This window comes from Dolichospermum sp. UHCC 0406, from assembly GCF_009712025.1.
In the GTDB taxonomy this organism is placed as follows: domain Bacteria; phylum Cyanobacteriota; class Cyanobacteriia; order Cyanobacteriales; family Nostocaceae; genus Dolichospermum; species Dolichospermum lemmermannii.
In genome coordinates this window covers 82913-140583 of record NZ_VILA01000022.1, presented here as the reverse complement: position 1 = coordinate 140583, position 57671 = coordinate 82913, and the positions used below count along the sequence as shown (strand labels likewise).

The 57671-nt window shown below is 40.5% G+C and carries 41 protein-coding genes and 2 pseudogenes (2 of these 43 running past the window's edge); 20 read left to right on the top strand and 23 right to left on the bottom strand.

Annotated elements, in window-relative coordinates; all coding sequences use genetic code 11:
* Positions 1 to 69, bottom strand: the 5' portion of a protein-coding gene (locus FJR09_RS19385) for an HNH endonuclease (protein ID WP_015079762.1). The gene continues 1023 nt to the left of window position 1, outside the view; only the first 69 of its 1092 coding nucleotides appear in the window; its start codon is at positions 67 to 69; its stop codon lies beyond the left edge, outside the window.
* A gap of 495 nt (positions 70 to 564) precedes the next feature.
* On the opposite strand from FJR09_RS19385, the gene FJR09_RS19380 reads away from it, so the two are divergent.
* Both FJR09_RS19380 and FJR09_RS19375 read left to right on the top strand, forming a co-directional pair.
* On the top strand, positions 565 to 4758 hold the full coding sequence (locus FJR09_RS19380) for a glycerophosphodiester phosphodiesterase family protein (RefSeq protein WP_254433158.1): 4194 nt from the start codon (positions 565 to 567) through the stop codon (positions 4756 to 4758).
* A gap of 425 nt (positions 4759 to 5183) precedes the next feature.
* Positions 5184 to 5438, top strand: a complete 255-nt coding sequence (locus FJR09_RS19375) for a hypothetical protein (protein ID WP_015079760.1) — start codon at positions 5184 to 5186, stop codon at positions 5436 to 5438.
* 268 nt (positions 5439 to 5706) lie between these two features.
* Here FJR09_RS19375 and FJR09_RS19370 read toward each other — a convergent pair whose 3' ends face one another.
* Genes FJR09_RS19370 through FJR09_RS19360 form a run of 3 tightly spaced genes read right to left on the bottom strand, consistent with a single transcriptional unit; the run spans position 5707 to position 6540 of the window.
* Positions 5707 to 5877: a hypothetical protein gene (locus tag FJR09_RS19370; protein WP_015079759.1), complete on the bottom strand. Its 171-nt coding sequence runs from the start codon at positions 5875 to 5877 to the stop codon at positions 5707 to 5709.
* 2 nt (positions 5878 to 5879) lie between these two features.
* A complete protein-coding gene (locus FJR09_RS19365; protein WP_015079758.1) occupies positions 5880 to 6353 on the bottom strand; it encodes a type II toxin-antitoxin system VapC family toxin in 474 nt (157 codons plus the stop codon).
* Positions 6354 to 6387: 34 nt separating this feature from the next.
* Positions 6388 to 6540 (bottom strand): hypothetical protein, encoded by a 153-nt coding sequence (locus tag FJR09_RS19360; protein WP_158310516.1) that lies wholly within the window; start codon positions 6538 to 6540, stop codon positions 6388 to 6390.
* 64 nt (positions 6541 to 6604) lie between these two features.
* Between FJR09_RS19360 and FJR09_RS19355 the strand changes: the two genes are divergently transcribed.
* Positions 6605 to 6841, top strand: a complete 237-nt coding sequence (locus FJR09_RS19355) for a type II toxin-antitoxin system HicA family toxin (protein WP_015079757.1) — start codon at positions 6605 to 6607, stop codon at positions 6839 to 6841.
* Entirely contained in the window at positions 6841 to 7074 is a 234-nt protein-coding gene (locus tag FJR09_RS19350; RefSeq protein WP_015079756.1) for a type II toxin-antitoxin system HicB family antitoxin, read from the top strand. The genes FJR09_RS19355 and FJR09_RS19350 overlap by 1 nt, the downstream gene beginning before the upstream one ends.
* A 254-nt stretch (positions 7075 to 7328) precedes the next feature.
* Here the strand turns inward: FJR09_RS19350 and FJR09_RS19345 are convergent, their stop codons facing one another.
* The 4 genes from FJR09_RS19345 to FJR09_RS19330 form a co-directional block, all read right to left on the bottom strand.
* Positions 7329 to 7595 (bottom strand): type II toxin-antitoxin system HigB family toxin, encoded by a 267-nt coding sequence (locus FJR09_RS19345; protein WP_015079755.1) that lies wholly within the window; start codon positions 7593 to 7595, stop codon positions 7329 to 7331.
* Positions 7596 to 7624: 29 nt separating this feature from the next.
* On the bottom strand, positions 7625 to 7849 hold the full coding sequence (locus FJR09_RS19340) for a type II toxin-antitoxin system VapC family toxin (RefSeq protein ID WP_015079754.1): 225 nt from the start codon (positions 7847 to 7849) through the stop codon (positions 7625 to 7627).
* Positions 7846 to 8007 (bottom strand): hypothetical protein, encoded by a 162-nt coding sequence (locus FJR09_RS19335; protein WP_168633541.1) that lies wholly within the window; start codon positions 8005 to 8007, stop codon positions 7846 to 7848. The genes FJR09_RS19340 and FJR09_RS19335 overlap by 4 nt, the downstream gene beginning before the upstream one ends.
* Positions 8008 to 8291: 284 nt before the next feature.
* On the bottom strand, positions 8292 to 11174 hold the full coding sequence (locus tag FJR09_RS19330) for a BPSL0067 family protein (protein ID WP_168652998.1): 2883 nt from the start codon (positions 11172 to 11174) through the stop codon (positions 8292 to 8294).
* Positions 11175 to 11367: 193 nt separating this feature from the next.
* Between FJR09_RS19330 and FJR09_RS26250 the strand changes: the two genes are divergently transcribed.
* The 4 genes from FJR09_RS26250 to FJR09_RS19310 all read left to right on the top strand — a co-directional run bounded on the left by FJR09_RS26250 (position 11368) and on the right by FJR09_RS19310 (position 18094).
* Complete coding sequence (locus tag FJR09_RS26250; RefSeq protein ID WP_168652997.1) at positions 11368 to 13419, top strand: putative Ig domain-containing protein; 2052 nt, start codon at positions 11368 to 11370, stop codon at positions 13417 to 13419.
* Between the two features lie 465 nt (positions 13420 to 13884).
* The gene (gene sat, locus FJR09_RS19320) at positions 13885 to 15066 is read left to right on the top strand and encodes a sulfate adenylyltransferase (protein WP_168652996.1); all 1182 of its coding nucleotides are present in this window, start codon (positions 13885 to 13887) and stop codon (positions 15064 to 15066) included.
* 77 nt (positions 15067 to 15143) lie between these two features.
* Complete coding sequence (locus tag FJR09_RS19315) at positions 15144 to 17288, top strand: caspase family protein (RefSeq protein WP_168652995.1); 2145 nt, start codon at positions 15144 to 15146, stop codon at positions 17286 to 17288.
* Positions 17289 to 17371: 83 nt separating this feature from the next.
* Entirely contained in the window at positions 17372 to 18094 is a 723-nt protein-coding gene (locus FJR09_RS19310; protein WP_174782887.1) for a Uma2 family endonuclease, read from the top strand.
* Positions 18095 to 18232: 138 nt separating this feature from the next.
* Here FJR09_RS19310 and FJR09_RS19305 read toward each other — a convergent pair.
* Positions 18233 to 18372: pseudogene (locus FJR09_RS19305) on the bottom strand (magnesium-protoporphyrin IX monomethyl ester cyclase); the annotation flags it as partial.
* A 100-nt stretch (positions 18373 to 18472) separates the two neighbouring features.
* On the opposite strand from FJR09_RS19305, the gene FJR09_RS19300 reads away from it, so the two are divergent.
* The 3 genes from FJR09_RS19300 to FJR09_RS19290 all read left to right on the top strand — a co-directional run bounded on the left by FJR09_RS19300 (position 18473) and on the right by FJR09_RS19290 (position 19683).
* Positions 18473 to 18985 carry a hypothetical protein gene (locus FJR09_RS19300; protein ID WP_015079748.1) on the top strand — a complete coding sequence of 171 codons (513 nt, stop codon included), beginning with the start codon at positions 18473 to 18475 and terminating at the stop codon, positions 18983 to 18985.
* A gap of 72 nt (positions 18986 to 19057) precedes the next feature.
* The gene (locus FJR09_RS19295) at positions 19058 to 19393 is read left to right on the top strand and encodes a hypothetical protein (RefSeq protein ID WP_168652994.1); all 336 of its coding nucleotides are present in this window, start codon (positions 19058 to 19060) and stop codon (positions 19391 to 19393) included.
* Positions 19393 to 19683: a type II toxin-antitoxin system RelE/ParE family toxin gene (locus FJR09_RS19290; protein ID WP_168652993.1), complete on the top strand. Its 291-nt coding sequence runs from the start codon at positions 19393 to 19395 to the stop codon at positions 19681 to 19683. Before FJR09_RS19295 ends, FJR09_RS19290 begins: the two co-directional genes overlap by 1 nt.
* 26 nt (positions 19684 to 19709) lie before the next feature.
* Here FJR09_RS19290 and FJR09_RS19285 read toward each other — a convergent pair whose 3' ends face one another.
* The 5 genes from FJR09_RS19285 to FJR09_RS19265 all read right to left on the bottom strand — a co-directional run bounded on the left by FJR09_RS19285 (position 19710) and on the right by FJR09_RS19265 (position 25573).
* On the bottom strand, positions 19710 to 20582 hold the full coding sequence (locus FJR09_RS19285) for an S-methyl-5'-thioadenosine phosphorylase (protein ID WP_168652992.1): 873 nt from the start codon (positions 20580 to 20582) through the stop codon (positions 19710 to 19712).
* Between the two features lie 118 nt (positions 20583 to 20700).
* A complete protein-coding gene (locus tag FJR09_RS19280) occupies positions 20701 to 22989 on the bottom strand; it encodes a pentapeptide repeat-containing protein (RefSeq protein ID WP_015079744.1) in 2289 nt (762 codons plus the stop codon).
* A gap of 16 nt (positions 22990 to 23005) precedes the next feature.
* On the bottom strand, positions 23006 to 23998 hold the full coding sequence (locus FJR09_RS19275) for a zinc-dependent alcohol dehydrogenase family protein (protein ID WP_015079743.1): 993 nt from the start codon (positions 23996 to 23998) through the stop codon (positions 23006 to 23008).
* A gap of 113 nt (positions 23999 to 24111) precedes the next feature.
* Positions 24112 to 24744: a biopolymer transporter ExbD gene (locus FJR09_RS19270; RefSeq protein WP_015079742.1), complete on the bottom strand. Its 633-nt coding sequence runs from the start codon at positions 24742 to 24744 to the stop codon at positions 24112 to 24114.
* Positions 24734 to 25573, bottom strand: coding sequence for a MotA/TolQ/ExbB proton channel family protein (locus FJR09_RS19265; protein WP_148765161.1), 840 nt, complete (start codon positions 25571 to 25573; stop codon positions 24734 to 24736). The genes FJR09_RS19270 and FJR09_RS19265 overlap by 11 nt, the downstream gene beginning before the upstream one ends.
* Before the next feature lie 188 nt (positions 25574 to 25761).
* Between FJR09_RS19265 and FJR09_RS19260 the strand changes: the two genes are divergently transcribed.
* Entirely contained in the window at positions 25762 to 26076 is a 315-nt protein-coding gene (locus FJR09_RS19260; RefSeq protein ID WP_015079740.1) for a YkvA family protein, read from the top strand.
* Positions 26077 to 26544: 468 nt separating this feature from the next.
* Here FJR09_RS19260 and FJR09_RS19255 read toward each other — a convergent pair whose 3' ends face one another.
* Entirely contained in the window at positions 26545 to 27024 is a 480-nt protein-coding gene (locus tag FJR09_RS19255; protein WP_041458331.1) for a molybdenum cofactor biosynthesis protein MoaE, read from the bottom strand.
* Positions 27025 to 27200: 176 nt separating this feature from the next.
* Here FJR09_RS19255 and FJR09_RS19250 point away from each other — a divergent pair, with 176 nt between their 5' ends.
* Together FJR09_RS19250 and FJR09_RS19245 are read left to right on the top strand one after the other, a co-directional pair.
* On the top strand, positions 27201 to 28199 hold the full coding sequence (locus FJR09_RS19250; protein ID WP_015079738.1) for a DMT family transporter: 999 nt from the start codon (positions 27201 to 27203) through the stop codon (positions 28197 to 28199).
* A gap of 82 nt (positions 28200 to 28281) precedes the next feature.
* Positions 28282 to 29199, top strand: a complete 918-nt coding sequence (locus FJR09_RS19245; protein ID WP_168633529.1) for an LD-carboxypeptidase — start codon at positions 28282 to 28284, stop codon at positions 29197 to 29199.
* A gap of 91 nt (positions 29200 to 29290) precedes the next feature.
* On the opposite strand, the gene FJR09_RS19240 is transcribed toward FJR09_RS19245, so the two are convergent.
* On the bottom strand, positions 29291 to 30289 hold the full coding sequence (locus FJR09_RS19240; protein ID WP_168633528.1) for a glycosyltransferase: 999 nt from the start codon (positions 30287 to 30289) through the stop codon (positions 29291 to 29293).
* 109 nt (positions 30290 to 30398) lie between these two features.
* On the opposite strand from FJR09_RS19240, the gene FJR09_RS19235 reads away from it, so the two are divergent.
* Positions 30399 to 31061, top strand: a complete 663-nt coding sequence (locus FJR09_RS19235) for a glycosyltransferase family 2 protein (protein ID WP_168633527.1) — start codon at positions 30399 to 30401, stop codon at positions 31059 to 31061.
* A 358-nt stretch (positions 31062 to 31419) separates the two neighbouring features.
* Here FJR09_RS19235 and FJR09_RS19230 read toward each other — a convergent pair whose 3' ends face one another.
* The gene (locus tag FJR09_RS19230; RefSeq protein ID WP_015079734.1) at positions 31420 to 32961 is read right to left on the bottom strand and encodes a DUF4335 domain-containing protein; all 1542 of its coding nucleotides are present in this window, start codon (positions 32959 to 32961) and stop codon (positions 31420 to 31422) included.
* 71 nt (positions 32962 to 33032) lie between these two features.
* A complete protein-coding gene (locus FJR09_RS19225; protein ID WP_015079733.1) occupies positions 33033 to 33635 on the bottom strand; it encodes a DUF3038 domain-containing protein in 603 nt (200 codons plus the stop codon).
* 24 nt (positions 33636 to 33659) lie between these two features.
* On the opposite strand from FJR09_RS19225, the gene FJR09_RS19220 reads away from it, so the two are divergent.
* Entirely contained in the window at positions 33660 to 34052 is a 393-nt protein-coding gene (locus FJR09_RS19220; RefSeq protein WP_371725625.1) for a hypothetical protein, read from the top strand.
* Here the strand turns inward: FJR09_RS19220 and FJR09_RS19215 are convergent.
* Complete coding sequence (locus FJR09_RS19215) at positions 34049 to 36553, bottom strand: endonuclease MutS2 (protein WP_168653541.1); 2505 nt, start codon at positions 36551 to 36553, stop codon at positions 34049 to 34051. The two genes, FJR09_RS19220 and FJR09_RS19215, sit on opposite strands and share 4 nt — an antisense overlap.
* Positions 36554 to 36762: 209 nt before the next feature.
* Here FJR09_RS19215 and argS point away from each other — a divergent pair, with 209 nt between their 5' ends.
* Entirely contained in the window at positions 36763 to 38520 is a 1758-nt protein-coding gene (gene argS / locus FJR09_RS19210; RefSeq protein WP_015079731.1) for an arginine--tRNA ligase, read from the top strand.
* Between the two features lie 182 nt (positions 38521 to 38702).
* Here argS and FJR09_RS19205 read toward each other — a convergent pair whose 3' ends face one another.
* A complete protein-coding gene (locus FJR09_RS19205; protein WP_254433162.1) occupies positions 38703 to 39023 on the bottom strand; it encodes a hypothetical protein in 321 nt (106 codons plus the stop codon).
* A pseudogene (locus FJR09_RS19200) lies at positions 39014 to 40316 on the bottom strand (RNA-guided endonuclease InsQ/TnpB family protein). The gene FJR09_RS19205 and the pseudogene FJR09_RS19200 overlap by 10 nt, the downstream one beginning before the upstream one ends.
* A gap of 78 nt (positions 40317 to 40394) precedes the next feature.
* On the opposite strand from FJR09_RS19200, the gene FJR09_RS19195 reads away from it, so the two are divergent.
* On the top strand, positions 40395 to 40577 hold the full coding sequence (locus FJR09_RS19195) for a hypothetical protein (protein ID WP_015079730.1): 183 nt from the start codon (positions 40395 to 40397) through the stop codon (positions 40575 to 40577).
* Positions 40578 to 40750: 173 nt separating this feature from the next.
* Here FJR09_RS19195 and FJR09_RS19190 read toward each other — a convergent pair whose 3' ends face one another.
* Positions 40751 to 41143 carry a hypothetical protein gene (locus tag FJR09_RS19190; protein WP_015079729.1) on the bottom strand — a complete coding sequence of 131 codons (393 nt, stop codon included), beginning with the start codon at positions 41141 to 41143 and terminating at the stop codon, positions 40751 to 40753.
* Between the two features lie 116 nt (positions 41144 to 41259).
* Positions 41260 to 43170, bottom strand: a complete 1911-nt coding sequence (locus tag FJR09_RS19185; protein ID WP_015079728.1) for a patatin-like phospholipase family protein — start codon at positions 43168 to 43170, stop codon at positions 41260 to 41262.
* A 628-nt stretch (positions 43171 to 43798) separates the two neighbouring features.
* On the opposite strand from FJR09_RS19185, the gene FJR09_RS19180 reads away from it, so the two are divergent.
* Positions 43799 to 50575 carry a non-ribosomal peptide synthetase gene (locus tag FJR09_RS19180; protein WP_168654161.1) on the top strand — a complete coding sequence of 2259 codons (6777 nt, stop codon included), beginning with the start codon at positions 43799 to 43801 and terminating at the stop codon, positions 50573 to 50575.
* Positions 50562 to 57671, top strand: the start of a protein-coding gene (locus tag FJR09_RS19175; protein WP_168653542.1) for a non-ribosomal peptide synthetase. Its footprint extends 8079 nt past the window's final position; only the first 7110 of its 15189 coding nucleotides appear in the window; its start codon is at positions 50562 to 50564; its stop codon lies beyond the right edge, outside the window. Before FJR09_RS19180 ends, FJR09_RS19175 begins: the two co-directional genes overlap by 14 nt.

Here is a 57671-nt window from a genome sequence, read left to right as displayed (position 1 = left end):
AATTGTCATCTTACCAGTTTTACGATTTAAAATTCTTGTTTTGATTTTCAAATTTTCGTTATTTGACATTTTTTACTTTACCTTATTAATACTATTTACCATTACTTTATCCCAACTTTTCATCCAAGATTGCTTCTATATCTTGCTCACCATAGATGACTCTGAGAATCTCTATACCTGAATCTGAAGAAAGATAAAAAACAAGATACTTGTTAAATCCTTTTGGCGATTTTTTCCCACACAGTTTTACGGATATCTCCCGAATCATCAGGAGTCATCTCAGTTGCATTTATACTGCTGTAACCACCATGATACCATCAACTAGCAATAACTAATTATACCTATCTCATTTTCTATCAAAAACTACTTTGACTAGTCTCTCCTACAAACAGCTTCTAAAGCTTTCATAGTTTCCCCCTACCAAATCAATAATCTTAACTTAGAGATTTTGTTACTTAAGTACAACCTTAATCAGCACTTAAATAAATCTAAACTATAGACAATAATATCTTAACTTTCGACTGATATTGTTGATGCCATTACCTGCAATTTCTCATAAGCAAATTGTCTTTCTCTCAAAATACTTTAAATATTACTTCTCCTATGGTGACACTCAAAGGTTTTGCTTCTTTACCCGCCGATACCTTAGCTGCTGGACCAGCTTCGGGTGCGGCTGTACCTAATCCTACCAATGGACGTACCACACCCTTTCCTGGTCAACCTGTGCAAGGTTTTAGTGGTGTCCAATTTGCTCCTAATGGTGGTGGTTCTGTCTTTTGGTTCTTAGCAGATAACGGTTTTGGGGCAAAAAATAACAGTGCTGATTTCCTCCTGCGACTTTACCAAGTTGACCCCAATTTTGCGGGTACAGAAAACGCTAATGGTTCTGTAGCGGTTCAAAACTTCATTCAACTCTCTGACCCCAATAAATTAATCCCCTTTGATATTGTCAATAAAAACACAGCCAAACGGGAACTGACCGGGGCTGACTTTGATGTAGAGTCCTTTGTGATTGATGCTAAGGGCGATATTTGGGTCGGTGATGAATTTGGAACTTACCTACTACATTTCAATAGCAATGGTGTTTTATTAGATGCACCCTTCGCCACTCCTAACCTTGTTAAACTAAATACCCTCAACGGTCAAGCCCCCATTGTCATTGGCCATCGTGGTGCTAGTGGTGAACTACCAGAACATACAATAGAAGCTTACCGCCTGGCAATTTTGCGCGGTGCAGACTTCATTGAACCAGATTTGGTATCCACTAAGGATGGGGTATTAATTGCCCGTCATGAACCTAACCTGATTAACACCACCGATGTAGCTAGTCGTCCCGAATTTGCTAGTCGGAAAACTACTAAGATAGTAGATGGTGTTGCTGAAGAAGGTTTCTTTGCTTCAGATTTTACCTTGGCAGAAATTAAAACTCTGCGGGCTGTAATGCCTCAAGGTTTCCGAGATCAGTTATACAACGGTCTTCTCCAAGTTCCTACCCTGGGCGAAATTATTGATTTGGTGAAAGAGGTTGAGGTACAAACTGGTAAGAAAATCGGTATTTATCCTGAAACCAAACACCCCACCTATCACGACAATTTGGGTTTGTCTCTGGAAGAAAAACTGATTGACACCCTCAAAGTCAAAGGATTTACTGATCCCAAACGGATTTTCATTCAGTCCTTTGAAGTCAGCAATCTCAAGGATTTAAACAACACCATCATGCCGACTGCTGGTGTGAATCTGCCCTTAGTGCAATTGCTTGATGCCTACGATGTCGCCAACGATGGCACACTGTTGTATCAAGATGTTTACGCTCGTCCCTACGATTTCACTGTTAAGGGAGACACCCGCACCTATGGAGATTTATTAACTCCTACTGGTTTGAAAGAAATTGCTGCCTACGCTGATGGTATTGGACCCTGGAAACGGCAGATTGTTTCGGTGAAAACAGTTGATAACAATAATGATGGTAAACCTGACGATCTCAATAACGATGGTGTGATTAACGATGCGGATAAAGTTACCCTAGCACCCACCAGCTTAGTTAGTGATGCCCACAAAGAGGGTTTGGTTGTCCATCCTTACACCTTCCGCAATGAAAGCCGTTCTCTAGCATCAGATTACAATAACAATCCTGAGTTGGAGTACCGTCAATTCATTAGTTTGGGTGTAGATGGTTACTTTACTGACTTCCCCGGTACAGGAGATTTGGTGCGTGATCAAATTACTGCTAATCAAGTCCGATCGCCCCAAAATCCCACTGTTCTCTCTACTCCTAAATTTGATACCCTCACAGGCAAAGCCCCCATCGTCATCGGTCACCGGGGTGCAAGTGGTGAACGTCCAGAACATACCCTAGCATCCTACAAATTAGCGATCGCTCAAGGTGCAGATTTCGTTGAACCCGATTTAGTGGTAACAAAAGATGGTGTCTTAATTGCCCGTCATGAACCCATGTTAGCAGTCGGCGTTCTCAATACTGATGGCACAATTCAACGAGATGCTAATGGTAAGCCAGTTATCAATACTACTGATACGAGTACGGATGTTTACTTACGGGATAAGTTTGCCGATCGCCTGAAAATCAAAAATTTAGATGGTCGCAATGTCGTCGGTTGGTTTGCTGAAGACTTTACCCTGGCAGAAGTTAAGGAACTGAATGCGATTGAACGGATTCCTGCTTTGCGTGGTACTACTTTCGATCAAGATGGATTGAAAGTACCAACCCTGAAAGAAGTCATTGATTTGGTGAAACAAGTCGAACTAGAAACAGGTCGCAAAATCGGTATTTATCCTGAAACCAAACATCCTACTTTCTTTCAACAGCAAGGTATCAATACTAGCCAAATTTTAGCAGACACCCTCAAAGCTGAGAACTTTACCGACCCATCTCGGATCTTCATTCAATCCTTTGAAGTTGCCAACCTCAAGGCGCTGAAAAACACCATCATGCCCACCGCAGGGATTGATATTCCTCTGGTGCAATTGTTTGGTGGTTCAGGTCAACCTTATGACTTTGTAGTTGCTGGTGATACCCGCACCTATACCAATTTGTCCACCCCCGCAGGTTTAGCCGAAATTGCTACCTACGCTAAAGGAATTGGTCCTAATAAACAGCGGATTATTCCTCAGTTGACAGTGGATGCCAATAAGGATGGACAGCCTGATGATCTCAATGGTGATGGACAAATCAGTGATGGCGATCGCATTTTAGGCGCTCCTACAACCCTCATTCAAGATGCCCACAAAGCAGGTTTAATCGTTCACCTCTACACCTTGCGGAATGACAGTTTCTTCCTCCCCGCAGATTATAAAGGCGACCCCGGTGCAGAATTCCGTAAATTCATTGATTTGGGTGTAGACGGCTTTTTTACCGATTTTCCAAAAACCGGGCGTTCTGTCTTAGTAAATAATTACCTGGCTGGTACAGGCTACGCTAATCCCAACGGGAATTTAAATACTCCTTACTTCAATAATTCCCCAGAATACTTTGCTCCTAATCAACCCTACTACGGCGACCTCGTAACAGCGAATTTGAACCGCTCCCAAGGCTTTGAAGGCATGGCATTTAGCCCTGACCGTCAAACCCTCTATCCGATGTTGGAAGGAACTGTTGTCGGCGATCCTGCTGGTTCTGTACGGATTTATAAATTCGATGTAGCCAGTGAAAGCTACCAAGGATTGGTAGGACGTTATCAATTAGCCAGTACCAGTAATGCGATCGGTGATTTCACTCCCATCAATAACAACGAGTTCCTAATTATTGAACGCGATAATAACCAAGGTACTACAGCCGCTTTCAAGAAGATATTCAAAGTTGATTTCAGCAAGATTGATGCTAATGGCTTTGTTTCCAAAGAGGAAGTCGCAGACCTCCTAAATATCCAAGATGCTAAGGATCTCAATGGTGATGGCAAAACTACATACAATATGCCTTTCCAAACCATTGAAGATGTGTTGGTAATTGATAGCAAAACCATTTTGGTGGCAAACGATAACAACTATCCCTTCTCCATTGGTCGTCCTCCAGGAATTGACAACAATGAGATGGTGGTCTTGGAACTAGACAAACCTCTTGCCCTTGATCCCCGTCTAGGTCTATCTGCGTCTATAGCAGAAGCTACCCAATATGTGGCGGGGACAACTGGTAAAGATGATTTGTTTGTCAGTGGTGGCACTGATGGCATCAATGACACCATCTTCACTGGCGCAGGTGATGACACTGTTGATACTGTCTTGGGTGCAAGTTCTCCCTTTGCTGGTAACAATATCGTTGATTCGGGTAGCGGTGATGATACGATCTTTGTGAATAAGGGCGATCGCACTTTCGGTAGTGATGGCAATGACACCTTTGATGCTAGAGATGGTCAAGGTGGCAACCGCATATCTGGTGGTGTGGGTGATGATACCTTCTACTTAGGTAGCAATGACCGGGCTTTGGGTGGTGATGGTAAAGATATCTTCAGAGTTAGTCTTGGTGGTGGTAACTTAATTTCCGGTGGTGCCGGCGCTGACCAATTCTGGATTGTCAATGCTGAATTACCCTCTTCGGCTAATACCGTGCTTGACTTCCAACTGGGTACGGATGTTATCGGTATTCAAGGTGCTGTTAGCTTAGGTATTACCACATCAACATTGAAGTTAAATCAAGTTGGTGGAGATACTGCGATTGTCTTCAACAATCAAACCTTAGCTACTCTGACTGGGATTCAAGCCAGTAGTTTGAGTTTGACAGATTCTAAACAGTTTGTCTTTGCTTAGAATCTAATTCTCCCGTAGGGGTTTAGCGCAATGCGTTAAGCCCTGACGGGGCAAAATCTCTGTAGTTTGGTTTGCATTTTTTTGATCGAAAACTGCTGTAAGAGGTTGTTTGAAAAGTATTATATGAAACCCATAATCTCCAAAAACTTAACCCCCCTACCCCCCTTCCCTACAAGGGAATGGGGGTTTTAAAGCCTCTCCCCTGCAAGGGGAGAGGTTTGGAGAGGGGTCAGTTTATACATTAAAAACTTTTCAAACATCCTCTTAGAAGTGTAATCAATCTCAGGAATCTGGGTTATTTTGTAATCACAACAGTGACAAACAGAGATTCCTAGGTCGGGCTTCGCTATCGCTCCTAATCTCAAAGCAAGTTATTGTATTGTAAAATAGGAAATATGAATTGAGTTTGTAATTAGGAATATACTATGACTATAGAACGCTGGAATGACGAAATGCTTGATGAATTAGCATCAAGTGTAAGTGAATTAAGAGAAAGTATGACTGAGGTTAAAGATGGTATAGATGGTTTAAGAATAACTGCTCAAGCTTTGTTACAATTGGCTGCTCAAAATCAACAAAATATGGAATTAATAAAAGAAAGACAGGCTGAAAGTGATCAGAGATTTAATGTTATACTTGAGGAAGTTCGCTATTTAATTCGAGGTAATCAAGCGAGCTAGGGATTGAGTATTACATGGAACACTAATGGTAAGTTTAAACGTACTTCAGGAAGAAGGGCTGTACCATCGAACAGAGCATCTAAGGTTTGAATCATAACTTTTTCCTATACTGCATTACTACCATTATATCGCCTTCAATCTCCTTGTTAAAAAGCGAACTGCTTGCAGCAGTGCTTGCGCTATCGCATCCCATCATCCCCCAAAACAGCGAACTGCTTGCAGCAGCGCTTCGCTATCGCACCTCCCATCATCCCCTACAACAGCGAGCCTATTTAGTTGAGGATGATAATGTTACGAGCGGCTGAGTAATAACTTTTCTGTTTTTAGCTACCTGTTTTTTTCTTAAATCTTGACAAATTTCATGCAAATCATAATTAAAAGCTTTAGCGTGTTCTTCTCGGATTTTGTAAATTTCTTCTAATACTTCATCTTTCCACATATTTAATCTCCCATAAGTTCATAAGGTGTACAAATCGTTGGTAGTTCATATCCAGATTGAATACTAATTTGTGAGAGTTTTTTCTGGATTTGTGCATTGGCAATATGTTTACAGTTCCATGTTAACAAATAATCTACTTTATAAACAGTGGCTAAGGCAATATGCAAGGCATCATCAGATGCTTTAGGAGGAAGATTGCTTTTTGTCAGAAATTGCTGGGCTAATTCTTCCACTGCTTCATTGAGTGCTAATAATGGTAACTCACTTATTAGATCCAGTCGTTTAGTAGCTATTTCTTGATCTCCTCTGGCTAATTCTTCTAGAACTACTTCCGAAATATATAGAGTAAAATTTTCCCGACGAGTATCCCACCAATTTTGTGTAATTACTGAATTTGAAGCAGTAATTAGATTAGTGCTTGGTCTAATTGTTAGATAGCCAATAATACTGGTATCAAGATATAGACTTTCAATCATTATTAAATATTTAAAAAAATTATTTATTATTTTACTATATGATTGCTACAAACAACCGATCGCATCCCACATCCCCAAAAATGGTACATCCCACATCCCAAAAGCGAACTGCTTGCAGCAGCGCTTCGCTATCGCACTTCCCACATTCCCAAAAAGCGAACTGACAAGTCAGCGCTTGCGCTGTCACAAATTAAATTCCTGTCAGACTATAATAAAATCAAGGGATAATCTACTAAATAATAGCCTTGGTGATGACTAAAAAAGAAAAACTATGGCAAAAAGCTAAAAATAGTCCAGAAAATCTAACTTTTGATGAATTTGAAACTCTCCTCATTCAGAATGGGTGGGAATTTAGTCGTCAAAAAGGAAGTCATCGTTTATGGTATTCACCGAGTGGCAAACCTTTACCAATTCAACCTCGTAAAGATGGAAAAGCAAAACTCTATCAAATTCAGCAGTTCTTTGAATATCAAGAGGGAAATCAGTAATGACTTTAAATAATTATAATTTTAATGGCTTTACAATTAATTTATATATTGATGAACAAGGAGATTGGTTAGCACATTTCCAAGAAATACCTAACATTTCAGCTTTTGGTGATACTCCCGAAGAAGCTTTGCAAGAACTAAAATTAGCCTGGGAGTTAGTGAAGGAAGATTATCAACAAAAGGGTAAAGAAATTCCCTTTGCTCCTGTGCGTAGAAAACTGTACTCTTCATGAAGCGATTCCTGCGGAGCGCTTCGCTATCGCACCCCCACCCCCAAAACAGCGAACTGCTTGCAGCAGCGCTTCGCTATCGCACCTCCTCGACATCCCCAAAAGCGATTCCTAGGTCGCGCTTCGCTATCGCATTCCCACATCCCCAAACATCGAACTGCTTGCAGCAGCGCTTCGCTATCGCACTCCCCCTATTCCTAAAAGCGATTCCTAGGTCGGGCTTCGCTATCGCTCCTCCCATCATCGCAAAACAGTGATTATTCTTGATGGGTACCAATAAAACGAATAAAAATAATCCCAATCTCATAACGAATGTGGACAATTAAACGATAATTATTACCTTTAATATTAAAGACTAATCGATTATTAGTAATAATACTGGCATTAGCATAAACTTCTTTAATGTCTGATGGACTTTGCCAATTTGCACGGGTAGCATCATCAAACCATGCTTTTAAAGGCTGTTCTGTATCAGGATATTTTTGCCAATATTCTCTTAGGGTAGTCCGAGCAATAATTCTCATTGTAATAATATTATTTATCAAAAATTAGTTTACTTGGCATTTGCAGTTTGCGCTAACTGATACCATTCATCAATGGGTAAAGGCAAAACTAATTTATTGACACTAGATTTAACTGCTACTTCCCAAACAGAAATTGCTGAAATTAATAAGCCATTTTGGGATTCTTCACTTTCAATAGCTTCTTGCGCTGCTTGTGATAATTGACTAGGCTCATGAAGCAACCATAGCCAAATATGGGTATCTAGAAAAATCATTCTGCTAATGCTTGCCAAAGTTCAGGCATAGGTTCATCAAAATCACTAGCAATGGTAATAGGTTTTCCTTTGAGTGGGTAATTCTTTGTAGTGTTTATCTGTTGTGAAATTAGATCAATGTTTCCTGCTTTAAATTCTAGAAACTTCCATTCCATCATCCCTAAAAGCGATTCCTACGGTCGAATTTTCGCTCTCCCACATCCCTACATCTTTTTATCCTCCCCAAAACGTAGGGGTTTAGCACTGCTAAACCATTACCCAACGACTAACTAGCAGCGACATATTTACAATGATTTTCATGTTGAGGAATTATCTTGATTTTCGACATTTTTGGATATGGAAATAACCTAAATATCTACCGATTTTGTACCCAATATTTTATCGGTTTGTGTACCCGATATCGTAGGGGTTTAGCATTGCTAAACCCCTACCAAACTAGAAATCAAGACTGAATCACATAGTAGTTGTCGGCATCACCAACTCCTGTCCCATTATTCCGATAAAATCCCAAGTTAACTGCTCCAGGATTTTGTTGCCACAAATAAAAACCAGATACTCCATTTTGAGTTCCATAACCTGCAAAAATTCCGGTATGTTGATAGGAACCGTTATCATAACTATTATTTGGTCCAGCAAAAGTTGCGATCGCAGTACCTACAGCCACATTACCATTTCCCATGACATTAGCTCCTCGTTTCCAGTTAGTGGTGAAGTAATAAGGACTAGAGCTATTAATTCCTGTGGCATAAGCAACTAAATCCCAACATTGATATATATTTTCACTGGGATAACCATCTACATCAATGTATTGACCATTTAACTGTCCATTCTGTAACTGGGTTAAACGAGTTGAAGTAGTCATTAAACCGGATGGTGCAGGTGGTGTTACAACAACTTTCTCCCAAGATATATCCATAAATGCAGCACCACCACCTTCCCACATATCGTAACCGACATCATACCAACCCGCAGGCAAAGTGAATTTCACCTCGTAATAGTCACCATAAGCATATAACCATTGATTAGCAGGTGTGATATTGTAAGAACCGCCTTGTCCCCAAGCACCATTTGCCCAGAGGTGGAAACCATCATCTCCACGCACCCGGAATTTATATTCGCTACCATCAAAATATTGTAGAGTCCAAGCACCCATCACAAAGAAATTATGAGGGAGACGAGCGTTATCACCATTAGGCGCATCTTGTCCCCAATTAGCATTAATACCAATTTTGCCATCACTGCGAACATTAGAGCCTAAATTAGCATTACCAATCAGATTCCCCTGATCACGGAAAATATCAAAGGAAGGTGCAGTACCTTGTCCATCCCAATGGTAAATAGATCCATTCCAGTATTTTGAAGTATCTACATTGTCATTGAAAGCCTGATGTCCTTCCAGTTTGAAATTTATTGAAGCAATACCAGAATCTTCCTTATATTCAATGGTAACAGGATAATACCCACCCGTTGAACGGAAGTAACCAGAATACCAGCCAATTTGATTGTACTTATTTACTACATATTCATTACCAATTTTTACATTAATGCCATCATCAGCACCAGTGGTAATATGATACAGTCCAGGTGCAAAATAATGAGTAGTTTGATAACGTGCAGAGAAGTTATCCGTCGGAGTATTTGGGACAGATCCATTACCCCAATCCCGGCTAAAGCTGCCAGTAATATCGGTAAAACCTTCTGTGTAAGTAGGTGTACCTGATAAATCTTTATTTCCGAAATAGTCGGTTGTCCAAATGCCAACAGGATCAGATTTACCCACAATAGTGAAATTGCGATTAGGCTCATCTAGAATATCTAGATCACCTGTATGAGTGCTACCATTCATTAACCAAACAAGATTTTGACCATTGGCATAATTGCGCCAGATAATATCGGATTTACCATCATTATTGAAATCTGCCGCGCCCATAATATGCCAGTTGAGATCCCCAACCTTATCAACATTGGCGGTACTAGCGCGATTTACGCCATTCATCAACCAGATGGAATTATCCCCTGTAGTTGCATTTCTCCAAAGAATATCAATCTTGCCATCACTATTAAAGTCACCTGTTCCCACAATGCGCTGATTAAGATTGGTATCAGCTTCTAAATCAACTCGACCAATAACTTGATAATTCTTCATCATCCAAACCTGATTAGCACCTGTGACATAATTACGCAAGAGAATATCTACATTACCATCTTGGTTAAAATCACCTGTGCCTACAATATGCCAATCATTGCTCGATACTGCCTCAATCTCCTTAATATCAATGCGCTGATTACCATTCATTAACCAAATACGAACATAACCTGGAGAATTAACCCAGTGATAACGTTGAATAATGTCTGTATTACCATCATTATTAAAGTCTCCAGTGCCTACAAAATACCAAGCTCCATCATTTTTATCACCTCCATCATCAAGGTCTATCCAACTAGCAGAGGTCCCATTCATTGCCCAAGCACCAAGGTTTCCATCAGATAGATTTTTCCAGAGAATGTCAGTTTTACCGTCTTTATTAAAGTCAGTAACCAATCCTAAATGACTGGTTTTAGTATTATCAGCAATTACAACTGTGGCATTATTAGCAGTTCCAACCACATAATTAACATTATTTACTAGGCTCAAAACTACTGTTTCATTGCCTTCATAAATAGCATCATCAATGGGATTAATGTTAACCGTAGCTGTAGAAGAATTAGCTGCAAAAGTCGCAATCCCATTTAATGCGTTGTAGTCTATGCCATTAGTTGCTGTACCCCCAACAGAGTAATTAACAGATAAAGATGAAGCTATATTTCCTATTCTTGTAAAAGTAAACTGACCAGGATTTGCAGTTTGTCCAGTTGAAGTTTCTCCTGCATTAGCATCACTTGCACTAATAGTAATTGTTGGTTTCTCAATACCAATAACACCATCACCATTTACATCTATAGCAAAAACAGATTCTTTACCCAAAGCTTCAGCAGAATTTAATCCCCATGCTCCTTCAGAAGAAATCCAATTCCAATTATTATCTAAATGCCAGATATGCAGGAAGTTTCCAGAAACATTTTTCCAGAGAACTTGATTATCTCCATTCACGGTTTCTACTGCTAGAGTTTGCCATCCTGAATAGATATCTTGATAGATTTGTTGTCCACCATTTCTGATAGTAATTGGGGTATTTGTTCCTGCTTGAGCAAAATATTTGTTGGCTGTATCTTTGAGTAAATAAGTATTACCTATTATGTCAATATTTGTGAATAACTGATTTGTCCCGCTTAGATTAAGGCTGGTGGTAGAGTCCAGCGTATTATTTACGATATCTAATACCATGTGTACACTCTGAGTTCATATATATTCATCATGATTACAGATTATGTTTAATCATGACTACAGTATTATTACTGAATTTAATACAGTCAGTAAATTGGAAAATCTGTAGGGGCGCAGGCCCTGCGCCCTTTCCAATCCCACCAATCCCACAATTGCCACCGCTACAGCCGTAGGAACAATTACCAATGATGATGTGGCAGTCGTAAACAATGCACCAATAGTTGCTAACCTAATCGCAGATCAAAATGCTAAACAAGGAACTGCTTTCAACTTCCAAATTCCCACCAATACCTTCACAGATATTGATGCGGGTGATATTCTCACCTATTCAGCAACATTAGAAAATGGTAATGCTTTACCAAATTGGTTAACCTTCAATTCTACAACTCGGACTTTTAGCGGTACTCCCACTAATGATAATGTAGGGAATCTGAATGTTAAAGTAGCAGCTACAGATAAAACAGGAGCATCTGTTAATGATACGTTCACTATTAAGGTACAAAACGTGAATACCGCACCCATCCTCAAAAATCCACTTTTAGATCAAACAGTTAAGGTCAATTCTACCTTTACATTTACACTACCCAAAGATACCTTCTCCGATCCAGACGCAGTTAATCCCTATAAAAACCTCGTCATCTTTGGTGATAGCCTCTCAGATACAGGTAATGCCTACAAAGCATCTGGTAACACCTTTCCACCATCACCTAATTATCAAGGTCGTCTTTCTAATGGCTTAATTTGGGTTGATTACTTTGCACCTGATTTACAATTTACAAACCAATCAATTCAAAATTACGCCTTTTTGGGCGCAAATACAGGAGTAAGTAATACTTTTGGGCAAATAACCGTACCTGGATTACTCACACAAATTCAGCAATTTAAAACTGTAAATGCCAATTCTATTGGTAAAGATGGACTGTATGTAATCTGGACTGGTGCTAATGATTTTCTGAATCTTGCCACAGATCCTACTCAGGCTGTGACTAATGCAGTTACTAATATTAGTAGTGCAATTACAACTTTAGCCGGATTAGGTGCTAAAGAAATTGTCGTTGGCAATTTATCAGACTTGGGTGCTACTCCTTTGAGTATTGCTAATAACAATGTAGCGAATGCCAGAGCAATTTCTATTGGTTTTAATGCAGCTTTAACTCAAGCTTTAACTAACTTAGAACCAGCCCTCAATGTTGATTTATCTTTAGTAGACATCTTTGGTTTGAGTACAGCATTTCAGACTAATCCTGCTAATTACAAATTCACGAATATTACTCAGCCGCTAATTACAGTCACTACGCCAGTTAACCCTGATCAATATGCTTTTTGGGACGATGTTCATCCCACAACCAGACTGCATCAGTTAGTAACAGATACATTTGAAAATACACTGCTCAAGGATGGTGTAATTCCTGATTTAATTAAATATTCTGCCACGTTAGCTGATGGTAGTAATTTACCAGATTGGCTGAATTTCAACTCTACAACTCGCACCTTTAGTGGTACTCCCAACACAGGAAATGTCGGTAAATTAGATGTCAAGGTAATTGCGACAGATAAAGCCGGGGCAACTGTCAATGATATCTTTACTCTCGCAGTCAACCAATCTACAACTGTAGGAACTCCAGGAGATGATAAATTAATTGCCACTCCTGGTAGTCAATTCGATGGTCAAAACAATATTGTATTTACAGGTGCAGGTAAAGATGAGTTAGACCTGTCCACTGTATCTGTTTTTCCCAACTCAGGTAGCAATATCGTTGATCTGGGTAGCGGTGATGATACTATCTTTGTGAATAAGAGCGATCGCGCTTTCGGTAGCGATGGTAATGATACCTTTGATGCTAGAGATGGCCAAGGTAATAACCGCATATCCGGTGGTGTCGGTGATGATACCTTCTACTTGGGTAGCAATGACCGGGCTTTGGGTGGTGATGGTAAAGATATCTTCAGAGTTAGTCTTGGTGGTGGTAACTTAATTTCCGGTGGTGCTGGTACTGACCAATTCTGGATTGTCAACGCTGAACTACCGAAAGCTGCTAATACCGTGCTTGACTTCCAACTGGGGACTGATGTGATTGGGATTAGTGGTGCTGTCAGTTTAGGTATTACCACATCCACACTCAAGTTAAATCAAGTTGGTGCAGATACTGCGATTGTCTTCAATAATCAAACTCTAGCTACTCTGACGGGAATTCAAGCCAGTAGTTTGAGTTTGACAGATCCTAAACAGTTTGTTTTTGCGTAATAAGCATTTAGGAGGTAGGGGTAAAGCAAGAGCTTTATTGGTGTCAACTTAACGCAAAATCTTCATCCCGCAAGGAACTCAAGTTCCTTGCTAATAGCGAAAGTCATCTAAAAGATGACTAAATACTAGGAAAATTCATTAGTCCGTTTTAACGGACTTGAGCTATGAGACAGAGAATTTATTCCCTGACGGGTTTTTGGCAGTGCGGGCATACTTCGACCCTTCGACAGGCTCAGGGCATCGCTTGCTCAGTACAAGTCTTGCCCGCGTGAGCGAGACGCTCACACTACAGTCCATCATTTTTATCTTGACGAACTACTAGTATTAGCAGTGTAAAATACACCATCTTTTCCTAATCTCACCCTTTCCGACCGGCAAAGGAAAAAAATTCACAGAAATTTAACAATGTGTACCAATAATTTGGTAACTTAGTACATAGTCTGCAACAACTAGGGAAAAATTACGTTGAGTTACCATCCAGATGCCATTGCCGCCCACGGTGGAGAGTTAATTAACCGGGTTGCTTCCTCAGCACAAAGAGAAATATTTCTCTCTAAGGCTGACTTTTTACCGCGTGTGGAACTTGATGAACGAGCAGTTTCTGATTTAGAAATGATTGCCATTGGTGGTTTTAGTCCTTTGACTGGTTTCATGAACCAAGCAGACTATAACCGAGTCGTCACCCAAATGCGGTTAGCTAACGGTATTGTCTGGTCAATTCCCATTACACTGTCTGTAACCGAAGAAGTAGCATCCCCTCTACAAGCAGGCGGTTTGGTGCGTCTGGATAACCCCAGAGGCGAGTTTATTGGGGTATTGGAACTGACCGAGAAGTATACCTACGACAAACAACAAGAAGCCATAAATGTTTATCGCACTGATGATGCTAAACATCCTGGGGTGCAGGTAGTATATAACCAAGGTTCTATCAACCTAGCTGGTGATATCTGGTTATTACAACGGGACTCTCATCCCCATTTTCCCAGCTACCAAATTGATCCGGCTGCGTCACGGGAAATGTTTCGAGAAAAAGGTTGGAAAACAATTGTGGGTTTCCAAACTCGCAATCCCATCCACCGCGCCCATGAATATATTCAAAAGTGCGCTTTAGAAACTGTTGATGGTCTATTTTTGCACCCATTGGTAGGGGCAACAAAAGAAGATGACATCGCTGCTGATGTGCGGATGCGTTGTTATGAAATTTTACTAGAACACTATTACCCTGTAGATAGAGTAATTTTGGCAATTAACCCGGCAGCCATGCGTTATGCTGGGCCTAGAGAAGCCATTTTCCATGCTTTAGTGCGGAAAAATTACGGCTGTACACATTTTATTGTCGGACGTGATCATGCTGGTGTGGGTGACTACTACGGCACTTATGACGCTCAATATATCTTTGATGAATTCGCCCCTGAAGAGTTGGGAATTGTACCAATGAAGTTTGAACACGCTTTCTATTGCAAGCGCAGTAAACAAATGGCCACAACTAAAACCAGTCCTAGCAAACCAGAGGAACGGGTTCATCTGTCGGGAACCAAGGTGCGGGAAATGTTACGTCGGGGTGAGTTACCACCACCGGAATTTTCTCGTCCAGAAGTTGCGGCTGAGTTAACCCGGGCTATGCGGATTGCCCCTGTATTAGTTTAGGTTAAGATTAGAAACTTTACTCTACGGACTTTAGCCTTTAAGCTATTAGCTATTGGGCTGGAGTCTGACTGTTAATTATGAAACGGCGTAGGTTTTTACAACAAATTAGCGGCTTATTAGCGGCATTGGGGTTAGCTGAAACTGAGTGGTTGAGTTTGGGAAATCCCTATTACCAAGCTTTAGCACAATCTAACCAGCGGAAGTTGGCATTATTGATAGGGATTAATCAATATCCACAAAGTCCTGCCCTGGGGGGGTGTGTGACTGATGTGGAGTTGCAAACAGAATTGTTAATTAATCGTTGTGGCTTTGCAGCGTCAGATATTCTGACTTTAACTGATGAACAAGCCAGCAGAAAATTTATTGAAAATGCTTTTTTAGATCACTTGGGTAAGCAAGCCAAACCTGGAGATGTGGTGATTTTCCATTTTTCTGGTTATGGGACTCGTGTTAATTTGGGAAATGAGCAGATCCCCGACTTCTTGAAGAAGTCGGGGATCTATAATGCCATAGTTCCTGTTGATGAGAATAATTTATTGGGGACAAATTCGAGAAACTATTTATTGGCAGAAACTCTGTTATTATTATTGCGATCGCTCCCAACAAATCAAGTTACAGCAATATTAGATACTAGCTACTATCATTCTAGTGAATTAAAACCCACTGGTTTACGAATGCGTACCCGTCCAGAATTATCAACAGCAACTTTACAAATAGAAGAATTAGAATTTCTATCACAACTGAAAAATCATAAATCAGCTAATAATAATCCTCTGATTATCAATGCGACTTCAGAACTAAATCAGCAAGCCGGAGAATTTCTTTTCTCTAATTGGACTGCGGGATTATTAACTTATGCTTTAACTCAATATTTGTGGGAAACTATCCCAGCCAAAACAATCCCAGTTTTTCTTTCTGGTGTTGCTACTTCCATGTATCAGTTAGGTGGAAAACAACAACCAAGTCTAGTAAATGAGCCAAAAAAATCTCAAAATGCTTTAATTGTTGATTATTTTCCGATTGATAAATTGAGAAGTATTGGTGTAGTTCAAGCCATAGATGATGATGGCAAAACAGTCAAATTATGGTTAGGAGGATTACCTAATCAAGTTCTCACAAATTATGGCGTAAATTCTCGGTTAACTCTGGATACGGGAGAAGAGTTAGTTGTTAAATCACGAAGTGGGTTAATAGCTAAAGCCCAATTTACAAATAAAGAAATTACTACTTTACCTCAAGTTGGGCAAATAGTCCAAGAAGTTATTCGGGTATTACCTCGGAATATTCATGTTAATGTGGCTTTAGATCAGGGTTTGGAAAGAATTGAACGGGTAGATGCTACTAGTGTTTTTTCAGGAATTAACCGGATTGCTAATATTGCTACTGTAGAAGAAACTGCTGATTATGTGTTTGGTAAAGTTGCCCAAGTCCCCAGCCGTTATGGTCTTTTTTGCCTGGGTGGTGAATTGATTATTAATACGATAGGGGAAGTTGGGGAAGCGGTGAAGGTGGCAGTACAGCGATTAAAACCAAAATTTTCTACTCTGTTAGCATCAAAGTTGTGGCAGTTGACAGAAAATAAAGGTTCTTCGCGTTTACCTGTGAGGGCAACTTTAGAGATTGTTAACAACGTTTTACCCCGTGTTTTTATGGTGAGGGATACTTTGGGGACTGCAAGTATTGATAACACTTTGCAAACACCTGGCTATGAAGAAATAGCTATGCCGACAATTCCTGTGGGTAGTCGCTGGCAATATAAAATTGAAAATTTGAGCGATCGCCCGATATACTTAATTTTAGTGGGTTTAAATAATTATCAAGATGCCTTTGCTTTTTATCCTTGGGAAGTTTTCCTGCAGACAGATATTCCTCCTACCAAACCCCAATTAATAGAAGTTCTGATTCCTCCGGGTAAAACTGTCAAAATCCCAGAGAATCACCCGATAGCTGGCTGGTTACTGCCTACTCGTTATACTTTTTGTGAACACCAAATTATTCTGAGTACAGCACCATTTAAGGAAACTCTCACGGCATTAGCGATCGCTAAATATCCTACCACAGATCAACAGGCTATTAGTCCCATTGTCAACCCTTTAGAAGTTGCCCAAGCCATATTACAAGATTTACATAACGCCAGTAAAGTGACAACTGATATTAATGATGCTTATGTTTTGGATGTGAATAATTGGGCAAGTTTGAACTTTAGTTTTCAGGTTGTTTAGAGGTAGGGATTTCATTATTGTCCTGTTCACATTTGATTGAGAATAACTATATACTAGAACTTAATCCCTTATTTGTGTTTCCTATGGTTGTAAGTGCTTCCACCACCAAGATCACTTGGGAACTTTTACCTGAAGACTTTGTTTTAGACAATGAACCTGTGGATAATGTCAATCAACCCAGTCTAGCAGCAGCACTCACAGAAAGCCTAGAACTCGCTGGCAAACTTCCAGAAACTGCCCTTGCTACCACCAATTACGGCATCTGCGCCACAGTTAATGGCAAATTTGTCATCAAAGCCCCTGACTGGGCTTACGTGCCGCAAATTACAGTGCCTAGAGAACAAATCCAACGCAGTTACACCCCCCACAAACAGGGACAAATTCCTGCGGTGGTAATAGAATTTCTTTCCGATACCGATGGTAGTGAATATTCTAATAAACACACCTATCCCCCCGGAAAATGGTTTTATTATGAACAGGTTTTACAAGTTCCTAATTACATTATTTTTCAACCAGATATCGGTGAGTTAGAAATATATAACTTGCATGAAAATGGACACTATAAATTGCGTTTCTCAGATGAAAATAACCGTTACTGGTTAACTGAAATGGAATTATTTATTGGTGTTTGGCAAGGAAAACGCGAAAACCGTCAAGGTTACTGGTTACGCTGGTGGGATCAAGATGGTAATTTGCTACTTTGGGGTTCTGAGTTAGTGCAACAAGAACGACTTGCTAAGGAAACTGCCTTAAAACGTTTGGAAGAGTTAGAAAAACGCCTTCGAGATGCTGGCATTTCTGACTAATTTTCATGAAGATCCTATTCAGATCCCCGACTTCTTAAAGAAGTCGGGGATATTTTCTAGTAATTCCCATTCAAGTGAGGTACAACAATAAAGAATTAACCGCAGATGGAAGAGGATAAACGCAGATGAACGCAGATAATTTTGGACAATAATGATATAATGCCAATAACCATTTTTTCTGATAAATAAACACTGTAAAGCACCCATTCTAAGGGGGAAAATGTATAGGTGCGGGTTTTGGTTACTTCACCTAAATCTAAAGATAGTTTAAAATCGCCCGTTCCTATAATTAGGAGGCTGAAAACCTCTTTTCTGTTCCCTTACCATAACGACAATTTTTAACGCCAACCTACTTAATCAAACTGTTATTAATTCTCTATGTTGAACTTAGCTAATATTCAAACCCTAGCTCAAGAATACAGTCCCCAGGAACTTTTTGCAGCTTTGGTGTGGCAACGTCGCTTTAATGAGTTTAATGGGGAGGAGGTTGTTAGGGATCTTAGCCAACATTCTCATCTATGGGCAAGTTTTCTGTTTACGAAACCAATTTTTGCACCAGATGAAAATGGTTTAAGTTTTGGTGGTTTGGTAGATACTTTATTGGCAATGGCAAATTATCGCCCGATGCCAGAATCGAGTATAATCCACTTTGTAGCTTATCCTGGGGATACCCTCTACATTTTGACAGAAAACCAAGATAGTATCGTGTCTCAGCTTTTGGATTTGGGTAAAAAGTGGCGTGCAGATTCAGTGGATATTACTGATGGTAATAATGAAGAATATGGTTTGCGACTTGGGCGACAGTTACGAATGAGATTGGAAGCAGGTTTGGAAGGTGAGTCGCTTTGGCAACAGCGAGATGCTGTAGTTATTACTTATTGGTGGGATTAATGATATGGCTATCTATCACCAACGCCAAAAATGTTATATTAAACGCAAAGCTACCACAAAAATCAAAAACTTATGATAGCGAACAATATTAGACAACAAATTCTAGAGCATCTTCAACCATTACCTGGAGAACAAGTAAAAACCCTTCTCTTAACATGGCTAACTGGTACATCTGGGGAATTAGAAGATTTTGAGCGGTTGTTGACAAATAAACCTACTCAAACCACAGAAGAATCACTTGAGTATGGTGAAATAGATGCAGAACTAAATTTTCAACCTCTCACTGAAGCCGACATGATTCAGCAAAGTAAATCTGCGCTAGAAGCCTATCGTCGCACAGGTTCAGGAGTGGAACATGAACGAGTGCGGGAATGGGTAAATAGCTTAGGAATCAATCAAGAACGCTGATGTCTCAGATAGTTTGGACCCAAACTGCAATTAACGACTTAAATCGTCATTACGATTTTATCGCACTTAATGATGTTAACGCAGCAGCACGCGCAGTACAAACAATAGTCTCTTCTAGCGATACTCTACAGCAAAATCCACATCGAGGCGCGATTGTAGATGACGTAGCAGGATTACGAAAACTTTTAGTTTCTTTTGGTAAATACGGCTATATTATTCACTACGCTATTCTTGAAGATGATGTGATTATTTTACGCATCTATCATGGGCGAGAGAATAGACCGATTTAATCAGTCAGTTCTCATCCCCTATGACCTTACAAATACTTCTCTAACAACAAAGCCAACTTCTCCTTAGTTGCTGCTGGTGCTTTCTCCAAATTCGTCAAAATCGCATACTTCAAAGCCGAATGCGCCTCACTAGCAGGGGGATTTGCACTCAACCGCTTCACAGTTTCTTGAATTACCTTTTGTGCATTCGCCGCATTTTTATGTAAATTCCCAATTACCATTTCCACCGTCACAGTATCATGATCAGGATGCCAACAATCATAATCCGTCACCAGCGCCAACGTTGCATAGGCGATTTCCGCTTCCCTGGCTAACTTCGCTTCTGGTAAATTTGTCATCCCGATGACTGTAGCATCCCAACTCCGATAGAGATGAGATTCAGCCTTAGTAGAAAAAGCCGGTCCTTCCATACATACGTACGTACCACCATTATGTAATGTAACATCTGGTAAATTCAAAGAAGCGATCGCTTCAGCCAAAACCCCGGACAAATTATGGCAAATCGGCTCACCAAAAGCAATATGTGCCACAATTCCCTCACCAAAGAAGGTAGAAATGCGATTCTTGGTTCGGTCAATAAATTGATCGGGAATTACCATATCTAGGGGTTTAGCTTCAGCCTTCAAAGAACCCACAGCACTAGCAGAAATCAGGTATTCTACCCCCAATTGCTTCATAGCGTAAATATTAGCCCGAAATGGCAACTCCGAAGGTAACAACGTATGATTACGACCATGACGCGCTAAAAATGCCACTCGTGTTTCCTCTAAAGTTCCGAGAATAATCGCATCTGACGGTGAACCAAAAGGTGTAGAAATTTCTATTTCTTCCACGTCTTTGAGCGCTTCCATTTTGTATAGACCGCTTCCACCAATGATTCCGATTTTAGCTACATTCATAAATTATCAACCTTGTGATGAATGGGATTAATAAGTAATTTTACCGTCTGTATATTGTACAAGAATATTCGGTAAAAAATAAAGTTCTTGTTTTTATAAAAGTTGAAAAATTTTCAATCTATTTGAGATAAATCAATAAATTCAAGCCGGGAATTGTCCGCGAGAGAGTCCAACCAGCGAGAATAATATAAAGTAACCCTAAACTCCATTGATACCAAGCCAAGGTAGAGATAATTCCTGGTAAATGTTCATCACGTAAACGAATATCATTAAATCCCAATCTCACCAAATTATTCAAACTAAAATCATAATAATTCAGCCAATTCCAACGTTTATCCCATAATAGTGGCATATATCTTTCCCGGAAACTAGGATTTCTAGGAATAACTGGTAATCTCCCAATTAATAATCTTAATTGTCTTAATGTTCCATCTTCTCGAAAATAGGAAATATCCATTAAATCATGATAACGTCCTTGTTGATAAAGTCGCCATAATAAAATTCCAGGTAAGGGAAAAATAATGAAAAATAAACACAGTAGAGTTAACCAAGGATTCCCAGAATTCCGAAAAATTGCTAATAAACTACCAGATATTAAACAAATAAAACTCAATAATATGCAAACAGTTTCATAATATCTAGGAACAATTGCTACAGGAGACAAACGACGATAGCGATCAACTAACCAAAATAATACACCAAAACAGGAAATAACTACACCACCCACACCAAATACTAACCAAAAGTTTGTCCCATAACCACTTAACAGCAATAATAAACTCAATAACAACCAACTTAAATATCTAACTACCCACCCACTAAAAACCAGAGGTTCAGTGGCAATAATTCTATCACTTAACTGATTATATATTTCTAAATTCACATCTGCTAAAACTAGTAACTCGCTAATATTCCGAAAATGTTTGATTTGACGATATTGATGAATTTCAGCCGCTTGGGTTGCGGAAAAACCTAAATTTATCAACCTATTCACAGCAGCAGTATTAATATTAATAGCTATCAACTGATGACTTAATTCAATTAACCTTAACCGTTGTTTTGTATATTCTAACTGATTTGCATCACTAACCTGCTGTTGTAACCGGAAATTTTGACTTAAATTCCGCAAAATATTTTGATTACCGCGTAAAGTGGGGACAATCAACTTTTTGCCAATTTCTCCAACATTACCTAAAATTTTCGCTTGATTAGAATTAAACACCAAATCAGAAACATTTAAAAATGCTGTTTCCGCAAAGTTAACATCACTAAAATCAGCTTGATTAAGAATACTTGCACTTTGCAAATCCACAGATTGATTAAACTCAGATTCTCGAAAAATTAGTCCTTGTTTAAAAATAGCATCTTTCATGAATAGAAATTGATGAAAATTAGCTCTGTTAAAGTTTACTTGATTATTAAAAATCACACTAGAAAAATCAGCATTTTCTTGCCAATAACTACTATTAAACCTAACTATTTGTTGAAATTTTCCTTGATTAAATTTTGCATCATCACAAAATACATCACCTTGGAAATTAGTAGCATCTAGAAATTTGACATTTTGAAAATTAGCTTTGTCAAAGAAAATGCTACCTTGAAAACTACTAAGAGCGTGAAAAATAGCCCCATTAAAACTCACAGTTCTACTAAATCTTGATTCCTCCCAATTAGTAGGTTTTAAAAAATTTGCCCCTTGAATATTTACAGATTGCAGAAAGAACGTATTCGGAAATTTTACCTCACCATTAAAACGACTTTCTACCATAATTAAAGCCCCACGAAACACAGAAATACTACTAGAATTATTTGACTGATTATTCAACAAAGATTTACAATCTTTAGAATTAGGAAAAGCCCTTGTTAAAGATTGCAAACATACAGAACGTAAACTTTCTAACTGTTCCCGTTCTGTATGTGTGAAAATTTGGGCTATACCTTGAGCATAAACAGGAGTTCTTAAACCCAAATCACTCCCATAAAAATCACCTTCAATTACAGAATTACTCAAATCTAAACCCAAAGCCGTCGCACCAGTTTTTTGTAATTCTTTTCTGAGTAATTGGTAAAAATCATCTCGGAAAATACCATTTTCTGGACGTAAATCAATTACCATTTTCCTTAAATCTACAGTTAAATTACCATCTCGCAAAATTGGTGTTTTAACTCGTTCTTGTAATAATTCCCAAGTTAAAGTTATGGGTTCATTTGGGACTGCAAAAGTAGGAATAGGAAATAAAAATATAGCAAATATACAAATAAACAATATTACTGCGGAATTAGATATGATGATTTTTCCTAATTTCGCAGATAATAAGTTTATTTTTTTAACGGTGTTTTTTATTTGCCAAAGTTGAGAAAAATCCCATCTTTGTAAATAACTAAAGTGACAAAACAATCTCAACAAATTCCCTACTTAATGATTAATTTAACAAAACAACCTTACCCAGCACAGAACCAGTTTCCACTAAAGCGTGTGCTTTTGCTGCTGACGCTAAAGGGAACGTCTGACTAACTTCAATTTTTAACTTCCCTTCATCTATCCAATTAGCACATTCTTGTAAAATATCTCCATGATGTATTAACGCTTCCACATTTCCTAACAACATCGGTGTTAACATTAATTCTAAACCAATGCGGAGATTTCTATTTCTAGCAACTTTCCAAACAGTGTTAGCTTTCGGTTCAAGAATAGTCACAATATCCCCATAAAGTCGCACTGCGGGAAAAGATTTTTCAAAAGTATCACCACCAACAGTATCAAAAACTAAATCTACACCTTCACCATTAGTCCACTCTAATACAGATGCGACAAAATCAGTTTCCTTGTAAAAAATGATTTTATCCGCACCAAGTTGAGTGACAAAATTAGCCTTTTCTAGAGAACTAACCGTAGTCGCTACCTCTGTACCTTTGAGTTTAGCCAATTGAATAGCCACATGACCAACACCACCCGCACCAGCATGAACTAATACCTTTTCTCCTGGTTCAAGTCTTCCCCGTTCATATAAAGCTTCCCAAGCAGTGATTAAAACCAGAGGTGCTGCTGCTGCTGCGGTGAAAGAAACCGATTTGGGTTTAAAGGCTACAAATCTTTCATCAACAATGGTATATTCTGCATAATTTCCAGATTTTGCACCCAAACCACCATAGCAAAAATATACTTCGTCACCAACGCCAAATTTTTGGACATCATTACCCACAGCTTCCACTATACCTGCACCATCACATCCTAAAATAGCTGGCATTTGTTCAGGGTAAAATGTCCCCCTTTGACGTAATTTTGTGTCAATGGGATTAACACCAGCCGCCAAAATTCTCACTAAAATTTCTTTATTTGTGGGTATGGGTTGGGGAACTTCTTGTAATTCTAAAACTTCCGGTTTACCCGCTGCTGTCATTAATATCGCTTTCATGGTTTTTTCTCCTAGATACACTTATTTAAATTTACCTAAAAATATCCCCATAAATTCCTAATTATTGAGGAAAATATGGGGAAGAAATATCCAAAATTTCTCACAAAATGGTTTTAATTTTGAGGAGAAGAATTATTAGTTCCTGGTGTTACAGGCGCTTGAGGTAAAGTACCGGGATTAATTCCGTTCCCGGCTGTGGGAAGGGGATTTGGGTTAACCGGTGGTAAAGACCTCAAATTGTCAGGTGAGTTAATTCCTGGGATGGTGGGATTATTATTTATGGGAGGAGTTGGGAAATTGGGTGAATTTGTCAGTGGTTGAGATGAACCGGGGATAATTCCCAAAGATACACGATTTCCTCCTACTTTTCTCAGCAAATCCAATGTTTGAATCACGTCGTTATAAGTAGCTGTCCGCGACGCATTCAATACTAAAATTCCATCTGGATTGGCTTGGATATATTGTTTTAAACGTGCTTCTAATTCTTCCTGTTTCACAGGTTCTTTTTCGATGTAAGTCAATCCAATAGCATCAATTGTTACAGGTAATATTTTGCTTTTAATTTGGGAATTAGCCGCAGAATTTTCGCCTGTACTAGCTTTGGGTAAGTCAACATTAATTGCTTGTTGACGAGTAAATTGTAAAGCTGCTAAGAGAAAGAATGTCAGAATACAAAAAACAACATCAATTAAGGGGATAATTTGAATCTGAACGTCTTCAGTCGGAGTATCTAGCTTAACTTTCATCTTCTTGTTTTTCTCCAGATTTCAAATTGGCATTATCAACCTTGTCATCTGGTAAATTTGCTGAATTTCCCAGGTTTAAACTGTAATTATCTGTATCATCTGGCTCATTTTCCGGTTCTTGGATAAATGTTTTTGATTCTAACTGAGAAGATGAATCGAAATTTTTAGAGGTGCGTTTTGAGAATCTTTCTGTGTTAATTGTTTTAGGTTCGGGAGGATATTGACGGTAAAGCAGTTCCATTTCATTACCAGCTTTGTTGAAAATTTTAACTTGGTTAACAACAAAACTCTGAAATAGGCGGTAAAATACTAAACTAGCGATCGCTACTATTAATCCCGCTGCTGTACTAATTAACGATTCCCCAATCCCCGTGGTGACACCGGCTGTAGATTCAGTTCCCAAATCACCAATGCGAATTGCACCTAAAGAACGAATCAAACCCAGAACTGTACCCAATAATCCTAACAGTGGCGAAAGGGCAATCACCGCTTCTAAAAGTTTTTCACCCCGGCGCATTCCGGCTATTTCGTCCGCTGCGGTGGATTCTAGGGCTAATCTAAAGGTTTCTGGATCACTTTTTTGTAAGCTTAAAGGTGCGTATAAAAATCTGCCAATGGGCTGATTTTTGGCTTGTTCAGCTATTGCTTCAGCGATGCCCCAATCCTCACCAGCAGCATCCAGAACCCGATTGACTATTTCTTTTTCCTGAGCAAGAATCCGTAACCAGAACCACAGCCGTTCAAAAATCACACTTAGTGATAGGACTGATAAAACTAGCAAAGGCCACATGGAGGGCCCGCCTTTCTTGAATAAATCTAAAATATCCACTGTGTGGGTTTCCTCTCTCCATTCCTAGTAGTCAAAGCATTTTCATTTTAGAGAGTTTTGCATTACTCACAAACTTTTCTAACTAATTACTCAGGAGTAACATCTTCTATACACAATATGACGGTTATTCCCACCGGGAGTTTAGAGGATTATTTGCCAAAATAAAAAAATCACTGGAGGTTAAGAACATGAACTTCTCAATTCAATCCCTGTACACATGGTATCGGAACACTCTACGCAATCCTAAATACCGTTGGTGGATAATTATCGGCACGGTAGCCTATTTAATTAGTCCTTTAGATATTTCTCCAGATTTTATTCCTATTATTGGTCAAATTGATGATGTTTTATTGTTAAGTTTATTCGTTTCCGAAGTTTCTTCCTTAGTTCTTGATGGTTGGAAGGCCAAAAAAGGAACTGTAGAAAATAGTACCAGCAATCCGGCTAATCATGCCCCTGCGGCTGGTGAAACTGTGGATGTTGATTCTATCCCCGTTAAGTAGTATTAGTAGGTTGGCGTTGAAAATTGTCGTCATAGCACTAGGCTTGAGGCAATACTTCGACTTCGCTCAGTAACCAGAGGCAAGAGGCAAGAGTAAAGAAGTTTTCAGCGATTTTACATTTCTTTACACAGTTTAGTTTTATTGTGTTCACCTAGTAAGTAGGTTGGGTTGACGCAAGGAAACCCAACACCATTTATTGGTATCTTACGGTTAATATGGGGTTTAGTTCCATTGCTTCGCAACGTTGACGCGAACAACCCAACCTATATTACAATCAATAACCAATGTATTTTTCTTGGTTTCTTAGAGGTTGTTTGAAAAGTATCAGATGAAACCCATAATCTCCAAAAACCTAACCCCCCTGCCCCCTTCCCTACCAGGGAATGGGGTTTTCAGAGCCTCTCCCCGCGTCGGGGAGAGGTTTGGAGAGGGGTCAATTTATACATTCAAAACTTTTCAAACATCCTCTCAGTGTTTACAATCTTTAATAGATACCCAACTAGACTCTGCTATTGGAGAACCATCTTCACCCAGCAAGCTATAGTGTTCCTTTTTCCAAATCGGCGCATTGTGTTTTAATGTATTAATAGCATACTCACAAGCGGCAAAAGCCTCACCACGATGAGGACAACCGATAGCCACAACCACACTAATTTCCCCAACAGACAATCTACCAATGCGATGATATATCACCACCCGACTCACCTCAGGCCATTGATCACGAATATCATCAGCAATTTGATAAAATACCTGCAAAGCCATTGGTTCATAAGCTTGATATTCCAAAGCTACCACAGACTTACCATCAGTTTGATTACGAACCATACCACTCATTACTACCACCGCACCATTAGCAGGATTATCTGCCTGACTGTAGATTTCTTCCACAGACAATGGTGCTAATGTCATCCCAAAACTATCTTCAACCCTGGGTTTAGTTGTAATCATACATTCTCCTAACAGCATCCTAAAATCCCTGAATTCATCCATCTTTATCTGCGTTCATCTGCGTTCATCTGCGGTTAATACTTATTAAAATCTTATTTCCACTCACCAAGACTTTAAAAACCGTAAAATCAGTTAAACTAATTTTTTCATCTATTCATAAAAACCACAATCATCTCATGCAAGTGCAACTCAGTGGATCTAAAAATCCCCTCGCGTATCTACTATTAATTGCTCCTTTTTTCCTTTGGGGTACAGCAATGGTGGCAATGAAAGGCGTAATTCCTCACACCACACCCCTATTTATGGCTGGAGTCAGATTAATACCTGCGGGGGTGTTAATTCTCATGGTGGCTGCATTTATGGGTAAACCTCAACCTCAAAGTTGGTTAGGGTGGTTGTGGATTATTATATTTGCTTTAGTTGATGGCACTTTATTTCAAGGCTTTTTAGCTGAAGGTTTAGTCAGAACCAATGCTGGTTTAGGTTCGGTCATGATAGACTCCCAACCCCTAGCAGTAGCTTTACTTTCCCTGTGGTTATTTCAAGAACATATTGGATTATGGGGATGGTTAGGGTTAGGTTTGGGAATCACAGGAATTAGTTTGATTGGTTTACCTCAAGAGTTGATTTTCCATCTTTTTGCATCAGGAATCACCATCTCTACAGATAATTGGCAACAGTTATTTGATAGTGGTGAGTGGTTAATGTTACTGGCAGCTTTATCAATGGCTGTGGGAACAGTGATGATTCGCTTTGTGTGCCGATATGTAGATCCAGTAACAGCTACAGGATGGCATACAATTATCGGTGGCTTGCCTTTGTGGGGAATTTCTTCAGTATTAGAATCTCAACAGTGGGAAAATCTTGTCCTATCGGACTGGTTGGCATTAAGTTATGCTACTGTATTTGGCAGTGCGATCGCTTACGGATTATTTTTCTACTTTGCCTCTAGTGGCAATCTCACCAGTTTAAGTTCTCTGACTTTTCTCACACCCGTTTTTGCTTTAATATTTGGTTATATTTTTCTCAATGAAGTCCTGACTACTATTCAATGGTTTGGGGTTTTTCTGACCTTAATCAGTATTTATTTAATTAACCAACGGGAAAATATCGGCGGAAATCAGAAACCTACTATCACAGAAGTCAGGAGTCAGGAGTCAGGAGTCAGGAGTTAAGAGTTAAGAGTCTCTTACAGTATGGCTTTTACCGTGGATTCTTGATCTAATTTAAATTTAACAACCGCCAGTAATTCTCTTGATGTCTAACATTCAAAATCTCAAATCTACCCTCAAACCCCCACCCCTCAAACCCGGTGATTTACTGCGCGTCATTGCCCCCAGTGGTGCATTGCGAGAAGTTGAGGCTTTTAATCAAGGTGTGGAAATTTGGAAGTCCCACGGCTATCGGATTAAAATTGGCGACAATCTCAATGATAGACATGGTTATCTAGCTGGTACAGATGCCCACCGTCGTCAACAATTAGCCACAGCATGGCAAGATCCCGAATGTCAGGGAATCCTCTGCGCGAGAGGTGGTTTTGGTAGCACCCGGATTTTAGAAGATTGGACTTGGCAAGAAAATACCATTACCCCTAAATGGTTAATTGGCTTTTCTGACATCACAGCCCTGCTTTGGAGTCTCTATAACGCCGGAATTGCCAGTGTACATGGTCCCGTCATGACTACCCTAGCCAATGAGTCAGAATGGTCAATCAAGCGGTTATTAGACATAGTAGAAGGTCGTCACCTCGCACCTTTAAAAGGTTGTGGTTGGGGTGGTGGTACAGTAACGGGAATCTTGCTTCCTGGTAATCTGACAGTCGCTACCCATCTTTTAGGAACACCGATTTTACCCGACCTCGATGGTGTAATATTAGCCTGGGAAGATGTGACAGAAACACCTTATCGCATTGATAGGATGTTGACACAGTGGCGTTTGAGCGGGGCTTTATCTAAAGTTCGTGGTATTGCTTTGGGAGGGTTTACTAAGTGTGAAGCCCCACCTAATATACCTAGTTTTACTGTAGAGGAAGTATTGCGCGATTGTTTGGGTGATTTGGGTATTCCCATAGTTTCTAATCTCCCCTTTGGTCATGATACCCCCAATGCTGCTTTACCTGTGGGAGTGATGGCAACATTAGACGCTGAACAAGGAATATTGCATTTTTCCCCATAGACATAGGCCTCTTTGTGATGGGGTGTTGGGTCGCGCTGTCGCTTAACCTAACCTACAAATCAAGGCTTTTTCCAATTTGGACAAGGTATTGCTATGAGGTAATCAATTCTAATCTGTGTAGTTTCATTTCTTGTTGTTTAAGACAATGACAAAATATAAATAACTGTAAATCTGCTAGAACTTGATTAAAATCATGATGATTGTATAAACCTGTTTCATTATTAGCATTTCTGAGTATTGTCAACCAATTTGCTACTTCTTTCATGTACTCTATAGATGTATCAATTTCCTGGGGATTATAAGATCCTATTTGTCTATGTAATGCTAATTCTTTATCCGTGGGTTGAATACCTAAATCATTGATTTGATCAGTAACTATTTTACAGGTCAATTTTTCAACTAAATTTGCGGCTTTTAGACTTATACAATGAGAATGTACACGATATTTAATTAAAACTTTGGGAAGATTCCAAACTTTGAATTTTTTTGATATTCTTACCCATAGATCATAGTCTTGAGCATTTGGATAATCTTTTCTATAAACCTCTCCATTTATCTCAACTGCGTTGATTGCACTTCTTCTCATCAAAACCGCTGAATGAGCAAAATAGTTATGGAATAACAGCCTACAAGGAATTTTTTGATCGGGTTCTTCCTCATTCCATACTTCACCCGTCAAATTATCATGATCATCCATTAATTCAACCCAAGACCCAACCATACCAAAGTCTGGGTTATTTTCCATAAACTCAAATTGTTCTGCTAATCTTGATGGATATGCATAGTCATCACAATCTAAAACAGCAATGTACTCACCTGATGATGCTTGCAAACATTTATTTCTAGTTGTTGGTATCCCCAGATTGATATTGTTTTGAATTAATTTAATTCTTTCATCTTGGTAGGAATTGATAATTTTTACGCTGCTATCTGTGGAAGCATCATCTACAATGACAAGTTCAAAATTGGTAAACGTTTGATTTAAAATACTCTTGATTGCTGTATCAAGATACTTTTCGCCATTATACACTGGCATAACAACTGTAATTTGAGGATTTAACTCTTGTTGAATAAACTGATTTTGATTCATAATATTTAATGATTTTGAACAAATGGGTGATTTTTATAGTAATCCATAAATAACGTATAATATGCGAGTTATACCTAATTTCAGGGAACTTTTGTTCAACCTCAAAAAAATGCCTAGTATAAATTTTGACCCTAAGCCGACAATCTCGATTATTTTATGTACCTACAATCGGGCAAAATACTTAAACGATTGCATAAATAGCGTCCTTCAACAAACTTTTCAGGATTTTGAATTAATTGTAGTTGATGATGGTAGCCAAGATCATACTTTTGAAATTGTCAATAGTTACTTACAAAAATTTAGTCATATCCGTTATCTTAAACATCAAAATCGGAAAGCTGCTTACGCCAGAAATGCGGGTATTCAAGCATCTTTTGGAAACTATATCACATTTATTGACAGTGACGATACCTATAAACCCTATCATCTAGAGTCGCGGTTGGAATTTATGCAAGCTAATCCAGAGATTGATTTGATTGAAGGTGGATGTGAAATTGAGGAGGAATTTTCTGTTCCTGATTATTTTCAACCCGATCAAACAATTAATATTAGAGAATGCGTTGTCGGTGCTACATTTTTTGGAAAAAGACCGATATTTTTTGAATTAAAGGGATTTAATAATATTCCCTATGGTGAGGATGCAGATTTATGGGAGCGTGCCGAAAAAATCTTCAAAACTCACAAAATCAAAGAGCCGGAAACTTATATTTATACGAGAGTAGAAGATAGTACCACCAAGATTTTCCTAGATAAAATGTCCTCTTCTAATTAACCTATTTAGATTTTATAATTTAGCAAAGAGCAATCGAAGCAAAATTATTAGTTCAGAGGGAACTCCGAAGCAACAGGGAACAGAAAAAACTCATGTTTAAAAACATGAAATTGAAATAATGACACTGTTTTTTTCGGGCTACGCATCTTTTAAAAACATCTTTTTTTTGACTGAAGCTCTGAACTCAGAACCAAAGTTTCTTATCTGTTCCCCGTTCCCTTTTTTTATAATTTTTAACTTACCTTTGGGGGTTAAAGTCCCCTGCTTCTACAAGCAGCGGGTTTTGCGTCGGGGTAAAATCCCCGTTGCAAAACGTAATTCTAAATTCTAAATTCTAAATTCTGCATTCTTTTAATTCCTATGGTGTTTCTGGAAATGTTTGCACTTTACTATCAGGATTGAGAATAACTCGTATTCTCAAGTTTTGCCCAGATTTATTAGTAGAAACAAAAGGTTTCCCAATTTGGGGAATGCCACTACTATCAATGTATTCTCTGGCAACTTTATTTAAGGGCAAAATCTTTTCAATTGTACCATCAATACCCAATGTTAAACTATATTCTAAGGCTTGAGAGAGACCAGTTGGTGGTTGCCAACGTTTGTTGAGGTATTCTCTCGCTTCTGCTACTTGAGGTGTATCAAATAAAGTCTTATTATTAGTAACTTGTGTACCTGACGTAGTTTTAGTTGCAGTTCTTAATTTCCTAATTAAATTCTCTTTATTTTCCGCTGGAGATGGCTGATCTGGCGTAGCGATACCTACAGTATCCTGCGGTAATTCCGGAGCAAAAGGAGTGGGAATTATGTTAGGAAGATTACTAAAACTATTGTTGGGGATAGTGGCAACAGACTGAGATGGTGGGGAAATATTAGATGGCAAATTCTGAGATTTAGGGGTATTCATGCCTTTTTTAGCCAGAATACTTGAAGAATTTGGTATGGCTTTTGCTACTTTCGGGCTATCAAGAATTTGTCGAGGAATAGGATAGGAAGAAGTATCGGATGGTATGGTTAATGACGGCTGAGATGTTGTGGTTGGTGTCCCAGGGATAGTTGTATTAGGAACGGAAAGCGGCGGTAAGGGCGTACTAAAGTTAGTAAGTGGTGGTATCAGTTGGGGCTGAGGCGTGATTAAAGGGAGTGGCGGCGTTGCTGTAGTGTCTTGTACAGAAGGTTCTATCGCCACTGGTTTGACGGACTCAGGACTATTTTTAGCTATTCTCTGCCGATTTTTCTGAATATTCTTGGCATATTGCCAGGTAAATGGTGTTAAGCCGGCTGCTAATACCAAAACTGCGGCTATAGGGGCCCACTTAGGTAGATTCTGCCTGACAGTTTGACTACTAGTAGTTGGTAAAACAATCATATCAGATGTGTATTCATCTAAAGCTGTTGCTAAATCAAATAGTTGTAGTAAACTCAGTTTAATTACCTGTCCAGATGTCTGGTTAGCAAGATCACCAAAAAAGAGTTTGTGAGTTAAATTACTACTAGATTCTAAATAAACTTTCGTTTGGGGAATTTGAGTGTTAAAGGATCGTAAATTTTGGGTAGGAAAGGCAGACGGGGGAATATCGGGCGATTCTGGAGCTGCTTCTGATCCTGTATGGGGATAATCATTACCTGCTAAAGTGATACTAAAATCTTCGGCAGATTGTTGCAGCAGCTTTTGAACGTAAGTAGTAACAATATTACATAAAACTTCTAGCTGCTGGTGATCACCCTGGATGATAATTTTCTGTGCTTCTGGTAGTTGTGGATCATCAAATTGCAGACGAAAACTAGGATCATTAATAATAGTTTTGTCTGTCCACCGGGACAAAGGGGAGTTTTCCGCCCAGATTTCTAGTGTGCAAGTGGGGGGGGTATAGCGACGAATGACAGGATTTGATAGAGACATAACAACAATTTCAACGAAAAAAATAGGGAATTTTGGATTTTAGATTGGGAGTGAAAATCGCAAATCACAAATTATTTTGTGGAAAGGTCTATGAGTGCTAACCACAAACGACGGTGTCCACCGCCGGCACTATAAAAGAGTAAATTTATTAACAGTTTTAGGGCTAGGTGGGTAAGTATATCCCCAGGAGTGGCTTCTTCCTCTTCCATGCGTTCTTGGTAAGTATTACAAAAACTATCTATATAATCTCCCAATAACGCAGTTTGGTGAGGTTGTTGCTTATTTGCTGTCATCTGCTCTAATAAACCGACAGCCCGGCGAATTAATTCCTGGTGCTGCTTGGCGAGATAACAGATAATTAAAACTAGCGATCGCGCTTCTTCTACATCTAATTTTTTTCGTCCTCCTTGACTTTTGCGAAGGGGATTCGATTGCCGCAATCGCCACAGGGCTACCCGATCTGGTACTTTTGATTCTAAATCCAGACTAACTGCGGCTGATAGCATTGCCTCTGAACCAATGCCAGTTAAGGTCTCTAGGGCTAATAGCACTAAATCTAACTGAGTTTTGATATTTTCCCATTGAATTGTACTCGAGGCTGGGAGTTGACTTAAATCCTCCCAAGCTGATTTTGGTATAGTGGAATTAGCGGTTGAGTGCATAACTTTTAGCATAGATGATTAAGCTGAAAGACGCTGGTGTTGTTACCTATTTGGAAACGAGATTTGTTAGTAGGGGCGAAGCATTTGGAAGATAAATTATCGGTCATTGCCAAAAATAGTTCTCCAAATGCTTCGCCCGTACAGTTGTCAGTAGGGGCGAAGCATTTGGAAGATAAATTATCGGTCATTGCCAAAAATAGTTCTCCAAATGCTTCGCCCGTACAGTTGTCAGTAGGGGCGAAGCATTTGGAAGATAAATTATCGGTCATTGCCAAAAATAGTTCTCCAAATGCTTCGTCCGTACAGTTGTTAGTAGGGGCGAAGCATTGGGAAGATAAATTATCGGTCATTGCCAAAAATAGTTCTCCAAATGCTTCGCCCGTACAGTTGTTAGTTGTAATAATTTTGCCTGTTCCCTGTTCCCTTTAGATATGAGCAATAGTGACACCACTACCACCATCGGCTTGTGCTGCTGGTTCGTAATGGGTAATTCTGGGATGTTGTTGTAAGAAAGCGTGAACTCCTTGCTTTAGTTTGCCAGTACCGTGTCCATGAATAATCCATAGGGGTCCAGCGGCTTCAGAAATGGCTTTGTCTAAGATATATTCGCCATCAGCTACGCGTTTTCCGCGCAAATCTACAGTATTTTGAGAGGTGCGAATGGCTGGGGCTGGTGGTGGTGTAACTACGGCTGGGGCTGGTTTTGCTTTAACTATGGGTTCGGGTTTTTGTCCATCTAATGATTCTATATCTTGGAGTTGGACTGTCATTTTCATGATGCCAAAACGGATGGCGAAATTGCCGTCAGCATCAGGAATTGTTAAGACTTCGGCGGTTTGCCCTAATTTGGGAATTCGCACGCGATCGCCGACTTTGGGCATAAACCCAGCTTTAGGTTTAGGTGGCGGGGCTGGCTCATATTTTTGAGCAATTTGACTTAGGGATGCGGTAGCTTGTTGGGCATCTTGGGCGTTAGGTGTGCCTTTTTGCAAGCGGCGGATAACTTGGGCAATTTCGCCTTTGGCTTGGGTAATTGCTTGTTGAACGGCAATTTCTTGGGAAGCCCGCAAATCTTTTTCTCTGGCTTCTAAAGCAGCGGCTTTGTCAGAAACTTCTTTATATAATCGTTCGGCTTGACGTAATATTTTTTGGGCTTCTGCGGCTTTGGTTTCTTGGTGGCGACGTTGGGCTTCTAAACCGGCAATGACTTGATTTACCTCGTCTGTGGCTTCTCCAACTTGAGTTTTCGCTTCTGCTACTACTTCTGGTTTTAACCCTAAACGCAAGGCAATACTCAAGGCGTTGGAACGTCCAGGAATCCCCCACAATAGCCGATAAGTGGGTGAAAGGGTGGTTTCGTTAAATTCTACGGAAGCATTTTCAAACTGAGGATTTTCATATTTTAAGGCTTTGAGTTCGCCAAAGTGGGTACTAGCCATTGTTAGCTGGGTATGATTGGCGAGATATTTGAGTAAAGCGATCGCTAATGCACTACCCTCAACCGGATCTGTGCCTGCACCAACTTCATCCAGTAATACGAGGGACTGGGGACTGGGGACTGGGGACTGGGGACTGGGGATTGGTAGTTTTATTTTTTCTTTTTCTTCCTCTTCCTTTTCCTTTCTCCTGACTTCTTCCTCTTCTTCTTTCTTTCTCCTGACTCCTGACTCCTGACTCCTGACTCCTTTCTCCTCCAATGCTTCTAATATTCGACTAATGCGGCGAATATGTCCTGAAAACGTGGATAAACTCTGTTGTAAAGATTGTTCATCGCCAATATCAGCTAAAACTTGCGAAAACCACGGCATTTCTACGGGTTCACGGGCAGGAACAAATAAACCCACTTTCGCCATGATAGCCGCTAATCCCAAGGTTTTTAAAGTTACCGTTTTTCCACCTGTATTTGGTCCTGTGATGGTGACTACCCGAATTTGGGGACTGATCAGCAAATCTACCGGAATGACGGGATTTCCTTGTTCGTGCTGCTGTTGCCATACTAATAACGGGTGGCGCAGATTTCGCAAGGTGATAATTTCATTGTCTTGGCGATTGATAAAGCGCGGGGGGTTAGAACCTATCCACAGACTATAACGAGCTTTCGCAACTGCTAGATCTAAGGTGGTGACAATGGCTAATAACCTTTCTAAATCTGGGGTAACTGCGGCTACTTTCTCCGTCAAAGTCCGACGAATGGCTTCGGCTTCGGTTTGCTCTTTTCTGAAGATTTGCCGCAGTTGATTACCCAAGGGAACGACACTGCTAGGCTCTATATACAGGGTTGCGCCACTGGTGGAGGTGTCATGAACAATGCCGGGAATTGCGTCCTTTTGGGGGGCTTTGACGGGGATGACAAAGCGATCGCTTCTTTGGGTAATTAACTGTTCTTGAATTGCTCCCGATTTTGCTTGGATAATATTTTGGAGTTTTTGAGTAATTTGGCTGCGGATTTTCCGCAATTCTACCCGAATTTCCCCCATTTTCTGACTAGCGCGATCAGTTACTTCTCCCCGTTCATCAATACAACGGTGGATTTCCTGTTCTAATTCTGGGTACGTTCGTAATTGGGAAACTAAATCGTTTAAAACTGGGACATTTTCTTGATTATCAATGACACGGCGTAAATTTCTTGTCCCTGCCAGGGTGGTAGCGATCGCTAATAGTTCCTCTCCAGGTAAAATACTTTGAAGTATTGCCCGTTCTAGGGAATCACCGATATCTTGGATTCCTTCAAAGGATAATCCTGGATGTAAACGACTTTCCAGTTCGTAAACTTCTTTGGTTTGCGCTAATAACTGTTCACTTTCTACCTGGGTTTCAGGAATCGGCAAGTCACGCGCAACTATTGCCCCTAGCTTAGTTGCCGCAAAGGTGGAAAGGTGCTGGCACAAGCGAGGCCACTCTAGTAATTCTAAGGTTTCAGATTGAATCAAGGTTTCAACAACTAATCTGAAGTTATCGTAACAATTTTAGCCGCCATCAGACTAAATCTTCAAGGTTAAAATTTTTAGGTTCTTTTGTCACAAAAACGGTGACGCTGGCTGAATGCTACCATCTATCCTAGATAATTTTCTTTAATTGATCATATTTTCAAGTTAAAATCAAGGATTACAGCACCTTTGACACAGATCCAATTTACATAATGAACGCTACACAAGAACAACTAAAACTAAAATTAACACAGGCTTTAGTAGCTGCTTTTGGTACAGATTATACCAATACAGATCCAATTTTAGTTTCTGCCAGTAATCCTAAATTTGGTGATTATCAAGCTAATGTGGCTTTATCTTTAAGTAAAAAGTTAGGAAAGCAACCGAGAATTATCGCTGGGGAAATTGTCAGTAAACTAGATGTATCTGATATTTGTGAACCTCCAGAAATTGCAGGTCCTGGTTTTATTAACCTCAAATTACAAACTTCTTATTTAGAAGCACAACTTAACGCGATTCAGATAGATGCTAGATTGGGAATACCCACAGCAACAAATCCACAAAAGCAAATTGTTGATTTTTCCAGTCCGAATATTGCTAAAGAAATGCACGTCGGACATTTACGTTCGACTATTATTGGTGATTCCATTGCCCGAATTTTAGAATTTTGTGGTCATGATGTTTTGCGGTTAAATCATGTTGGTGATTGGGGTACGCAATTTGGGATGTTAATTACCTATTTGCGGGAAGTTTATCCAGACGCACTTACTACTGCAAATGCTTTAGATATTGGAGATCTAGTCAATTTTTACCGCAAAGCCAAACAGCGATTTGATGAAGATCCAGTTTTTCAAGAAACTTCCCGTCAAGAAGTTGTGAGATTACAAGCTGGTGCGGAAGATACACTTCATGCTTGGAAATTGTTATGTGAACAATCTCGACAAGAATTTCAAATTATTTATGATTTACTCAATGTTGAATTAATAGAAAGAGGTGAATCTTTTTATAATCCATTATTACCAAAAGTTGTGGAAAATTTAGCAACAACGGGATTATTAGAATCAAGCCAAGGGGCAAAATGTGTTTTCTTAGATGGTTTTACAAATAGGGAAGGTAATCCTTTACCTTTAATTGTCCAAAAAACTGACGGTGGTTATAATTATGCAACCACAGATTTAGCAGCTTTAGGTTATCGCATTCAAGAAGATAAAGCCAAGCGGATTGTTTATGTGACAGACGAAGGACAATCTAACCACTTTGCCCAATTTTTCCAAGTCGCAAGAAAAGCAAATTGGATTCCTGAAGATGTGGAATTAGTTCATGTTCCTTTTGGGTTAGTATTAGGAGAAGATGGCAAAAAATTCAAAACTCGTTCTGGGGATACTGTGCGGTTACGAGATTTGTTAGATGAAGCTATTAACCGCGCTCGTGCAGACATAGAAAATAGATTACAAGAAGATGAACGCACAGAAACAGAAGAATTTATGCAAAATGTTGCGGAAGTTGTGGGGATTAGTGCGGTTAAATATGCTGATTTAAGCCAAAATCGCACCAGTAGTTATGTCTTTAGTTATGACAAAATGTTATCTCTCAAAGGCAATACAGCCCCTTATCTTCTTTATGCTTATGTGAGAATTCAAGGAATTAGTCGTCAAGGGAATATTGATTTTACCAACTTAGGAATAAATCGCCAAATCTTGCTGAAAGAAGATGCAGAATTAACTTTAGCTAAACATCTGCTGCAACTTGATGAAGTAATTAAGGAAGTAGAACAGGATTTATTACCAAATCGTTTGTGTGATTATTTGTATCAACTCAGCGATAAGTTTAACAAATTTTATGAAAATTGCCCTGTTCTCAAATCAGAAGAACCTGCAAGAACTTCACGGTTAATGTTATGTGATTTAACTGCAAAAACTCTCAAGTTGGGATTATCTTTGTTAGGAATTAAGGTTTTAGAAAGGATGTAATATTAAGTCCTGACGATTATAAATCTCAGCTACACAGACAAAACCCACTTGAATCATGAAACTCTTGTAGTGCGGGCATCTTGCCCGCTACATAAGTACCTCATTAGAGCGAAATCTGCTGTAAGCATCGTCATACATATCATTAGCCAAAAAAACCAACTCCATAACCAGCAATTATGTCATCACGAAACCTCTACCTTTTCTAAATCTACACCCAGTCCTTGATCTAATTCTGGTAAGTTTTTACCCAAAATCAGAACAGATACCATCATTAATAAACTCGTCACCATAATCACACTGATCACATTCGGATCATCAAAATTACTCGTACCTATTAACAATGCTGCGGCAAAATTGCGTTGTGCAGTTCCTACTCCTAGAACTCTTTGAGTATCAATACCAGGACCACCCAAAAGATAACCCACAGTAAAAGAAAAGATAATAAAAATAGCACAAACAAAGACCACACCATTTGTCATTGACACTCTCAGGTCTAAAGACACTGAGATTCTGCGGACAGAATAGTTTTAGGCAAAACCCAAAGTCTAATTCTCGCTACGATTGTCAAGGATCGTCTACTGAGTTGATTAAGTGAAAGACCTAATCTTCCCGCTACTTTTCGCAAAATATTCGCTGCACCATTTAGATCAGCGTTAACAATTGAACCATTAGCTGACTGATACAATCCACGTTTAACGCGCTAACAGTAATGCTTTCCACCCTTCTGGTTTCTGACCATAAACGGGCAGGGAGTCTCCATCTAAGAAAGATGCTTTTGACGTATAAGATTCTTCAGTTTCTTGAAATCTAATCCCATGTAAATCACATAGTTGCTTTAGTCGGTCTTTAAGCTTTCCTAGAGGCATTTGAACAAACCTCTGATTGTTCAATCTACCCATATTAGCGTTAGATTTAAAGCCTTCATTCCAGCCAATGACTAATGTGCCAATACCGTATTTTAGGCAGTGGTCAATAATTAGTTTTGCAGCTTTATTAACGCCATCTTTCATTTGATGGTTGCGTTTACGGGTTACTCGGTCTAACCAGTTATCCCAGTAAGCTTCAGGTTTCCCCTCTTTGCGAGTTGATACTTGTTTATTCCAAAGCTGGTTCATCGCTTTCATTGAACGAGAATCAATCAACAAGGAATTACCCAAAGTATCAACACAAGCTGCTAAATTGTCAGCAGTTCCCAAATCAATTGATAAAGCTTGATTGATGTCTAAATCATGTTTTTGTCTCTTGACTTCATAAGAAATTTCCAAGTAGAAAGCACCATTTTTAGGGAGGATAGTAAATTCTTTAACCTTTGAGTAATCAATGTTTGAAGGCATTGTCAGAAAGAAGTCAGAAATACCAAACCATCGCCTAACAGTTGTTCCTAATGAAAATCTAAGTTGTCCGTTAATTAATGTTGGAGGTTGTCCTCCTGAAGTTGGATAAGCAACCTTAAAAAGTTTAGAACCTGTCAAGTAATCTGGTGCTTTAGGTTTAAAGTGTAATTGTCCTTCGAGAAACAAAGAGCGCAATTCTTTAAAAGATTTAAAACCTTCTGCCACTGATATTAGAGTCTGCTGCATTGGAACTGATGGCATTGACTGGGCGACAAGTGATTTACTGATGGATTTTTCGTAAATCAAATCAAACTTGTTAGTTAATAACTTTCCAGTTTTGAAAAACGTCTGTCGAGCAAAGTAAACACCACTATTATAAATTTTGCCTGATTGCTGACAAAGATACTCTAATACCGCTTTTGTTTCGTTGTCTGGGGATAACAAAACTTGTTGAACTCCCATTAACTTTTTAGCCTTAGACATTGTTCGACCTGCAATGTTGTGATATTGTTAGTATATCAACATATTTACTAAATAGCAATGCCATTCCAGAAAAATAACAAATTAGGTTTCACAAGTAAACAGCCATTTGATAAAGACCCTGTTTGCTTTAAAGTGTTGCCTGGAGTCAAGGCAAAGTTAAAAGCCGTCCCAGACTGGCAAGAACGATTAAGAGAATTTACCGATAAGCTTATAGAAAAAATGAAGACTGAAGGCGAATAAATTCGTCTGTGTCGCTTATATCTCTCCGGCTAAAGCCACTGAGTTTTACGCTTACCAAGTTATCCTATAAAAAAGGGAAACAGAACTATATTTGTGTAAGTTTCTGCTTTTCTGGCAAGCTCAGTCCTAAAGGGACTGAGTTACTGACTGTGACAGAAGGGTAAATCCAGAAATTATTCCTCGACAATTTCCACTTCCCTTGGTTGTGCTGGTGCTTCAGCAGAAGTATTGGCTTCGGGACTGAGGTGATTTTTCAGTTTGAGTTTTAGGTCGTCTGAAATGGGCAAATCTTTAATTTCTTTGAGCAGAAATCTGACTGATTCGGTTTTGCTACGTTCTGTATATATAGCCTTGAGAATAGCTTCAATTCCATAGCCTGCTACAGTATCCCCTACAACTGTTGTCAGACCAAGCAGACCTATACCTCCGAGGATACCAAACGGTCCTCCCACAGATGTGAGGGTAGCAATAATAGCAGCATTACTACCTGCTGATGAAACTGCTAAAACCACGAGAATTATGCCAGGAAGACCCAGACCAGCCAATTTTTTAACGATTTCGTCCATTGTAATTACCTAAAATTGTGATACTTTTGCTGACAATCTTATCAATCTGTGATTTCAATTAATAACCGTTCGGCTGACGCACCCTAAATATGGGATATTTTTTATTTTGGCAGTCCCTAACTTGACAAGATACTACACAATTCATCGATTTCTTGATTTTTTTCTTGAATCAGTATATTCGCTAAAGTTTGTAATTGGCGCAGATTTTCTGGTTTGGCATTATCTATATCTTCGAGTTCACTTTTTAAGAATGGTTGAAACCGATAATAAGAAGTTTTATGACCTTTATTAGTAGCCTCAAACAACCGTTCTAATTCTCCAGCTACTACTTCACTCCCGCCGTCAAGCACCATATTTAACAGCGGCTTTGTCCATTGCAATAGTCCCCAATTTTTCACTTGGTCATAAGGGTAGACACTGGTCAGGGAACCGGTACCCAAGGATACTACCAAGATATCCTCCATATTCAGGGCTTGTTGATTTTCTTGCCTACTAATTTGCGCTTCTAAAATAGCCAAATTAGCGGGATTATTCGCAACTAATCCCCCATCCACTAATGTATAGAAGCCGTTGGTATTATGGGAACTGGAAACACGATAGGGAGCAAAATAAGTCGGAGTTGCACTAGTTGCCAATGCTGCATCTGTGAGCGTAAAACCTAGGCATAACTTGCGAAACTTTTTCGATTTAGTCTGTTGTTTTTCGAGCTTATTAGTAAAGAATATGGGAATTCGCTGCTCGATATCGTAGCTCGTTACGAAAACTTCTTTGAGATTATTTTCTAAAGGGCTGTCGCCAAAATATTGCTTGATAATTTCTTCTCTCCCCTCTGAAGAATATTTTGGTTGAACGAATATATCCTCTAGCTGTCCGAGTAATTGTTCCCAGAATGGCTCGTAAAATATCTCAGCCCCATATTCCAAATATATTTGCAGAAGTTCTTCAGCGCTGTATTGGGCGACGGGTGGGCTATCAGATCCTGCTAAATCTAATCGCGGTTTAGTTAGTCCGAGTGCGAGAATTCCTCCGCTGGAACTACCTGCAATTAAATCGAACAAACTAAAAATCTGTTTTTGTGTCCGCTTTTCAATTTCAGTTAAGATGATTGCGGGGATAATACCCCGAATACCACCGCCATCAATAGCAAGTATTTTATATTTGGGATTTGCTGTATTATTCATAGTTTGTTTCGATTCCTCTTGAGAGGGTGTTTGCGCTTGTTCCTGTTGTTGAATATTGTCTGGGATTGGGTATTCGGTAGTTTGGGCGATTTCGGCTATCTCTGCAGGTGAACTACTTGGTCTGTGTCCCTCGCTGGATGATTGTGCGATCGCAAATAGAACTTGTGCTAAATTCCAACTGGGATCACCATACAAGGTTCCATTATGGGTATTTCCACTCTGGTCTTGGACAGTTGTTCCTTCTCCTTCGTTTAATCTCCAGTAGGCTACTAATCCTGGTTCATTTCCGACTAGAGGACTAGAGCGATGCGTTTGGATTTGGTCTTGAGTGCAGGGATAATTCCAGACGCTAATATTTGCCAACTGTCCTGTAAAGTATACATTATTGTGTAAAGTCGCCCCCATGGTTATAGGACTAGTTGCTTTGTTCAAAGAAGAACCTGTCAAAGACCCAGTATATTCATGGTCATCAAGATATATAGTCAGTTGACCACCATTAAAAACAATGGCAAAGAAGTGCCATTGTCCGATGGTTAATTCTCCATTGCCAAAGGTTTTAATAACATTGTCAATATTTTCATCAATGTATACATCTAAATTACCTTCTTCACTGATGCCAAATTCAAAATTATCACTGTATCGGTCTGAAGAACGGGCAAAAAATACATTGTGTGCCCCGTATGTAGTTGCTTTATTGGTGAGTTGATGCGGATTCACCCATCCGGAAATCGTAAAGGCTGAACTCCCCTGAGCAAACACACCACCAATATCATTTTTGCCAAAATTTATGTAGTCATCTTGACCATCAAATGTCAGAACTGATTGGGTATTTACTTGATTTGTCACAACATTTTCATCTCCAAATCATATAATTTGTAATTAATCAACGAACTATATACATAATTTATTTTTATCTATCAGGCAATATAGCTTGTTGGTAAATATATTGACTGTTGCTGCAATACTCACACTACAAGTGTCGTAGTTTCTAAATGCTGACTGATCATTCTTTCCTATAAGACTTGTACACTGATCCCAATGCTATGGTAGTTTTGTGCCAAAATCCCATAGGAGTCCCATATATTTTTAACTCCAACGCACTTAACCTAGACTTTTAAATAATCTCAGCTTTATCAAAAAAATGCAATAGATAGCAGGTAAGACTTATGCTTATCTATCTAACGGTGCATCTTTATATCCCACATTCCGCACCCTAACTGTCACATTGGTAAGGTGCATCAGACCGCAAAAATCTAGCAAATAAACAGATTGTTGATATCTGATGCACCCTACAATAGATTTTGGTGTGACACTTGCGTAAGTTATAAGAGTGAGTCATAACTTTAACAAAATATATTTAGAACTTACGCATTGACAAATGAGGGAAAATTCTTATACGGTAATCATTGGTTGAACTTATACGTAAGCATTTTAAATAACTAAAATAGACAAAATAGTTAAAAAACTCGCTATTATGGCTAATCATCAAAATAAATTTAATTGCTTTATTATTGGCGAGGGAACTTTACCGATTCAATGTGCTGAAATACTGATCAATCAAGGTCACGTAATTTACGGCATTATCTCCGCAGATGCATCGATAATTAACTGGGCTGAGGGGAAAAACATACCTTATATTAAGCCAACAGATCATCTCGGAGAATTTTTAAGCCAGCAGCCTTTTGATTACCTGTTCAGTATTGTCAATAGGTATGTTTTACCCCAGGAAATTCTAGAGTTACCACGCCAATTTGCGATCAACTATCATGATGCCCCCCTACCAAGATATGCAGGAGTCAATGCCACTTCCTGGGCGTTGATGAATCAGGAGAAGACTCATGGGGTGACGTGGCATATAATGGCCGCTATGGTTGATGCGGGCGATATCCTGAAGCAGGTAATTATCGATATTGCTGATGACGAGACAGCTTTGACTCTGAATGGGAAATGCTATGAATCTGCTATTAATGCATTTGCTCAACTAGTTGATGAGCTATCCTCTGGTACATTTGTAGCAACCAAAGTAAACCTGAATCAGCGCACCTATTTTTCCCGCTTCAAAAGGCTGAGGGCAGGCGGAATCATCTCATGGAAGCGTTGTGCTTATGAGTTAGACGCCCTGATTAGGGCTTTAGATTTTGGTTCTTATCCCAATCCATTAGGTCGGCCTAAATTGGCTATAGACAGCAATTTGTTTATAGTCTCTAAGCTTGAGGTTCAGGGTAACTTGTCCAACTACCCTCCGGGAACGATCACAAACATTGAACCTACTTATATCACAGTTTCTACAGCAAGTTATGATATTGCACTACGTCAGGTACTGGCTATTAATAGTCAAGCACTATCAATTTCATATCTGGTGGAGAAATTTGGCTTGCAGGTCGGGTATCAGTTTTGTGATCTTGAGCCTAATCAGGTCAAGCAGATTGAGAAGTTTGATCAGTCAATTGTTAAGCATGAAGCTTTTTGGGTAGAAAGGCTAGGAATCTTAGAGTCCATCACTATTCCTGAGGCAAAGCAGACAGCATCATTACACCTGAAAGAACCACAGTATGCCAGAGCCAGGATGTTTGTACCCGATGAGGCAATTACCTTGTGGTTACAACGCCATCCCCAATGGCACCGAAGTGATTTTCTCGCAGCTGCTTTTATTACTTATCTGGCTCGAATTGGTGGCAGCGGATGTTTTGATATCGGATTTAAAGATATTGAATTACAACGACAGTTGGTCGGACTCGAAAGCTTGTTTGCGTCAGTTGTTCCTTATCGGGTAAATATAGATTACGAGCAAAGTTTTGCGGCTTTAAAAAAACAGTTCGAATTTACCCAACTTCCCCTAACTTATGTCCGGGATGTGGTGACTAGGTATCCATCTCTTCGTTCGTTGTCCGATCATCGGGGTAGTGAGCAGTTTTTCCCAGTGGTTGTAGAGCGTGTGGAAAAACTAGAGGACTACCAAAGTCCGTTGGGAAGTGATCTAACTTTCATAATTTCCTCAGATGGGAAGAAATGTTGTTGGTTCTACAACACCGATATATTGAATAATGACAGTATTGCCAGAATGCAAGAGCAGTTTACTGTTTTTCTGCAAGGTATTCTCACCGAACCTGACCAGTGTATTGCTTACCTACCTTTGTTATCTGAGCAGCAGCGGCGGGAAATTTTGCTGGAGTGGAATGATACTCAGGTTGATGATCCCCAGGATAAATGTATCCATCAGTTATTTGAGTCGCAGGTTGATCTGACCCCGGATGCAGTGGCGGTGGTGTTTGAAAATCAACAACTTACATATCATGAATTAAATTGTCGAGCTAATCAGTTGGCGCATTACTTGCAGTCTTTGGGTGTGGGAACAGATGTGCTGGTGGGTATTTGTGTAGAGCGTTCTTTAGAAATGGTGGTGGGATTACTGGGTATTCTCAAGGCGGGTGGGGCTTACGTGCCGCTTGACCCTGAGTATCCAACTGAGCGTTTGACTTTTATGTTGGCAGATGCTCAAGTTTCAGTCTTATTAACCCAACAGCATTTAGTCGAGAAATTACCTGAAAACCAAGAGCCTGTCGTCTGCTTAGATACCGACTGGCTGGTGATCTGTGAATCTAGTCAGGAGAGTCCAATCACTGAGGTACAACCTGGTAACTTAGCTTATGTGATTTATACCTCCGGTTCTACTGGCACACCCAAGGGGGTAATGCTCTCTCACAGTAACCTTTGCAACCATATGTCCTGGATGCAAGCAACATTCCCCCTGACGGAAAAAGACAAAGTATTGCAAAAAACTCCCTTTGGCTTTGATGCGTCAGTTTGGGAATTCTACGCTCCATTATTAGCCGGTGGACAGTTGTTAATAGCTAAACCAGGAGGTCATACTGATAGTGCTTATCTGTTAAGGTTAATTGCCCAACAGCAGGTAACGATTGTTCAACTTGTCCCATCTTTGTTACAAATGCTTTTAGAGCAGGGAGGAATCGAAACTTGTCACTCCCTCAAACACGTCTTCTGTGGAGGTGAAGTCTTACCAGTTGCTCTACTTGAAGGCTTGTTAAGCAAGCTAGATGTGAACTTACACAATCTTTACGGACCGACGGAAACTTGTATCGATGCAACTTTCTGCAATTGTCAGCGAGAGATATATGCACAAATTGTCCCCATTGGTCGCCCAATTTCCAATACCCAAATTTATATCCTTGACCAAAATTTACAAGCATTACCCGTTGGTGTACCAGGCGAATTGCATATAAGTGGAGCCGGATTAGCCAGAGGCTACCTCAATCGCCCCGAATTGACACAAGAGAAATTTATCGCCAATCCCTTTAGCACCTACCCTGGTTCCCGTCTCTACAAAACCGGGGACTTAGCCCGTTATTTGCCCAATGGCAATATAGAATACCTGGGACGCATTGATAATCAAGTAAAAATCCGTGGTTTCCGGATCGAATTAGCAGAAATTGAAGCGGTACTGAACCAAAGAGATGATGTACAGGTAGCTTGTGTGATCGCCCGTGAAGACGACCCTGGGAATAAACGGCTAGTAGGCTACATTGTGCCGTCTTCCCAGATGACTTGTACTGTTAGTGAATTACCGCAATTCCTCAAGACAAAACTGCCAGATTACATGGTTCCCAATATCTTTGTGATCCTGGATTCCCTCCCCTTAACCCCTAACGGTAAGATAAACCGTGGCGCTTTACCTGTTCCCGATTTACAGGGTCAAGGGACGGACAAATACGTAGCTCCACGCACCCCCACCGAAGAAATCCTGTCACTAATTTGGGCACAAGTCCTCAAACTAGAGCAAGTAGGTATTCATGATAACTTCTTTACCTTTGGCGGACACTCCCTACTAGCAACCCAATTGGTTTCCCGTATCCGCACTAGCTTCAAAGTAGAACTACCGTTGCGTAGTTTATTTGCTGCACCGACAGTTGCTCAATTGTCGCCACATATTCAACGGTTGCAGCAACAAGAGTTAGAACTGACTTCCCCACCCATTTTACCAAGGGACGAGAATGCAGAATTACCCTTGTCTTATGCCCAACAGCGGTTGTGGTTTTTAGACCAATTACAACCGAACAGTTCCTTATATAATATCCCCATAGCTTTGCGTCTAGTCGGAACTCTCAATCAAGCAGCCTTAGCACAAAGCTTAGAAGAAATTATTCATCGTCACGAAGCATTACGCACCAATTTCATTACAGTTGATGGTACACCAAGGCAAGTCATTCAAACAGCAACAAATTGGACAGTATCAGTTGTTAACTTCAGGCATTTATCCACCAGCGCACAAGAAATAGCTGCACAGCAATTGGCACAAAAACAAGCTATTCAATCCTTTGACTTGGCAAGTGAAGTATTAATCAGAGTAACATTAGTAGTGCTTTCTGAGACAGAACACCTGTTGAATGTGTGTATGCACCACATTGTCTCTGATGGCTGGTCAATGGGTGTGTTTGTCGCAGAACTGGCAGCATTATACAATGCTTATTCAATAGGTCTACCTTCTCTGCCAGACGCTACGCGAATACCTTTAACTCCACTGCCGATTCAGTACGCAGATTTTGCAATTTGGCAAAGAAACTGGTTAGTCGGAGATGTACTGCAAAGCCAACTGAATTACTGGCAACAACAACTAAAAGATGCCCCAGCCCTGTTAGTGCTGCCCACAGACCGACCCAGACCTGCTGTGCAAACCTTCGTAGGCGCATATCAAGATTTTGCTCTTTCTGTGGAATTAACTCAAGGGTTAATGCAACTGAGTCAGCAACAAGATTGTACTCTGTTTATGACGCTGTTGGCAGCGTTTGATACCCTACTTTATCGCTACACAGGAACAGAAGACATTTTGGTAGGGACTCCAATTGCTAACCGCGATCGCAGTGAAATAGAAGGGTTAATTGGCTTTTTTGTCAATACTTTAGTGATGCGGAGTAATTTATCGGAAAATCCCAGTTTTGCGGAATTACTCACTCGTGTTCGGTCTATGGCTTTATCCGCCTATGCTCATCAGAATTTGCCATTGGAAATGCTGGTGGAAGCATTGCAGCCAGAACGCGACCTTAGTCATACACCCCTATTTCAGGTGATGTTTGCCCTCCAGAATCCTTACCTGTCAGAAGTAGAGTTGAGTGGGTTAAGTATTAGTTCATTGCCAATAGAAGGTGCAACGGCAAAGTTTGATCTTACCTTAGCAATGGAGAACACAGGTAATGGATTGATTGGGGTGTGGGAGTACAATACTGACTTGTTTGATGCCAGCACTATTGAGCGCATGACTGGTCATTTTCTGACACTACTTTCGTCAATTGTGGCTAATCCTCTGGAACAGATTTCCCAATTACCTTTGTTAACAGAACCAGAGAAACAGCAGTTATTAATTGAGTGGAATCATACTCAGGTAGATTATCCTGTTGATCAGTGTATTCATCAGTTATTTGAGCAGCAAGTCCGGCGGACACCGGATGCAGTGGCGGTGGTATTTGAAGAGCAACAACTTACATATCATGAATTAAATTGTCGAGCTAATCAGTTGGCGCATTACTTGCAGTCTTTGGGTGTGGGAGCCGATGTGCTGGTGGGTATTTGTGTGGAGCGCTCTTGGGAGATGATTGTGGGATTACTGGGTATTCTCAAGGCGGGTGGGGCTTATGTGCCCCTTGACCCTGAGTATCCACCTGAACGGTTGAGTTTCATCCTCACAGACACTCAGGTGAAAGTGCTACTGACCCAACAGCAATTAGTCAACAAGCTACCAGCCCATACTGCACAGCTTGTCTGCTTAGATACCGACTTAGAAAAAATTACCCAAAACAGCAACTCCAACCCTGTAAATACTGCCACATCGCCTAATCTGGCATACGTCATCTACACTTCAGGTTCTACAGGTCAGCCTAAAGGTGTTTTAGTCAACCACCATCATGTAACTCGTCTGTTTGCCGCCACAAACTCTTGGTATAAATTTAATTCTCAAGATGTGTGGACAATGTTCCACTCCTATGCCTTCGACTTCTCTGTTTGGGAAATTTGGGGTGCATTGCTTTATGGTGGACGACTGGTAGTAGTGCCGTATTTATTGACGCGATCGCCTGAATCGTTCTATAAATTATTATCTCAAGAGCAGGTCACAATTCTCAATCAAACGCCTTCAGCTTTCCGCCAGTTAATTCAAGCAGAACAGTCAATCGGAATGAGCAATTTGAACCTCCGTCTCGTAATTTTTGGTGGAGAAGCTCTGGAACTCGAGAGTTTGCAACCCTGGTTTGAGCGCCACGGCGACCAGAAACCGCAGTTAGTGAATATGTACGGGATTACGGAAACTACTGTACACGTAACCTATCGTCCATTGAGCCTTGACGATTTAAATCGCACAGCTAGTGTTATTGGTCGCCCGATTCCCGACTTACAAGTGTATGTGCTAGACCAGCATTTACAACCAGTACCGATTGGAGTTCCAGGGGAGATGTACGTTGGTGGTGAGGGGGTGACTCGTGGCTATCTTCATCGTGACGAACTCACAGGACAACGGTTTATCTCCAACCCCTTCCAAAGAAGTAAGGGAGGAGAACGCCTTTATAGAACAGGAGACTTAGCCCGTTATTTGCCCAATGGCGAGTTAGAGTATTTAGGGCGAATTGACCAGCAAGTAAAGATTCGCGGCTTCCGCATTGAGTTGGGCGAAATTGAAGGATTACTGGCACAACATCCAGCCGTTTGGGAAAGTGTGGTGGTAGTCAGGGAGGATGAACCGAGCAACAAACGTCTGGTAGCTTACGTAGTACCGCAAGTGGCACAAGCTCCCACAACAGCAGAACTGCGTAGCTTCCTCAAGAAAAAGTTACCAGATTACATGATACCAAATGCAATAGTCATCTTGGAGTCTTTACCCCTCACGTCCAATGGCAAAATAGACCGTCGCTCCCTACCGGTTCCAGAATCACGCGCAGGAATAGAAGAGAGTTTAGTAGCACCCCGCACTCCCGTTGAAGAAAAATTGGCACAAATTTGGGCAAAAGTCCTGAGAGTAGAGCAAGTGGGGATTCATGACAACTTCTTTGAACTTGGCGGACACTCGCTACTAGCAACCCAATTGGTTTCACGCATCCGCACTAGCTTCAAAGTAGAACTACCGTTGCGTAGTTTATTTGCGGCACCGACAGTTGCCGAATTAGCACCATCGATTCAGCAGTTACAGCAACAAAACATAGAACTAAAAGTACCACCCATCTTACCAAGGAAAAAGAATGCAAAATCATAATGAAGAATTACCACTATCTTATGCTCAACAGCGTTTGTGGTTTTTAGACCAGTTCGATGCCAACAGTGCCTTATACAACATACCCTTAGCTTTGCGTCTAGTAGGAACTCTCAATCGAGCAGCCTTAGAACAAAGCTTAAAAGAAATTATTGATCGCCACGAAGCCTTACGCACCAATTTCATGACAATTGATGGACAACCAACACAAATCATTCAAACAGAAATAAATTGGACAGTATCAGTTGTTGACTTGCAGCATTTATCTACACTTGTACTGAGCGAAGTCGAAGTAACCGAACAAGAAAGTGCTGCACAGCAATTGGCACAAAAACAAGCAATTCAACCCTTTGATTTAGCAAGTGAATCGTTAGTCAGAGCGACATTAGTCGTACTATCCGAGACAGAAAACTTACTATTAGTGTGTATGCACCACATTGTCAGTGATGGCTGGTCAATGGGAGTGTTTTTCCAAGAACTAGCGGCACTGTACAATGCTTATTCAATAGGTCAGCGAACACCGTTAGAGCCATTAGCAATTCAATACGCAGATTTTGCAATTTGGCAAAGAGAGTTGTTGCAAGGGGATTTGCTGCAAAGCCAATTGAGTTACTGGCAACAACAACTAAAAGATGCACCAGCGTTATTATCCCTACCCACAGACAGACCCAGACCTGCTGTGCAAACCTTCGTAGGCGCACATCAACAGTTTGCACTTTCAGTTGAGTTAACTCAAAAGTTGACAAAACTGAGTCAGGAGCAGGAAGTAACACTATTCATGACATTGTTGGCAGCATTTGATACCCTAGTTTACCGCTACACAGGACAATCAGACATTGTGGTAGGGTCTCCTATAGCAAACCGCAATTACGGTGAAATAGAATCATTAATTGGCTTTTTTGTCAATACATTGGTAATGCGTACCAACTTGGAAGGGAATCCTCGATTTAGTGAATTACTGACTCGTGTTCGGTTAATGGCAATGGATGCATACTCTCATCAGGATTTACCTTTTGAAATGCTAGTTGAGGCATTGCAGCCCGAACGGGATCTCAGCTATACACCGCTGTTTCAGGTAGTGTTTGGCCTTCAGAATGCTCCTAACTCTCAAGTAGAGTTGACTGGATTAACTCTTAGTCCATTGGTAGTAGAAAGTGTAACTGCCAAGTGTGATCTTACCTTAGTAATGGAGAACACAGGTACTGGACTAGTTGGTGTGTGGGAGTATAACACTGACTTGTTTGATACAGGCACTATTGAGCGGATGACTGGTCATTTTGTCACCTTACTTGAGGGAATTGTGGCGAATCCCCTTGAGCGAATTTCCCAATTACCTCTGCTGACAGAAGTTGAGCAGCAGCAGTTATTGGTAGAGTGGAATGATACACAAGTAGACTATCCCCAAGATAAGTGTATCCATCAGTTATTTGAGGAGCAGTGTTTGAGGACACCCGATGCTGTGGCGGTGGTGTTTGAGAATCAACAACTTACATATCACGAGTTGAATTGTCGCGCTAACCAGTTGGCACATTACTTGCGCTCTCATGGAGTGGGAGCAGATGTATTGGTGGGTATTTGTGTAGAGCGATCGCTAGAGATGATCGTGGGACTATTAGCCATTTTCAAGGCGGGCGGTGCTTATGTGCCACTTGACCCAGAGTATCCACAAAAGCGGATTCAGTTCATGCTAAAAGATTCTGGGACATCGGTGTTACTCACCCAAAGTTTCCTCCTAGACCAATTACCTATAGCTGAACAGCAAAATCCCTACCAAGTAATTTGTTTAGATCAGGAAAGTTTTAGTTCGGAGTTAACCGATAATCCCAATCCTCAAAGTACACCTAATAATTTAGCTTACGTCATCTACACCTCTGGTTCGACAGGACGACCTAAAGGTGTAATGATTGAACATCAGGCACTGGTAAATTTAAGCTTGGCTTGGTGCAAAACTTTTCAAGTTCAATCCCAAAGCCGTTTGCTTCAGTTTGGGTCTTTTAGCTTTGATCTATCTGTGGCTGAAATTGCTACTACCTTCGTCAGTGGTGCTTGCTTGTATCTTCCAAACATTGAAACCTTGTTACCAAGTCAAGTCTTGGTTGACTTTTTAGCTGATCACAAGATTTCCCATAGTTTTTTATCTCCTTCGGCGTTGTCTGTCTTACCTCAAGCGACCTTACCCGATTTGCAATATCTAAGCGTTGGTGGTGAAGCTTCCTCAGCAGAATTAGTAGAACGGTGGGGAACGGGACGGCGTTTTTTCAACGCCTACGGACCTACGGAGTCTACGGTTGCAGCGACGATAGCAATTTGTCAACCCAATGGAAGAAAACCGCCCATCGGTCGTCCAATCGCCAACGCGCAAATCTACATTTTAGACGAATATCTGCAACTAGTTCCCGTTGGTGTACCAGGAGAATTGCACATCGGTGGTGCGGGGTTAGCACGAGGCTACCTCAACCGACCTGAATTGACACAAGAGAAATTTATCCCCAATCCCTTTGACAATTCAAAATTTAAAATACCCTACAGAAACGCCAAAGACGTACAAAATTCAAAATTATATAAAACTGGGGACTTAGCCCGTTATCTACCAGATGGCAACATTGAATACCTGGGACGCATCGACAATCAGGTAAAAATTCGTGGCTTCCGCATTGAATTGGGAGAAATTGAAGCAGTACTAAGTCAACTAGGCGATGTCCAAGCATCTTGCGTCATTGTTCGCGAAGATATAACCGGGGATAAACGCCTAGTTGCTTACATCGTGCCACAAAAAGAGGTGACACCGACAGTTACTGAACTGCGACAATTCCTAAAAGCCAAGCTACCAGAATATATGGTACCTAATGCTTTCGTCATTTTAGAATCTCTGCCACTAACTCCCAATGGTAAAATCGACCACCGCGCTTTACCCACACCAGATTTACACAGCGAACTCAAACACAAATATGTAGCCCCGCGCACTCCAGTTGAGGAAATACTGGCACAAATTTGGGCGCAAGTGCTGAAAGTAGAGCAAGTGGGGATAGAAGATAACTTCTTTACCTCCGGAGGACACTCACTCCTAGCAACACAACTGGTTTCACACATCCGCAACATTTTCCAAGTGGAACTACCATTGCGGGAGTTATTTGCTGCACCGACAATAGCCGAATTGATGCCATTGATTCAGCATTTACAACAACAAGACTTAGAACTAACTTCCCCACCCATCTTACCAAGGGCAGAGAATGCAGAATTACTATTATCATTTGCTCAAAATCGGCTGTGGTTTTTAGACCAGTTCGAGCCGAACAGTGCCTTATACAACATACCCATAGCTTTACGTCTAGTCGGAACTCTCAATCAAGCAGCCTTAGAACAAAGCTTACAAGAAATTATTCATCGCCACGAAGCCTTACGCACCAATTTAATTACAGTTGATGGACAACCAAGACAAATCATTCAAACAGCAACAAATTGGACACTAGCAGTTGTTGACTTGAAGCATTTATCGACAACTGCACAAGAAATAGCTGCACAGCAATTAGTACAACAACAAGCTCTGCAACCCTTTGACCTAGAAAAACAGGCATTAGTGAGAGCGACATTAGTAGTGCTGTCTGTGACAGAGCATCTATTTTTAGTGTGTATGCACCATATTGTCTCTGATGGCTGGTCTATGGGGGTGTTTGTCCAAGAACTAGCGACCCTGTACAATGCTTATTCAATAGGTCAACCTGCCAATCTCGCACCACTGCCGATTCAGTACGCAGATTTCGCCTTATGGCAGAGACAGTGGTTAGCCGGGGATGTATTACAAAACCAATTGAATTATTGGCAACAACAACTAAAAGATGCACCAGCCCTATTATCACTCCCCACAGACCGACCCAGACCTGCGGTGCAAACCTTCGCCGGCGCATATCATGAGTTTGCACTCTCTGTTGAGTTAACTCAAAAACTGACAAAACTGAGTCAGGAACAAGGGGTGACGTTGTTCCTGATGTTGTTGGCAGCCTTTGATACCCTACTTTATCGCTACACAGAACAATCAGATATTTTAGTGGGGACACCAATTGCTAACCGCAATCGCAGTGAAATAGAAGGGTTAATTGGCTTTTTTGTCAATACTTTAGTTTTACGGACTGATTTATCAGGTAATCCCAGTTTTGCGGAATTACTCACTCGTGTTCGGTTGATGGCGATGGATGCTTATGCTCATCAGGATTTACCCTTTGAAATGTTGGTGGAAGTATTGCAGCCAGAACGAGACCTCAGCCATGCACCACTGTTTCAGGTAGATTTTCTCCTCCAAAATGATCCCCTATCGACCGTAGAGTTGACTGGGTTAACTGTCAGTCCATTGCCAATAGAAAGCGCAACGGCAAAATTTGATCTTACATTAGGAATGCAGAACACAGGTAATGGACTAGTGGGAGTGTGGGAGTACAACACCGACTTGTTTGACCATAGCACCATCGAGCGCATGAAGGGTCATTTTGTCACAATGCTGGAAGCAATTGTAGCGAATCCCCAAGAGCGAATTGACCAATTGCCAATGCTAACAGCAGTTGAGCAACAGCAGTTATTTGTAGAATGGAACGATACTCAAGCCGATTATCCCGAAGATAAATGTATTCATCAGTTGTTTGAAGAGCAGGTTAAGTTTAGCCCAGATGCAGTAGCAGTAATATTTGAAAATCAACAATTAACTTATGGTGAGTTGAACACCCAAGCCAATCAATTAGCACACCACCTACAATCTTTAGGTGTCAGACCAGAGGTTTTGGTGGGGATTTATTTAGAGCGATCGCTATCCATCATCGTCACATTGTTAGCCGTCCTCAAAGCCGGTGGCGGTTATGTCCCCCTCGACCCTGATTATCCCCAGCAGCGTTTAGCTGACATATCTGAGGATTCACAATTTTCTGTGCTGATCACACAGCAAAAATTGCTCAATTCTCTACCAGTACAAGGAGTAAAAATCATTGTCTTGGATACAGAATCTGAGATGCTGACGAATCAAAGTCAAGTAAATCCGGTCAGTGAGGTCAAACCAGAAAACTTAGCTTGTCTATTGTACACTTCTGGGTCTACCGGCAAACCCAAAGGCGTAATGCTGACTCACGCAGCTTTAGTTAACCATAGCAGTGCAATTAGTGAAGTATTTGGTTTAACTAGCGGCGATCGCGTGTTGCAATTTGCGTCCTTCAGCTTTGATGTAGCGGCGGAAGAAATATTCCCCACTTGGTACAAAGGCGCAACGGTGGTATTAAGACCCACACAAATGTTCCCTGACTTTGCCAGCTTGAGCCAATTTATTGCCCAAGAAAGTCTCAGCGTCTTAAATATTACTCCAGCCTATTGGCATGAATGGGCAGTAGCTGTATCTCAAGACAATGCAACTGTACCGCCAAGTCTGCGGTTAGTGGCGGTGGGTGGGGATGCAGTTCTCCTGGAAACAGTGACAATATGGCGACAAGTAGTAGGCGATCGCGTCAATTGTCTAAATGTCTACGGTCCAACCGAAGCATCTGTAACAGCCATAGTCCATGACCTACTCCATCCTCAATCAGAAACAGCCAACTCAGTGCTGATTGGTCGTCCCATTGCCAATACACAAGCCTACATCCTTGACCGTCATCTGCAACCCGTACCAGTGGGAGTCAAAGGTGAACTGCACCTGTGTGGTGTTCGTTTAGCAAGAGGTTATCTCAACCGCCCAGAACTGACGGAGGAAAAATTTATTCCCAACCCCTTCAGTGGCAGCAGAGGGGCAGAAATTCTAGCTAATTCCCAGTCCCCAGTCCCCAGTTCCCGACTTTATAAAACCGGGGACTTAGCCCGCTATTTGCCAGATGGTAACATTGAGTGCTTTGGACGCATCGACAATCAAGTAAAAATTCGGGGATTCCGCATCGAGTTGGGAGAAATTGAAGCGGTACTAAACCAATATATTGATGTGCAAACATCTTGTGTGATCATCCGCGAAGATACCCCAGGGGATAAATATTTAGTTGCCTACGTAGTACCATATCCCGAAAAAATACCCACAATTAGCGAACTGCGTCAATTCCTCTCTAGGAATCTGCCTCTTTACATGGTGCCCCAGGCTTTCGTATTTCTGGACTTTCTCCCACTAACACCAAACCGCAAAGTAGACCGTCGCGCCCTACCAGCACCAGATTTATCCAGCAACAGAACAGACAAATATGTTCCCCCACGCACCCCCACCGAAGAAATGCTGGCACAGATTTGGGCGCAAGTGTTGAAAGTGGAGCAAGTCGGCATTCATGATAACTTCTTTGAACTTGGGGGACACTCCCTACTGGCAACGCAATTGGTATCCCGCATCCGTTCCCACTTCCAAGTAGAACTACCATTGCGAAGCCTGTTTGCAGCAGCAACAGTTGCCCAATTAGCTGATCTGATTGGGCAGTCACAGCGACAAAACTTAGAAATAACAGTACCACCAATTTTACCAAGGGCAGAGAATGCAGAATTATCATTGTCTTATGCCCAACAACGGTTATGGTTTTTAGACCAGTTACAGCCCAACAGTTCCTTATACAACATACCCTTAGCTTTGCGTCTAGCAGGATTTCTCGAAGTTGCAGCCCTAGAACAAAGCTTAGAAGAAATTATTTATCGCCATGAAGCGTTACGCACCAACTTCATCACCATTGATGGAAAACCCACTCAAATCATTCAAACAGTCAGGAATTGGCAACTATCAGTAATTGAATTGCAACATCTGCCAAGATTGGAGCAAGAAACATCTGCACAGGAATTGGCAATTACACAGGCTATTCAACCCTTTGACTTGGCCAGCGGTTCCCTACTGAGAGCAACATTAGTCGTACTGTCCGAGACAGAACACATATTGTTAATTTGTATGCACCACATTGTCAGTGATGAATGGTCTATGGGGGTGTTTATTCAGGAACTGGCAACATCTTATAATGCTTATGCTCAAGGTCAGTCTGCCAATACCGCACCACTACCGATTCAGTACGCCGATTTTGCAATTTGGCAAAGACAGTGGTTAGTCGGGGAGGTACTACAAAGCCAATTGAGTTACTGGAAACAACAACTAAAAGATGCACCAGCTTTATTG

Bases quoted from the DNA above. Each gene is read 5' to 3' on its own strand.
- FJR09_RS19190 (WP_015079729.1), bottom strand. From the start codon at position 41,143: ATGGACGAAATCGTTAAAAAATTGGCTGGTCTGGGTCTTCCTGGCATA.
- FJR09_RS19370 (WP_015079759.1), bottom strand. From the start codon at position 5,877: ATGTGGAAAGATGAAGTATTAGAAGAAATTTACAAAATCCGAGAAGAA.
- FJR09_RS19290 (WP_168652993.1), top strand. From the start codon at position 19,393: ATGTCTCAGATAGTTTGGACCCAAACTGCAATTAACGACTTAAATCGT.
- FJR09_RS19310 (WP_174782887.1), top strand. From the start codon at position 17,372: ATGGTTGTAAGTGCTTCCACCACCAAGATCACTTGGGAACTTTTACCT.
- FJR09_RS19255 (WP_041458331.1), bottom strand. From the start codon at position 27,024: ATGATTACAACTAAACCCAGGGTTGAAGATAGTTTTGGGATGACATTA.
- FJR09_RS19285 (WP_168652992.1), bottom strand. From the start codon at position 20,582: ATGAATGTAGCTAAAATCGGAATCATTGGTGGAAGCGGTCTATACAAA.
- FJR09_RS19330 (WP_168652998.1), bottom strand. From the start codon at position 11,174: ATGGTATTAGATATCGTAAATAATACGCTGGACTCTACCACCAGCCTT.
- FJR09_RS19240 (WP_168633528.1), bottom strand. From the start codon at position 30,289: ATGAATCAAAATCAGTTTATTCAACAAGAGTTAAATCCTCAAATTACA.
- FJR09_RS19335 (WP_168633541.1), bottom strand. From the start codon at position 8,007: ATGATGGAATGGAAGTTTCTAGAATTTAAAGCAGGAAACATTGATCTA.
- FJR09_RS19245 (WP_168633529.1), top strand. From the start codon at position 28,282: ATGTCTAACATTCAAAATCTCAAATCTACCCTCAAACCCCCACCCCTC.
- argS (WP_015079731.1), top strand. From the start codon at position 36,763: ATGAACGCTACACAAGAACAACTAAAACTAAAATTAACACAGGCTTTA.
- FJR09_RS19345 (WP_015079755.1), bottom strand. From the start codon at position 7,595: ATGAGAATTATTGCTCGGACTACCCTAAGAGAATATTGGCAAAAATAT.
- FJR09_RS19375 (WP_015079760.1), top strand. From the start codon at position 5,184: ATGACTATAGAACGCTGGAATGACGAAATGCTTGATGAATTAGCATCA.
- FJR09_RS19355 (WP_015079757.1), top strand. From the start codon at position 6,605: ATGACTAAAAAAGAAAAACTATGGCAAAAAGCTAAAAATAGTCCAGAA.
- FJR09_RS19225 (WP_015079733.1), bottom strand. From the start codon at position 33,635: ATGCTAAAAGTTATGCACTCAACCGCTAATTCCACTATACCAAAATCA.
- FJR09_RS19340 (WP_015079754.1), bottom strand. From the start codon at position 7,849: ATGATTTTTCTAGATACCCATATTTGGCTATGGTTGCTTCATGAGCCT.
- FJR09_RS19295 (WP_168652994.1), top strand. From the start codon at position 19,058: ATGATAGCGAACAATATTAGACAACAAATTCTAGAGCATCTTCAACCA.
- FJR09_RS19300 (WP_015079748.1), top strand. From the start codon at position 18,473: ATGTTGAACTTAGCTAATATTCAAACCCTAGCTCAAGAATACAGTCCC.
- FJR09_RS19235 (WP_168633527.1), top strand. From the start codon at position 30,399: ATGCCTAGTATAAATTTTGACCCTAAGCCGACAATCTCGATTATTTTA.
- FJR09_RS19350 (WP_015079756.1), top strand. From the start codon at position 6,841: ATGACTTTAAATAATTATAATTTTAATGGCTTTACAATTAATTTATAT.
- FJR09_RS19260 (WP_015079740.1), top strand. From the start codon at position 25,762: ATGAACTTCTCAATTCAATCCCTGTACACATGGTATCGGAACACTCTA.
- FJR09_RS19270 (WP_015079742.1), bottom strand. From the start codon at position 24,744: ATGAAAGTTAAGCTAGATACTCCGACTGAAGACGTTCAGATTCAAATT.
- FJR09_RS19180 (WP_168654161.1), top strand. From the start codon at position 43,799: ATGGCTAATCATCAAAATAAATTTAATTGCTTTATTATTGGCGAGGGA.
- FJR09_RS19275 (WP_015079743.1), bottom strand. From the start codon at position 23,998: ATGAAAGCGATATTAATGACAGCAGCGGGTAAACCGGAAGTTTTAGAA.
- FJR09_RS19365 (WP_015079758.1), bottom strand. From the start codon at position 6,353: ATGATTGAAAGTCTATATCTTGATACCAGTATTATTGGCTATCTAACA.
- FJR09_RS19195 (WP_015079730.1), top strand. From the start codon at position 40,395: ATGCCATTCCAGAAAAATAACAAATTAGGTTTCACAAGTAAACAGCCA.
- FJR09_RS19230 (WP_015079734.1), bottom strand. From the start codon at position 32,961: ATGTCTCTATCAAATCCTGTCATTCGTCGCTATACCCCCCCCACTTGC.
- FJR09_RS19315 (WP_168652995.1), top strand. From the start codon at position 15,144: ATGAAACGGCGTAGGTTTTTACAACAAATTAGCGGCTTATTAGCGGCA.
- FJR09_RS19250 (WP_015079738.1), top strand. From the start codon at position 27,201: ATGCAAGTGCAACTCAGTGGATCTAAAAATCCCCTCGCGTATCTACTA.